General features: G+C 53.4%; 54 protein-coding genes, 1 other RNA gene and 1 pseudogene (1 of these 56 running past the window's edge). 40 read left to right on the top strand and 16 right to left on the bottom strand.

Annotation, left to right across the window (positions count from 1 at the left end):
* Together ACLJR2_RS19265 and ACLJR2_RS19260 are read left to right on the top strand one after the other, a co-directional pair.
* Window positions 1–64 carry the end of a replication endonuclease gene (locus ACLJR2_RS19265; protein ID WP_043991249.1) on the top strand. Its footprint begins 2,066 nt before the window's first position, so the window shows 64 of its 2,130 coding nt (coding positions 2,067–2,130); its start codon lies off the left edge, out of view; the stop codon is at window positions 62–64.
* A 113-nt stretch (window positions 65–177) separates the two neighbouring features.
* On the top strand, window positions 178–363 hold the full coding sequence (locus ACLJR2_RS19260; protein ID WP_025711965.1) for a hypothetical protein: 186 nt from the start codon (window positions 178–180) through the stop codon (window positions 361–363).
* A 43-nt stretch (window positions 364–406) separates the two neighbouring features.
* Here ACLJR2_RS19260 and ACLJR2_RS19255 read toward each other — a convergent pair whose 3' ends face one another.
* The 5 genes from ACLJR2_RS19255 to ACLJR2_RS19235 all read right to left on the bottom strand — a co-directional run bounded on the left by ACLJR2_RS19255 (window position 407) and on the right by ACLJR2_RS19235 (window position 6,191).
* On the bottom strand, window positions 407–1,054 hold the full coding sequence (locus ACLJR2_RS19255) for a HEPN domain-containing protein (RefSeq protein ID WP_025711966.1): 648 nt from the start codon (window positions 1,052–1,054) through the stop codon (window positions 407–409).
* 2 nt (window positions 1,055–1,056) lie between these two features.
* Entirely contained in the window at window positions 1,057–2,253 is a 1,197-nt protein-coding gene (locus ACLJR2_RS19250; protein ID WP_001534892.1) for a DUF262 domain-containing protein, read from the bottom strand.
* A gap of 403 nt (window positions 2,254–2,656) precedes the next feature.
* Window positions 2,657–3,679: a phage portal protein gene (locus tag ACLJR2_RS19245; protein WP_001534869.1), complete on the bottom strand. Its 1,023-nt coding sequence runs from the start codon at window positions 3,677–3,679 to the stop codon at window positions 2,657–2,659.
* Window positions 3,676–4,422, bottom strand: coding sequence for a terminase large subunit domain-containing protein (locus ACLJR2_RS19240; protein ID WP_001534851.1), 747 nt, complete (start codon window positions 4,420–4,422; stop codon window positions 3,676–3,678). Before ACLJR2_RS19240 ends, ACLJR2_RS19245 begins: the two co-directional genes overlap by 4 nt.
* A complete protein-coding gene (locus ACLJR2_RS19235) occupies window positions 4,422–6,191 on the bottom strand; it encodes a terminase ATPase subunit family protein (protein ID WP_001534822.1) in 1,770 nt (589 codons plus the stop codon). The genes ACLJR2_RS19240 and ACLJR2_RS19235 overlap by 1 nt, the downstream gene beginning before the upstream one ends.
* 165 nt (window positions 6,192–6,356) lie before the next feature.
* On the opposite strand from ACLJR2_RS19235, the gene ACLJR2_RS19230 reads away from it, so the two are divergent.
* From ACLJR2_RS19230 to ACLJR2_RS19110, 25 genes are all read left to right on the top strand, one after another.
* Window positions 6,357–7,211: a GPO family capsid scaffolding protein gene (locus ACLJR2_RS19230; RefSeq protein WP_001085937.1), complete on the top strand. Its 855-nt coding sequence runs from the start codon at window positions 6,357–6,359 to the stop codon at window positions 7,209–7,211.
* A 76-nt stretch (window positions 7,212–7,287) separates the two neighbouring features.
* Window positions 7,288–8,355 carry a phage major capsid protein, P2 family gene (locus ACLJR2_RS19225; protein ID WP_001534863.1) on the top strand — a complete coding sequence of 356 codons (1,068 nt, stop codon included), beginning with the start codon at window positions 7,288–7,290 and terminating at the stop codon, window positions 8,353–8,355.
* A 3-nt stretch (window positions 8,356–8,358) separates the two neighbouring features.
* Window positions 8,359–9,108 (top strand): terminase endonuclease subunit, encoded by a 750-nt coding sequence (locus ACLJR2_RS19220; RefSeq protein WP_001534893.1) that lies wholly within the window; start codon window positions 8,359–8,361, stop codon window positions 9,106–9,108.
* A gap of 93 nt (window positions 9,109–9,201) precedes the next feature.
* Window positions 9,202–9,708 (top strand): head completion/stabilization protein, encoded by a 507-nt coding sequence (locus ACLJR2_RS19215; protein ID WP_000214255.1) that lies wholly within the window; start codon window positions 9,202–9,204, stop codon window positions 9,706–9,708.
* Window positions 9,708–9,911 carry a tail protein X gene (locus ACLJR2_RS19210; RefSeq protein ID WP_001534827.1) on the top strand — a complete coding sequence of 68 codons (204 nt, stop codon included), beginning with the start codon at window positions 9,708–9,710 and terminating at the stop codon, window positions 9,909–9,911. Before ACLJR2_RS19215 ends, ACLJR2_RS19210 begins: the two co-directional genes overlap by 1 nt.
* Window positions 9,912–9,914: 3 nt before the next feature.
* On the top strand, window positions 9,915–10,211 hold the full coding sequence (locus ACLJR2_RS19205) for a phage holin family protein (RefSeq protein WP_000134659.1): 297 nt from the start codon (window positions 9,915–9,917) through the stop codon (window positions 10,209–10,211).
* A complete protein-coding gene (locus ACLJR2_RS19200) occupies window positions 10,198–10,695 on the top strand; it encodes a glycoside hydrolase family 104 protein (protein WP_001144116.1) in 498 nt (165 codons plus the stop codon). The genes ACLJR2_RS19205 and ACLJR2_RS19200 overlap by 14 nt, the downstream gene beginning before the upstream one ends.
* Window positions 10,692–11,105 (top strand): Rz-like lysis system protein LysB, encoded by a 414-nt coding sequence (gene lysB, locus ACLJR2_RS19195; protein ID WP_000866102.1) that lies wholly within the window; start codon window positions 10,692–10,694, stop codon window positions 11,103–11,105. The genes ACLJR2_RS19200 and lysB overlap by 4 nt, the downstream gene beginning before the upstream one ends.
* Window positions 11,005–11,250 (top strand): Rz1-like lysis system protein LysC, encoded by a 246-nt coding sequence (lysC, locus tag ACLJR2_RS19190; RefSeq protein ID WP_229025472.1) that lies wholly within the window; start codon window positions 11,005–11,007, stop codon window positions 11,248–11,250. Before lysB ends, lysC begins: the two co-directional genes overlap by 101 nt.
* Window positions 11,213–11,680, top strand: a complete 468-nt coding sequence (locus ACLJR2_RS19185) for a phage tail protein (RefSeq protein ID WP_001169074.1) — start codon at window positions 11,213–11,215, stop codon at window positions 11,678–11,680. Before lysC ends, ACLJR2_RS19185 begins: the two co-directional genes overlap by 38 nt.
* On the top strand, window positions 11,673–12,122 hold the full coding sequence (locus ACLJR2_RS19180) for a phage virion morphogenesis protein (protein ID WP_001293096.1): 450 nt from the start codon (window positions 11,673–11,675) through the stop codon (window positions 12,120–12,122). The genes ACLJR2_RS19185 and ACLJR2_RS19180 overlap by 8 nt, the downstream gene beginning before the upstream one ends.
* 68 nt (window positions 12,123–12,190) lie before the next feature.
* A complete protein-coding gene (locus tag ACLJR2_RS19175; RefSeq protein WP_001534860.1) occupies window positions 12,191–12,832 on the top strand; it encodes a phage baseplate assembly protein V in 642 nt (213 codons plus the stop codon).
* Window positions 12,829–13,176 carry a GPW/gp25 family protein gene (locus ACLJR2_RS19170; RefSeq protein WP_000127148.1) on the top strand — a complete coding sequence of 116 codons (348 nt, stop codon included), beginning with the start codon at window positions 12,829–12,831 and terminating at the stop codon, window positions 13,174–13,176. The genes ACLJR2_RS19175 and ACLJR2_RS19170 overlap by 4 nt, the downstream gene beginning before the upstream one ends.
* Before the next feature lie 6 nt (window positions 13,177–13,182).
* Complete coding sequence (locus tag ACLJR2_RS19165) at window positions 13,183–14,091, top strand: baseplate assembly protein (protein WP_001534894.1); 909 nt, start codon at window positions 13,183–13,185, stop codon at window positions 14,089–14,091.
* Window positions 14,084–14,614, top strand: coding sequence for a phage tail protein I (locus ACLJR2_RS19160; RefSeq protein ID WP_001000068.1), 531 nt, complete (start codon window positions 14,084–14,086; stop codon window positions 14,612–14,614). The genes ACLJR2_RS19165 and ACLJR2_RS19160 overlap by 8 nt, the downstream gene beginning before the upstream one ends.
* Window positions 14,615–14,624: 10 nt before the next feature.
* On the top strand, window positions 14,625–16,739 hold the full coding sequence (locus ACLJR2_RS19155; protein WP_001534890.1) for a tail fiber protein: 2,115 nt from the start codon (window positions 14,625–14,627) through the stop codon (window positions 16,737–16,739).
* A 12-nt stretch (window positions 16,740–16,751) separates the two neighbouring features.
* On the top strand, window positions 16,752–17,300 hold the full coding sequence (locus ACLJR2_RS19150) for a tail fiber assembly protein (RefSeq protein WP_000869699.1): 549 nt from the start codon (window positions 16,752–16,754) through the stop codon (window positions 17,298–17,300).
* 134 nt (window positions 17,301–17,434) lie between these two features.
* On the top strand, window positions 17,435–18,622 hold the full coding sequence (locus ACLJR2_RS19145; RefSeq protein WP_001279030.1) for a phage tail sheath protein: 1,188 nt from the start codon (window positions 17,435–17,437) through the stop codon (window positions 18,620–18,622).
* A 15-nt stretch (window positions 18,623–18,637) separates the two neighbouring features.
* Window positions 18,638–19,156, top strand: coding sequence for a phage major tail tube protein (locus ACLJR2_RS19140; protein ID WP_001207675.1), 519 nt, complete (start codon window positions 18,638–18,640; stop codon window positions 19,154–19,156).
* Window positions 19,157–19,218: 62 nt separating this feature from the next.
* Window positions 19,219–19,554: a phage tail assembly protein gene (locus ACLJR2_RS19135; RefSeq protein ID WP_001029726.1), complete on the top strand. Its 336-nt coding sequence runs from the start codon at window positions 19,219–19,221 to the stop codon at window positions 19,552–19,554.
* Window positions 19,555–19,568: 14 nt separating this feature from the next.
* Complete coding sequence (locus ACLJR2_RS19130) at window positions 19,569–19,706, top strand: GpE family phage tail protein (RefSeq protein ID WP_010835837.1); 138 nt, start codon at window positions 19,569–19,571, stop codon at window positions 19,704–19,706.
* Window positions 19,699–22,143 (top strand): phage tail tape measure protein, encoded by a 2,445-nt coding sequence (locus tag ACLJR2_RS19125; protein WP_001534881.1) that lies wholly within the window; start codon window positions 19,699–19,701, stop codon window positions 22,141–22,143. Before ACLJR2_RS19130 ends, ACLJR2_RS19125 begins: the two co-directional genes overlap by 8 nt.
* A gap of 14 nt (window positions 22,144–22,157) precedes the next feature.
* A complete protein-coding gene (locus tag ACLJR2_RS19120; RefSeq protein WP_001534875.1) occupies window positions 22,158–22,643 on the top strand; it encodes a phage tail protein in 486 nt (161 codons plus the stop codon).
* Window positions 22,640–23,809, top strand: coding sequence for a phage late control D family protein (locus ACLJR2_RS19115; RefSeq protein ID WP_025711524.1), 1,170 nt, complete (start codon window positions 22,640–22,642; stop codon window positions 23,807–23,809). Before ACLJR2_RS19120 ends, ACLJR2_RS19115 begins: the two co-directional genes overlap by 4 nt.
* Window positions 23,810–23,884: 75 nt before the next feature.
* Window positions 23,885–24,103: a DNA-binding transcriptional regulator gene (locus ACLJR2_RS19110; protein ID WP_000972010.1), complete on the top strand. Its 219-nt coding sequence runs from the start codon at window positions 23,885–23,887 to the stop codon at window positions 24,101–24,103.
* Between the two features lie 144 nt (window positions 24,104–24,247).
* Here the strand turns inward: ACLJR2_RS19110 and rplS are convergent, their stop codons facing one another.
* The 5 genes from rplS to ffh form a co-directional block, all read right to left on the bottom strand.
* On the bottom strand, window positions 24,248–24,595 hold the full coding sequence (gene rplS, locus ACLJR2_RS19105) for a 50S ribosomal protein L19 (RefSeq protein ID WP_000065257.1): 348 nt from the start codon (window positions 24,593–24,595) through the stop codon (window positions 24,248–24,250).
* Window positions 24,596–24,635: 40 nt separating this feature from the next.
* Entirely contained in the window at window positions 24,636–25,403 is a 768-nt protein-coding gene (gene trmD / locus ACLJR2_RS19100) for a tRNA (guanosine(37)-N1)-methyltransferase TrmD (RefSeq protein WP_000469813.1), read from the bottom strand.
* A gap of 44 nt (window positions 25,404–25,447) precedes the next feature.
* The gene (gene rimM, locus ACLJR2_RS19095) at window positions 25,448–25,996 is read right to left on the bottom strand and encodes a ribosome maturation factor RimM (RefSeq protein ID WP_000043266.1); all 549 of its coding nucleotides are present in this window, start codon (window positions 25,994–25,996) and stop codon (window positions 25,448–25,450) included.
* A gap of 18 nt (window positions 25,997–26,014) precedes the next feature.
* A complete protein-coding gene (gene rpsP / locus ACLJR2_RS19090) occupies window positions 26,015–26,263 on the bottom strand; it encodes a 30S ribosomal protein S16 (protein ID WP_000256453.1) in 249 nt (82 codons plus the stop codon).
* A gap of 313 nt (window positions 26,264–26,576) precedes the next feature.
* Complete coding sequence (gene ffh / locus ACLJR2_RS19085; RefSeq protein ID WP_000460052.1) at window positions 26,577–27,938, bottom strand: signal recognition particle protein; 1,362 nt, start codon at window positions 27,936–27,938, stop codon at window positions 26,577–26,579.
* Between the two features lie 165 nt (window positions 27,939–28,103).
* Here ffh and ACLJR2_RS19080 point away from each other — a divergent pair, with 165 nt between their 5' ends.
* The 3 genes from ACLJR2_RS19080 to ACLJR2_RS19070 all read left to right on the top strand — a co-directional run bounded on the left by ACLJR2_RS19080 (window position 28,104) and on the right by ACLJR2_RS19070 (window position 30,927).
* Window positions 28,104–28,895, top strand: a complete 792-nt coding sequence (locus ACLJR2_RS19080; protein ID WP_001537507.1) for an inner membrane protein YpjD — start codon at window positions 28,104–28,106, stop codon at window positions 28,893–28,895.
* Between the two features lie 19 nt (window positions 28,896–28,914).
* Window positions 28,915–30,201, top strand: coding sequence for an HlyC/CorC family transporter (locus ACLJR2_RS19075; RefSeq protein WP_130559217.1), 1,287 nt, complete (start codon window positions 28,915–28,917; stop codon window positions 30,199–30,201).
* A 120-nt stretch (window positions 30,202–30,321) separates the two neighbouring features.
* Window positions 30,322–30,927, top strand: coding sequence for a hypothetical protein (locus tag ACLJR2_RS19070; protein WP_001287924.1), 606 nt, complete (start codon window positions 30,322–30,324; stop codon window positions 30,925–30,927).
* Between the two features lie 34 nt (window positions 30,928–30,961).
* Here the strand turns inward: ACLJR2_RS19070 and grpE are convergent, their stop codons facing one another.
* Window positions 30,962–31,552, bottom strand: a complete 591-nt coding sequence (grpE, locus tag ACLJR2_RS19065) for a nucleotide exchange factor GrpE (RefSeq protein WP_001518875.1) — start codon at window positions 31,550–31,552, stop codon at window positions 30,962–30,964.
* 123 nt (window positions 31,553–31,675) lie between these two features.
* On the opposite strand from grpE, the gene nadK reads away from it, so the two are divergent.
* The 3 genes from nadK (at window position 31,676) to bamE (ending at window position 34,788) form a co-directional block, all read left to right on the top strand.
* Window positions 31,676–32,554, top strand: a complete 879-nt coding sequence (nadK, locus tag ACLJR2_RS19060) for an NAD(+) kinase (RefSeq protein WP_001059155.1) — start codon at window positions 31,676–31,678, stop codon at window positions 32,552–32,554.
* Between the two features lie 85 nt (window positions 32,555–32,639).
* Window positions 32,640–34,301 carry a DNA repair protein RecN gene (gene recN / locus ACLJR2_RS19055; RefSeq protein ID WP_000880965.1) on the top strand — a complete coding sequence of 554 codons (1,662 nt, stop codon included), beginning with the start codon at window positions 32,640–32,642 and terminating at the stop codon, window positions 34,299–34,301.
* A gap of 148 nt (window positions 34,302–34,449) precedes the next feature.
* The gene (bamE, locus tag ACLJR2_RS19050; RefSeq protein ID WP_001203445.1) at window positions 34,450–34,788 is read left to right on the top strand and encodes an outer membrane protein assembly factor BamE; all 339 of its coding nucleotides are present in this window, start codon (window positions 34,450–34,452) and stop codon (window positions 34,786–34,788) included.
* A gap of 165 nt (window positions 34,789–34,953) precedes the next feature.
* Here the strand turns inward: bamE and ACLJR2_RS19045 are convergent, their stop codons facing one another.
* Window positions 34,954–35,244 (bottom strand): RnfH family protein, encoded by a 291-nt coding sequence (locus ACLJR2_RS19045; RefSeq protein ID WP_001112990.1) that lies wholly within the window; start codon window positions 35,242–35,244, stop codon window positions 34,954–34,956.
* Complete coding sequence (locus ACLJR2_RS19040; RefSeq protein WP_001537508.1) at window positions 35,234–35,671, bottom strand: type II toxin-antitoxin system RatA family toxin; 438 nt, start codon at window positions 35,669–35,671, stop codon at window positions 35,234–35,236. Before ACLJR2_RS19040 ends, ACLJR2_RS19045 begins: the two co-directional genes overlap by 11 nt.
* Window positions 35,672–35,859: 188 nt before the next feature.
* On the opposite strand from ACLJR2_RS19040, the gene smpB reads away from it, so the two are divergent.
* The 6 genes from smpB (at window position 35,860) to ssrA (ending at window position 53,692) form a co-directional block, all read left to right on the top strand.
* A complete protein-coding gene (gene smpB, locus ACLJR2_RS19035; RefSeq protein ID WP_001518569.1) occupies window positions 35,860–36,342 on the top strand; it encodes an SsrA-binding protein SmpB in 483 nt (160 codons plus the stop codon).
* Window positions 36,343–36,961: 619 nt separating this feature from the next.
* Window positions 36,962–48,436, top strand: a complete 11,475-nt coding sequence (gene bapA / locus ACLJR2_RS19030; protein WP_001535045.1) for a biofilm-associated protein BapA — start codon at window positions 36,962–36,964, stop codon at window positions 48,434–48,436.
* 64 nt (window positions 48,437–48,500) lie between these two features.
* Window positions 48,501–49,910, top strand: coding sequence for a TolC family outer membrane protein (locus tag ACLJR2_RS19025; protein ID WP_000533868.1), 1,410 nt, complete (start codon window positions 48,501–48,503; stop codon window positions 49,908–49,910).
* Entirely contained in the window at window positions 49,907–52,087 is a 2,181-nt protein-coding gene (locus tag ACLJR2_RS19020; RefSeq protein WP_000196141.1) for a type I secretion system permease/ATPase, read from the top strand. Before ACLJR2_RS19025 ends, ACLJR2_RS19020 begins: the two co-directional genes overlap by 4 nt.
* A 7-nt stretch (window positions 52,088–52,094) precedes the next feature.
* Complete coding sequence (locus ACLJR2_RS19015; RefSeq protein WP_000342601.1) at window positions 52,095–53,258, top strand: HlyD family type I secretion periplasmic adaptor subunit; 1,164 nt, start codon at window positions 52,095–52,097, stop codon at window positions 53,256–53,258.
* A gap of 71 nt (window positions 53,259–53,329) precedes the next feature.
* Window positions 53,330–53,692: a transfer-messenger RNA gene (gene ssrA, locus ACLJR2_RS19010) on the top strand.
* Between the two features lie 274 nt (window positions 53,693–53,966).
* On the opposite strand, the pseudogene ACLJR2_RS19005 reads toward ssrA, so the two are convergent.
* From ACLJR2_RS19005 to ACLJR2_RS18995, 3 genes and pseudogenes are all read right to left on the bottom strand, one after another.
* A pseudogene (locus ACLJR2_RS19005) lies at window positions 53,967–54,188 on the bottom strand (helix-turn-helix domain-containing protein); the annotation flags it as partial.
* 27 nt (window positions 54,189–54,215) lie between these two features.
* Window positions 54,216–54,755, bottom strand: a complete 540-nt coding sequence (fljA, locus tag ACLJR2_RS19000; RefSeq protein WP_000388873.1) for a phase 1 flagellin gene repressor FljA — start codon at window positions 54,753–54,755, stop codon at window positions 54,216–54,218.
* A 67-nt stretch (window positions 54,756–54,822) separates the two neighbouring features.
* Window positions 54,823–56,325 carry a FliC/FljB family flagellin gene (locus ACLJR2_RS18995; protein WP_000079789.1) on the bottom strand — a complete coding sequence of 501 codons (1,503 nt, stop codon included), beginning with the start codon at window positions 56,323–56,325 and terminating at the stop codon, window positions 54,823–54,825.
* Between the two features lie 91 nt (window positions 56,326–56,416).
* Between ACLJR2_RS18995 and hin the strand changes: the two genes are divergently transcribed.
* Window positions 56,417–56,989, top strand: coding sequence for a flagellar phase variation DNA invertase Hin (hin, locus tag ACLJR2_RS18990; protein ID WP_000190912.1), 573 nt, complete (start codon window positions 56,417–56,419; stop codon window positions 56,987–56,989).
* Window positions 56,990–57,671 lie beyond the last annotated feature (682 nt).

Below are 57,671 nucleotides of genomic sequence, written 5' to 3'. Positions count from 1 at the left end.
AACACAGAAAATCCTCAAGCGTGTAGCAATGCTGGCAGAAGCATCAAAATTAACCACTAAGTAATTCATATCCATATCATGTACATACGCCAACTGCGAGGCTAATTTTTCCTTCCCATTTTTTACCAATACGTGATACTGTATAAATATACAGTATCACGTATTGGGAGGGTTTTCATGGTTGGGGAACATTTCAGACGAACGCAGCAAAAGTGGGCTTGCGTGCAATTTATTGCCGAGGTATCTCTGATTGCAAACTGCAAACCAGCAGACTTAAAGCTCGCACTCACTCTCATTGCTGACCTGGCAAACAGCGAAAATGCTAGTAATAAAGACGAGGATTTATTTTATCGTGTAGAATAATTAACTGAACTGAAAGCCATGTAAAAGATACATGGCTTAAAAATTACATTGTTTCTTTAAGTGCACACAATTTCTTATCTAACTCACGAAAACAATCCAGTATAAAGTTAACATCGTCTAACTCATCTTTAGGATTTATTTGCTGATTAACCCTTGCGGATAAATGAGCAACCTCACCCCGCTTAGCTCCAAAACTATCTAACTTTGGCAACATCTGAGGTTCAAGCTCGTCGATATCAACCCCTGTGGGTAATATTAATAATTTAAAGTTTTTCGCCTTAATCCCATGATTCGAACTAATTTTACTAATAAACTGCTTACTAGCAATCGTCATAATTTCATTTAGAGAGTCTTTAGGATTTGTTCTTCCTCGTGACAAATCTATTAGTTCTTGATTGTTTTGCTCATCACCAACAGACCAACAACTATGATACGCAGCAAGGAATGATACAATCGTCATGGAGGGAACTTTATTCCTTTTCCATTGATTCAACGCATATAGAACCGTATCTTTAGAAATATCCTCTAGATAAGATTCAAACTCAGCATGGGTCAATAGACGGTAGCCCTTTGCCATATCTAGCTGCACAGGCTCATATTCACCAATGGGAGAAAAATCAGCAGGAAGCAGATGTCGTCTTAACTCCCCCAGTCTTTCCTGCAATAAAATAAAACGTTCAGACTGTGCCATAATCATACCACTGTTATTCTATTAGCAGCCTCATCAAATTTAAGAGTTGGTAACTTAGTATTTAGCAAAGCATTAAGCTCATTAAACCACACCGAAATTCTGGTAAATGTTGACTTGAGGCTTTTAGTTGTTGTTTCAATCGATGAAAGAAAACTATAATTTTCTTTACAAAGCTTTTGAAAAAGCTCTTCAACTTCAGTTTCTCGGCCTACAGTAGCATCCCTAACCTCTGCATAAGAAAAAGAGAGTACCATTATATCAAAAATTGCTCTATTGAATTTTCTTTCATAGTCACCAGCAAACCATTTTCTATAACTGTTAGAATCAAAAATTTTCATTATTGTGGCGTGAGCAAAATTAAGCTGGTTAAATTGCTCTGTCACCATACCCTCAACACGACCCCAGTCTTTATTAAAAACCAAACATGTATTATCTAAGAATTTTTTAAGGTCCCCTGCATAGTCAGTAAGAAAGTTTTTAAGGGCATAGAATCTCAATAACAACTCATTATCACGCATCCGAAAATCAGGTTTCTTTAACTTCAATATATTTTTAATTGCCTCATTATCAGGGGCGGAAGCATCGACAAAAGAAACAAAAGGACCAGGGTGTAGGGCTTGTCGTAGCTCTTGAGGGGCCAGTTGAACGCTACCAGTATTTAGACGTAAAAATACATGATAAAGGAATTCTTCACTCGGCCAATTTTTAATTACCACCGTTCTTATTGGTTGATTCTCAAAAGCCGCCACATCATTATAATAACTAGCATCATCTTTAAGATCGTGCAGATTCTTTCCTTTAAGGTCTGTTCTAATCTCTAGCCCGCTTAATTTTAAAGATTCATAGTTTTCATCACCTTTCTCAGCCGCAAATTGACGAATACTTAACAACCGTTGCTTGCCATCAAGGACTATATACGCCCCTCTTTGCTCCTTTCTTTCAGCCAAAACCAACTGCGGTATTGGCAAACCTAGTATTAACGACTCAATAAAATTGCTTTTCCTTGATTTATCCCAGGCATCACGCCGCTGAAAATCAGGATTAAGTTGTATATTGTTTTTATTAATTTGGTTAATAATAGTTTCTGTTGTCCAGTCGGTACCACTAACTACAGCAGCGGAGAAATCCGTGCCTTCGATTAACTCAACATCATCTTCGTTTTCAGCCTGCTCATCATACTCAAAAAAATGCTCTGACATTCGCTACCTCACTAGGCTAGATTTTAAGCTGTGCAATACCCTATGTTAGTCACAAAATCTACGGATTCGGCTGTAATATTATTACGCATCAAAACGCATCAAAATGCATGCAGCAAGAAATGTAGCTTTTATGACTTGAGTCCACATAATATCTCTATGCCTTGCTCTCATGCAATTGCATTAAAACAGCCCCATAAAGCGGGCAGGCGTGGCGGGGAAAGCATTGCGCGCCAGCGGTGGTGCGTAATATTAAAAATTATCGTCTGAGCGCGTCGTGATGGCTCGTTCATAGTCGCTGTCGGTTCGTTGGTGGTCGGGTGTGGTGGTGAGCGTGTGGAGCGTCTGAGGCGTGATGATGGCGGGGTATGAAAAAGCCGCCAATACTGGCGGCTTGAAGGGGGAATTATTCCGGGTTGTCGAGGGTGTACTCTTTGAACCTGATGACCTCCATGCCGAGCCAGTCGTTTACCTCCCTGAACCTGTCCTGTAGCGGCGATAACTCGTTACGCACAAAGACCTTTGCCACCTTCTCAACGTCGCCCATTGAGCCGATATTCTCAGGCTTGCCGCCCATGAGCTGGAAAGGTACGCGGTGCGCATCCATCAGGTCAGCGGCGCTGGCTTTCTTGATGTTGAAAAAGTCATCCTTTGTGGCGACTTCGCTCAATGGCACGATTTTTATGCCGTCCGGTTTCCCGTTCGGTGAGTAGAAAAACAGGTTTTTAAAGTTGCCGAGCCCTTTAGAGTTACGCATTGCATCGCGCAGCGATTCGACGTCAGTCGCGCTTTGCGCCGGGTCAGTCACATACATGATGTAACCTGCGTGCGCGCCGTTCTGGTAATACTTGCGACGGAACAGCGTCGCGGACTCATTAAGCCAGGCAGAATTAAGCGCACTGAGATATTCCGGCAGACCGTAAATTTCCTGATTAATGTCAGGCTCCAGCAGGTGAAACACGGTGTCAGGCGCGAATTCATGCGGCAGAGTGAAGTTTTCCACAAACCAGAAAATCGAATCATCAACCCCACGACGGGTATATTTGGCCGGTGAGGTCAGTAGCTTGATTAACTGGCCGGTGACGCTGTGGCGCTGCTCAAGAAAGGCGTTGCCGAATACCAGATAGTCGAGCGCAAAACGGCTGAAATCCTGACGTGATAACAACGGGTGCGGAATGTAGGTGCTCGCGAGCACGTTGCGTTTAACGTAAATCGGTGAGCTGTGATGCACGGCAGAGCGCAGGCTCTTCGCCAGCCCGGAAAAACTGACCGGCGGCTCGTACCATTTGCCGTTACTGATGCACTCGACATAATCCAGAATGTCGCGCTTATCGAGCACCGGCACCGGCTCGCCGAAAGTGAACGCCTCCATTTTCTGCGGGGCGCTGGCCGTCATGGCGACTGCTTTGCGTGGCTTGCGCTTGCTCATGCTGCCACCTCACCCGCTGCAACAGCGAAAGACCAGTCGCAGCCAAACAGCAGACGATAATCATCGTCGCTGTATTCGCGTTTAATCTCCTCAGGCGCAAAGAGATTGCACCCGCGCTGGCATGCTGCATCCAGAGTGACAGACTGACGCCAGACACCATCTGTGCAAAATACGCTGTCACCGGTATTGATTAGCGGTGACGGTCGGCACTTGCGGGTTGTGCCGTTCCATACCCTAAATGCTGCGTAGCTGTCTGATGGTGTGGTGAACATCGTCAGATTGTGGCGTTTATGGCTGGCGATAGCTGCCGCGACTTTTGCCGCTCTTAGCGGATTATTGAACCATCCGAACTCATCAAGGTAGACATTACCCGCCAGCGCGGCGCAGTGGGATTCCTCGCCGACAAAGCTGATAACCGCACCGTCGTCGAGCTGCAGGTTGTGGCCGTTGCTCGTCAGACGGACGCCGACGCGCGCCGAAAGGTTATTCATGTACATCAGCGCCACGCGCGCATGCTCAATGGTGTGAGCAAACCAGACCTGATTATTGCCTGTTGTCAGCGCATCGAGCAGCGCTTCACGGCTAAAGAGCTGCGTTGCGCCAATCTGGCGCGATTTGGTGATGCTGCGGTCGATACTGAGTTTCCCGACACGCAACCATGTTGCCTGATAGTCAAAGCTGTCATTGTGCAGAATATCGGCCATTGCCTGAATCTGGCTATGTGAGAAAACGTTATTTTTCATTAATTAAACTCCAGAATAGATTTAGGCTGCATGCCGCTACCGGCAGAAAGCGGTTCGTTTAACAGGGCGTGCATGGTCGCCCATGCGATATCGGCGTGACTGGCTTCCTCGGTGCGGCTGGCCTCATAGGTGGCGCTGCGACCGCTGCTGGTCATGGTTTTGCGAATCGACATAAACGACTGCGTGACGTCGGTTGCCCCGGCGTCGTACTCCAGACAGCCACGGCGAATGGTGTCTTTTGCCTTGAGCACCATCGCGGTTTTCATCTCAGGTGTGTAACGGATGCCGCGTGCCGCCGGGTAGAATGAGCGCACCAACTGGAACACGCCGAGACCGAGGCCGGTTGCGTCAATGCCGATGTATTCGACGTTGTATTTCTCGGTCAGTTTGCGGATGCCCTCTGCCTGCGCGGCAAAGTCCATGCCTTTCCACTGGTGACGCTCCAGCATGCGAAACTTGCCACCCGAAACCACCGGCGGCGCGAGTACGACACATCCGGCACTGTCGCCGGTGTGGGACGGGTCGTAGCCAATCCAGACCGGGCGCGAGCCGAATGGATGGTCGGCGAACGGGGCGAAGTCCTCCCATGTTTCCATCACGTCGACCATGCAGCGCTGCAGCTCCTCGAACGGGAATACCGATGCCTTATCGTCGACAAACTCGCACATAAACAGGTTCTTAAAGTCCTCATCACTGTTTTCGCGTCTGAGCTGGTCGAGGTCGAACAGGGTGCAGCCACCGGCAAGGGCGTCCTCAATAGTGACAATCTGCCGCCACTGTCCGTCAGCGCAAAGAAGCCCACCGGCGAGCGCGCTGTGACTGATGTCGATTTCGATGCGGTCAGCGGCACTGGCGCGCCCCTTGTTGAACAGCTCGCCAGACCAGAAGGGGTAAGCGCCGTGCGCCAGCGTGGAAGGTGTCGAAAAGTAAGTTGAGCGCAGATGCTTTTGCGAGGCCATGCCCGATGCGACTTTGCGCAGCTTCTGAAAATTCGGGATCCAGAATATTTCATCGACATACAGGTCGCCGTTATGGCTCTGCGCGGTGTTGGAATTGGTGCCGAGAAAAATCAGCTTTGCGCCATTGTTGCCGATGACAATCGGGTCGCCGGTCAGGTCAACGTCAACCAGTCGCGCAAACTGAATGATGTATTCCCGGAACACGTAAGCCTGCGTTTTACTGGCTGACAAAAATATCTGGTTATGGCCGGTTTTGAGCGCGCGCAGCAGTGCCTCGCGGGAGAAATAGAACGTCGCGCCAATCTGGCGGGATTTGAGAATGTCACGAATACGGTGCTCCAGCCCTGCGCGGTACCACTGCAACTGGTACTCGAAAGACTGGTCGAAAAATAATTCCTCCAGTTTCTCGATAGCCTCGTCGCTGAAAAAATTCTTTTTCGGCTTTTTGCGCTCCCCTTTGTTACGGTTGGCGACGTTGGGGTTCAGGTCGGCCTCGTTGCCGGTCTGGCTGTAACGGTTGACGCGCGCCAGCCGTTCAATCTGCCGTCCGAGCAGGTCAATTTCTTTGAAATCGCCGCCTGTCTTTTGCGGCTTGGCGATGAGCTGAATCAGCCTGGCCTCAAGGCTGCTTTCAACGCGGGAAATCGGTGCGATGTCGTCCCAGCCGTCGCGCTGCTTCCAGCTCTGCACGGTCGGGCGCTTGACCTGCAGCATTTCGGCAATCTGTGGCACGGAAAAGCCCTGCCAGTAAAGCAGCGATGCCTGTCGTCGCGGGTCATGCAACAAGGTTGTATCGGTGGAAATGGTCATTGATGCCTCGCCGTAGTGGATTCAGGGCAAGGCTACTTAATGGCCGTCAGCGATTCGCTAAGGTGCTGTTGTGTGGGCGGTTATCCAGTCGTCATTGGTAGTCTGGCGCGTCCTGAGACCGGAAACTGGCGTTGACCCGTAACCCCAACATCAGGACTCCTGACAATGGCAAAAAAAGTCTCAAAATTCTTTCGCATCGGCGTCGAGGGTGATACCTGCGACGGGCGCATTATCAGCGCCAGCGATATTCAGGAAATGGCCGAAACCTATGACCCGCGCGTCTACGGTTGCCGTATCAACCTTGAACACATTCGCGGCCTTTTGCCCGACGGCATGTTTAAACGTTATGGCGATGTGGTTGAGCTGAAAGCCGAAAAGATTGACGACGATTCTGCGCTGAATGGCAAATGGGCGTTGTTCGCCAGAATCACCCCAACCGATGACCTTATCGCGATGAATAAAGCCGCGCAGAAGGTCTATACCTCTATGGAAATTCAGCCGAATTTTGGTAACACCGGCAAATGCTATCTTGTCGGCCTTGCGGTCACTGATGACCCTGCGAGCCTCGGTACTGAATACCTCGAATTCTGCCGCAAGGCGAAGTACAACCCGCTGCAGCGCTTTAAGGCCAGTCCTGAAAATGTCTTTTCAGTCGCCACGCTGGCCGAACTGGAATTTGAAGACGTTCCCGACACGGTGCTCAACAGCCTGGCCGACAAGGTGAAAGCCATTTTCAGCCGTAAACAGGTCAGCGACGATGCGCGCCTGAATGATGTGCATGAGGCGGTGACCACCGTCAGCGAACATGTGCAGACCAGCCTCACTGCGCAGGATAAGCGTCTTTCCGATATGGAAACCGCGCTAGCCACCTTTAAACAGGAACTGACCGGCAAGGTTGAAGAAACCAGCCAGGCCTTTTCCGCCCTGAAAACCACCCTCGACAAAACCGAAAGTTTCAGCCAGCCGCGACGCACGAAAGCCAGCGGCGGCGGTGGCGATGAGCTGCTGACCGACTGCTGATAAACCGCAGAACAGAAACCGGGCGGCAACCCCGCCCGATGCAGTGACTAACCGATAAATTCAAACAGGAAAGACTATGCGCCCGGAAACCCGTTTTAAGTTTAATGCCTATCTGACCCGCGTCGCTGAGCTGAACGGCATCAGCACTGATGATGTCAGTAAAAAATTCACCGTCGAGCCGTCCGTCACGCAAACGCTGATGAACAAAGTGCAGGAGTCATCCGCGTTTCTGCAGACGATTAATATTCTGCCGGTCGCAGAAATGAAGGGTGAGAAAATCGGCGTCGGTGTGACCGGTACTATCGCCAGCACGACTGATACCTCGGGCGATGATGAGCGTAAGACCGCAGACTTCACCGCGCTTGAATCCAACAAGTACGAGTGCGACCAGATTAACTTTGACTTCCACCTGAAATATAAAACCCTCGACCTGTGGGCGCGTTTTCAGGACTTCCAGCGCCGTATCCGCGACGCCATTGTCAAGCGTCAGGCGCTCGATTTCATCATGGCTGGTTTTAACGGTACCACCCGCGCCGCCACCTCTGACCGTACCAAAAATCCGATGCTGCAGGATGTGGCCGTCGGCTGGCTGCAGAAATACCGCAATGAAGCCCCGACACGTGTGATGAGCAATATCACCGATACTGACGGTAAGGTCGTTTCGGCAGTGATTCGCGTTGGTCGAAACGGTGACTATGAGAACCTCGACGCGCTGGTGATGGATGCCACCAACAACCTGATTGACGAGGTTTATCAGGATGACCCGAAACTCGTTGCCATCGTTGGCCGTAAGCTGCTGGCCGACAAATATTTCCCGCTGGTGAACAAGCCGCAGGAAAACAGCGAGGCGCTCGCGGCAGATATCATCATCAGCCAGAAGCGAATCGGCAACCTGCCTGCTGTGCGCGTGCCGTACTTCCCGGCGAATGCCGTACTGGTAACTACTCTGGAAAACCTCTCTATCTATTTCATGGATGAGAGCCACCGCCGCAGCATTGATGAAAACCCGAAAAAAGACCGCGTTGAAAACTACGAGTCGATGAATATCGACTATGTGGTCGAGGCGTATGCCGCCGGGTGCCTGCTGGAAAACATCACCCTGGGCGATTTCACCGCACCTGCAGCACCGGAAAGCGGAGCCTAAACCATGACGAGCCCCGCACAGCGTCACATGATGCGGGTCTCGGCCTCTCAAGCCGCGCAGCGGGAGCAAGTCCCGCTGCGCCATGCAACCGCCTATGAGCAGATGCTGGTTAAGCTGGCCGATGACCGCCGCACGTTAAAAAACATCCGTTCAAACGAGCGTAAAGCCGCGAAAAAGCGCGAGCTGCTGCCGTTCTATGCGCCGTGGGTCGCCGGTGTGCTGGCTGATGGCTGCGGTGCGCAGGATGACATTGTCATGACCGTCATGCTGTGGCGTCTTGATGCCGGTGATATCGCTGGCGCGCTGGAAATTGCGCCCTACGCGCTGCAATACGGCCTCACCACTGACCATCGCCGCACGACACCTTACATGCTGGTTGAGGAGGTGGCGCTTGCCGCACTGCGTCTGCGCGATGCCGGTGAATCTGTCGACCTTTCCTGGCTGCAGACCACTATCGACCTGACCGACGGCGCTGACGTTCCCGATATGGTGCGTGCCCGTCTGCATAAGGTGACAGGCCTGACCCTGCGTGATGCCGGTATGAATGCAGAGGCGCTGGCGCAGTTTCAGCGCGCGATGCAGCTCGACCGCAATGCCGGTGTGCGCAAGGAGATTGAGCGGCTGGAACGCGCACTGAAGCCAAAAGCGGAGGCACCCCCCCGTAAAACGACTAAACCGCGCACGCGCAAACCTGTCGCCAGACCGGCAGCAAAGCGCGGGCGTCCACCAAAGGCGGTAAAAACCGCCGGTTAACTGAACGCTCCCCGAGCCGGGCGGCACGCCGGTCAAAGCGGGTTTTGACCCTGACGGCGACCGGCGTCCACCGCCCAACCTGATGAGGTTGTCATGACGACAGTGATTCTGAACCAGCCCGACGAACCGCAGGACGTACCGGGCGTGGTGATTCCCGTACCGGAGACGGGCGATGCAGTAATTAAAAACACGTTCTTTTTCCCTGATGTGGATCCGAAGCGCGTGCGCGAGCTGATGCGGCTTGAGCAGACGGTTTCCGATGCGCGCCTGCGCCATGCCATCAGAACCGGCATGGCGGAAACCAATGCGGAGCTTTACGACTACCGGCTGCGCCAGACTGCCGCCGGGTTTAAGCATCTGGCCGACGTGCCTGCTGAGGAAATCGATGGAGAGAATGTGCGTATTTTCCACTATCTGAGCGCCGTAACGGCGATGGCAACCGCCACCCTGTATGAGCGCTATCGCGGTGTTGAAGCCACCGGCAAGGGTGACAAAAAAGCCGACAGCGTCGAAACCACCATTGATGACCTGTGGCGGGATATGCGCTGGTCGGTCGCGCGTCTGCAGGACAAACCGCGCTGCATCGTGGGCCAGCTCTGATGAAGGTCAGGTCGATGCAGGGCGACACCCTCGACGTGATTTGCGCCAGGTATTACGAGCGCACTGAGGGCGTTGTTGAAACGGTGCTGCAGGCTAATCCCGGCCTGTCTGAGCTGGGCGTCATTCTGCCGCATGGCACGGCAATTGACCTGCCCGATGTGCCGTCTTCACCCGTAACTGAAACTATCAATCTTTGGGAGTAAACCATGACAGAAGGGGAAAAAGGCGTCCTGTCACTGTTTGTGATTGGGGCACTGATTGTGGTCGGAAAAGTGCTGGCAGGCGGTGAACCCATCACCCCGCGTTTGTTTATCGGGCGCATGTTGCTCGGCGGTTTTGTCTCAATGGTCGCCGGTGTTGTTCTGGTGCAGTTTCCTGATATGTCACTGCCCGCTGTGTGCGGTATTGGATCCATGCTCGGTATTGCCGGTTATCAGGTGGTGGAAATCGCCATTCAGCGCCGCTTTAAGTCACAGAAGGGGGAAGGCGATGCCGGTCATTAATACTCACCAGAATATCGCCGCCTTTCTGGACATGCTGGCGTATTCCGAAGGAACGGCGAACCATCCGCTGACGAAAAACCGTGGCTACGACGTCATTGTTACCGGCCTTGATGGCAGGCCAGAGATTTTCACCGATTACAGCGACCACCCTTTCGCACATGGCCGACCCGCGAAAGTGTTTAATCGCCGTGGCGAGAAATCCACGGCATCGGGGCGTTACCAGCAGCTTTATATGTTCTGGCCGCACTATAAAAAACAGCTCGCATTGCCTGATTTCAGCCCACTGTCGCAGGACAAGCTCGCGATCCAGTTAATCCGGGAGCGCGGTGCTATTGACGATATCCGGGCGGGGCGTATTGAGCGTGCTGTTTCCCGTTGCCGGAATATCTGGGCGTCATTGCCGGGTGCCGGTTACGGCCAGCGCGAGCACAGTCTCGAAAAGCTGGTTACCGTCTGGCGCACGGCTGGCGGGGTGGTGGCATGAAAGTCCTGATAACGCTGTTTGTGCTGGCCGTGCTCGGTCTGATGTGGTTGCGCCATGAGAATGGCAATTTATCCCGCTCCTTTGAGACGGCAAACCGCGTTGCGAGCGAGCAAAAGGCGACGATTGGCATGCTGAAAAATCAGCTCAGTGTCGCCGGCCAGCTCGCCCGACGTAATGAATCCGCGCAGGTGGCACTGCGCGAACAGCTCGCAAAGGCAGGCGCAGAAGCAAACCGCCGCGAGCAGACGATAACGAGGTTACTTGATGAAAATGAAGCCTTTCGCCGCTGGTATAACGCTCCTCTGCCTGATGCTGTGCGCAGGCTGCACACCCGCGCCGCCTGCGCCAGCGCCGGTGATTGTGGTCAGCGGATGCCCGAGGGTGAGCCTTTGCCCGATGCCGGGAAGTGATCCGAAAACTAATGGTGACCTGAGCGCGGATATCCGCCGCCTTGAGGGCGCGCTGACCGCCTGCGCGCTGCAGGTCAAAACCGTCAAACACTGTCAGGATGAACTCGATGCAGAAGCACAAAAGCCTGCGCAAGGCGCTGATTAACGCCGTGCCGCAGCTCCGAAACAACCCCGATATGCTGCGCCTGTTCGCTGATAACGGGCATACGGATTCCCGACTGGAGAGCTCGCTGTCGTTTGAAAAGGTGTACGTGCTTAACGTGGTGGTGACTGACTTTACCGGCGACCTCGATTTGATATTTGTGCCGGTACAGGCATGGCTGCGTGAGCATCAGCCGGACATTATGACCACCGACGACGGGCGGGAGAAAGGATTCACATGGATGATTGATATCAATAACGACGATTCGCTCGATATCAGTATCAGCCTGAGACTCACCGAGCGCACGCTCGTCAAAGAGGTCGACGGCGCATTGCATGTCAGCTATGCCCCTGAGCCACCGCTGCCTGAGCCAGTGACGCGCCCGGTCGAGCTGTACGTTAACGGCGAGCTGGTGAGTAAGTGGGATGAGTGAGTTAACCGCGCTGCAGGAGCGCCTTGCCGGTCTGATTGCCAGCCTGTCACCGGCGGCGCGTCGTCAAATGGCGGCTGACATTGCAAAAAAACTGCGCGCCAGTCAGCAGCAGCGCATCAGGCGACAGCAGGCACCCGACGGCACCCCGTATGCCGCCCGAAAGCGCCAGCCGGTGCGAAGTAAGAAAGGCCGTATCAGGCGCGAAATGTTCGCCAGACTGCGCACTAACCGCTTTATGAAAGCCAAAGGCAGCGACAGTGCGGCGGTGGTGGAATTTACCGGCAGGGTACAGCGCATGGCGCGGGTGCATCAGTATGGCCTCAAAGACCGGCCAAATCGTCACAGCCGGGATGTGCAGTACGCGGCGCGCCCGTTGCTCGGTTTCACCCGCGACGATGAGCAGATGATTGAAGACATCATTATCAGGCATCTCGGTAAATAAATATTGTGTGAACCACCACCGGAGCCGCGCGAATTGGCGCGACTCCAGACCAGAGGCATCCTTGCACTATGAATATGTTATCCACAATACAGGAGCTCGCGCGCGCGATTCGCAACCTCATCCGCTCAGGTGTGGTGACTGAGGTCGATACCGCGCAGGGGCTGTGCCGCGTACAAAGCGGCGGGATCCAGACTGCATGGCTGAACTGGCTGACCACCCGCGCCGGTCGTTCGCGGACATGGTGGGCTCCCTCGGTCGGTGAGCAGGTGCTGCTGCTGGCAATTGGTGGCGAGCTTGATACTGCTTTCGTGCTGCCGGGGATTTTCTCCGACGATAACCCTGCCCCGTCAGCCTCGGCGGATGCGTGGCATGTGGTGTTCCCCGACGGCGCTGTTATGGAGTATGAGCCGGAAACCGGTGCGCTGACGGTCAGCGGCATCAAGACTGCCGATGTGACGGCATCGGAGTCCATTACCGCCACCGTGCCGGTGGTACTGGTAAAAGCGGCAGAACGTATCACCCTCGACACCCCGGAGGTGGTATGCACCAACAAACTGACGACGGCGACGCTTGAGGTGCAGAAAGGCGGCACCATGTGGGGAAACATCGAACATACCGGTGGCACGTTGAAATCAAACGGCGTGCAGGTCGATAACCACGGTCACGGCGGCGTACAACGGGGCGGGAACTGGACGGAGGGCACAAAATGACAGCGCGTTATCTGGGGATGAACCGCAATACCGGCATAGGTATCAGTGACAGTGAGCATATCAGCCAGAGCATGCGCGACATTCTGCTGACGCCGGTCGGCTCGCGGGTAATGCGTCGTGAATATGGCTCGCTCCTGTCTGCGCTGATTGACATGCCGCAAAACCCGGCGCTCAGGCTGCAAATCATGGTGGCGTGCTATTCCGCGATCCAGAAATGGGAACCACGCATCAGGCTTATCTCCATCAGCTTTGAGCGCGGCGACACTGGCGAAATGTATGTCGATATTACCGGGATGCGTACCGATACCGGTGCGTCAGTTTCAACCACTGTTTCACTGAGTTAAATCACTATGGCAACCGTTGACCTGAGTCAGTTACCCGTTCCCGACGTGGTTGAGGAACTGGACTATGAAACTATCCTTGCGGAACGCATTGCGACGCTGATTTCGCTCTATCCCGAAGACCAACAGGAAGCCGTCGCCCGGACGCTCGCACTTGAGTCTGAGCCAATTGTTAAATTGCTGCAGGAAAACGCCTACCGCGAGGTTATCTGGCGTCAGCGTGTCAATGAGGCTGCACGCGCAGTGATGCTGGCTTATGCCATAGACAGTGACCTCGATAATATCGGGGGAAATTTCAGTGTTGAGCGTCTTGTCGTCACGCCTGCTGATGACACCACCATTCCACCCACCCCGGCAGAAATGGAACTCGACGCCGATTATCGTCTGCGTATACAGCAGGCTTTTGAGGGGCTGAGCGTGGCGGGGCCTGTCGGGGCGTACCAGTATCATGGCCGTAGTGCTGACGGGCGCGTCGGCGATATTTCAGTTATCAGCCCGTCGCCAGCCTGTGTGACGATTTCCGTGTTGTCACGTGAAAACAACGGCGTCGCATCTGAGGAACTGCTTGCAATTGTGCGCAATGCCCTGAACGCAGAAGATGTCAGGCCGGTCGCTGACCGGGTGACGGTACAGTCAGCCGAAATTGTTAACTACCAGATTAACGCCACGCTTTATCTTTATCCCGGCCCGGAAAGTGAACCCATCAGGGCGGCGGCTGAGGCAAAGCTGAAAGCCTATATCAGCGCGCAGCACCGCCTCGGGCGCGATATCCGTAAATCAGCGATTTATGCCGCCCTGCATGTTGAGGGAGTTCAGCGGGTGGAGCTGGCGGCACCGGTCGCGGATATTGTTCTCGATAACACACAGGCGTCATTTTGCACTGACTACAGCCTTGTAATCGGGGGAGCTGATGAATGACTCACGATTATTGCCGGTGGGCTCATCGCCACTGGAAGTAGCCGCCGCAAGGGCATGTGCTGAGATTGAAAGGACACCGGTCAACATCCGCGCGTTGTGGAATATTGACACCTGCCCGGAAAATTTGTTGCCGTGGCTGGCGTGGGCGTTTTCTGTCGACCGGTGGAATGAGAACTGGCCGGAGGGAACAAAACGTGCCGTTATCCGTGATGCATATTTCATTCACTGCCACAAGGGGACTATCGGCGCAATCCGTCGGGTAGTGGAGCCACTCGGCTATGTAATCAATGTAACGGAATGGTGGGAAAGCGGCGACACGCCAGGCACATTCCGGCTTGATATCGGGGTGCTTGAAAGTGGCATTACCGAAGAAATGTATTTCGAAATGGAACGACTGATTGCGGATGCAAAACCAGCCAGTCGTCATCTGACTGGCCTGAATATTGTCCAGGACATTCCCGGTTATTTGTATACCGGCGGCGTGTCCTGCGATGGCGATATTATTACGGTTTACCCGGGATAAGTGAGGAATAATGAGCACGAAATTTAAAACCGTTATCACCACTGCCGGAGCCGCTAAGCTTGCTGCGGCCACCATGCCGGGCGGTAAGAAAATAAATCTTAACGTTATGGCTGTTGGTGACGGCGGCGGAAAGCTGCCGGATCCTGATGTCGGTCAGACACAGCTTGTTAATGAGGTCTGGCGTCACACTCTGAATAAAATCAGCCAGGACAACCGGTACAGTAATTACATTGTGGCCGAGCTGGTTATTCCGCCGGAGGTGGGCGGCTTCTGGATGCGTGAGCTTGGCCTTTACGACGATGAAGGGACGCTGATTGCTGTTGCCAATATGGCCGAAAGCTACAAGCCAGAACTGGCTGAGGGCTCAGGGCGTGCGCAGACATGCCGCATGGTCATTATTGTCAGCAGTGTCGAGTCTGTGGCGCTGTCCATTGACTCAACGATGGTGATGGCGACGCAGGATTATGTCGACGACAGGCTCGCCGAACATGAAAAATCCCGTCGTCATCCTGATGCCACTCTTAAAGAAAAAGGGTTTACTCAGCTCAGTAACGCGACAGACAGCGAGTCTGAAACGCTCGCAGCGACGCCGAAAGCTGTCAAGACAGCGTATGACCTTGCTAATGCGAAATATACAGCTCAGGACGCCACCACAACGCGTAAAGGCATTGTGCAACTCAGCAATGCCACTGACAGTGTGTCTGAGACGCTTGCCGCGACACCGAAAGCGGTCAAGGTGGCATACGACCTTGCTAACGCGAAATATACAGCTCAGGACGCCACTACAGCGCGTAAAGGGATTATCCAGCTCAGCAATGCCACTGACAGCACGTCTGAGACGCTGGCCGCAACGCCGAAAGCGGTTAAAGCGGCTATGGATAATGCGAACGGACGACTGGAGAAAAACAGTAATGGCGGCGATATTCCGGACAAAAAACAATTTGCGAGAACTATCGGCGCGGTAACGTCGACCACCATTACACTTGGCGAATCAGGCTGGTTCAAAATCGCCACGGTTGTAATGCCGCAGTCCACATCAACAGCGGTAATTAAGCTTTATGGAGGTTCGGGGTATAACGTTGGATCATTTGAGCAAGCGGCAATCAGTGAACTGGTACTGCGTGCCGGTAATGGTTCACCTGTTGGAATAACCGCCACATTATGGAGGCGTTCACCTTCTGCTGCTAACGAGGTCGCATGGGTTAATACATCAGGCGACACCTACGATATTTATATTAATATCGGCCAGTATGCGTACTGGTTAATTGCGCAATATGATTACACCGGTAATGCAAATGTCACGCTACACAGCACGCCTGAATATTCATCAGTACAGCCGGGAAACTCAACCAGCGGTCAGACATATACGCTGTATAACAGCCTGATGAAACCTACTCCCGAAGATGTCGGAGCGCTGTCAGTTAATGGAGGGAGGCTAAACGGTCCGTTAGGCATTGGTACTGATAATGCGCTGGGCGGTAATTCGATTGTATTCGGCGATAACGATACAGGGTTTAAGTGGCACAGTGACGGCGTTCTGGGGATTTATGCCAATAATGCTCTGGTTGGTTATATCGACAATTCCGGGCTGCACATGTCAGTAGATGTTCTCACTAATGGTGCCGTACGCGCAGGCAACGCAAAAAAACTGTCACTGACGAGTAATAATAATTCGACAATGACAGCCACGTTTAATTTATGGGGCGACGCAAACAGGCCAACAGTTATTGAACTGGACGACGATCAGGGATGGCATCTGTACAGCCAGCGAAATCCTGATGGTTCGATTGTCTTTACGGTCAATGGCGATATCACCGCTAACACGCTTCGTGCAGGCGGGGCCATCTACGCCAATAACGGTGACGTATCAGGCACTGTGTGGGGTAGAGGCAATGCCGACTGGTTGAGCGGCTACCTCTATTCGAATATGGTCAAAGCGGTCAGACTTGGCCCCGCGGCGCTTTCTGGCGGGCTGTGGCGTGATTTTCAGCTTGGCGGCGGACAGGTGGTGACGGGGTTCCATACTGACGGTAGCTGGGAAATGGAAGGTAATGATGACAAGGTTTACTACCGTCCCATTCAGTATCTGGTTGGTGATACGTGGGTAACAGCCCCAAGTGTATAAGGAGGAATAATGATGAAAGTGGTAAAAAATAAAAAGAGCGAACAGTTTTTAAATATTAAAAATTTCATCCCTTATACACCGGAACCAGAGGAAGCATTATTCGCCGGTGCGGCGCATCTACAATCAGAGGATGGTCAGGACTGGTATGCATGCCAGCAATTATTTTCAGAAGACACGCTGAAAATTACCTACGACGATAACGATGTTATTACGTGTATCACGCGCGATATTTCCGGTTTATGGCCTGCAGGCCAGAGCGTGGCGGAGCTACCTGATACGGATGAAAACCGTCGCGCTGATATTTCAGGCGGCTGGCAGTTTAAAGACGGTAAAGTCGTTCAACGGGTTTATTCGCCGGAAGAGCTGCGTAAAAAGGCGGAGGCTGAAAAAGTTCGCTGCCTTGCTGAGGCTGAATCAGCCATTGCACCACTGGCGCGGGCAGTAAAACTAAAAATTGCCACAGATGAAGAGATTAAACGGCTTGAAGCATGGGAACTCTACAGCGTAATGGTAAACAGGGTGGATACATCTGCGCCTGACTGGCCGGATATACCACGCTAAATATTCAGGTGGGTTTATTACCCGCCTTTTCTTTTTCCTGTCGTTGTGCCATCAACCTGACAGCCGGTACAAATAGCCCCCTCTTGTGTACTGACCTGAAAATATACTCACCCCTTAACCACGGAGTTAACCGGATGAGTGATTTTCACCACGGCACGCAGGTCATCGAAATTAATGACGGTACGCGTGTTATTTCCACAGTAGCGACTGCGGTCGTCGGCATGGTTTGTACAGCCAGCGATGCAGATGCCACGCTGTTTCCCCTCAATGAACCGGTACTGATTACCAATGTGCAAAGCGCCATTGCGAAAGCCGGTAAAAAAGGCACGCTGGCTGCATCACTGCAGGCCATCGCAGACCAGTCAAAACCCGTCACTGTTGTTGTACGTGTTGAGGATGGAACCGGCGATGACGAGGAAGCTGCGCTCGCACAGACTGTTTCCAACATTATCGGAGGTACGGATGAGAACGGTAAATACACCGGTATCAAGGCTCTCCTGACTGCTCAGGCCGTCACCGGCGTCAAGCCGCGTATTCTTGGGGTGCCGGGGCTGGATACTAAAGAGGTCGCGGTCGCGCTTGCGTCGGCTGCCATTAAGTTACGTGCATTTGCTTACGTCAGCGCGTGGGGATGTAAGACTATTTCCGAAGCGATGGAATATCGTAAAAATTTCAGCCAGCGCGAGCTGATGGTTATCTGGCCTGATTTCCTCGCGTGGGACACCGTCAAAAATACCACCGCAACGGCTTACGCCACTGCGCGTGCACTCGGCCTGCGTGCTTACATCGACCAGACTGTCGGCTGGCACAAAACCCTGTCTAACGTTGGTGTACAGGGCGTTACCGGCATCAGCGCCTCAGTGTTCTGGGATTTGCAGGCATCCGGCACCGATGCTGACCTGCTCAACGAGGCCGGGGTTACAACGCTGGTACGCAAGGACGGTTTCCGCTTCTGGGGTAACCGCACCTGCTCGGATGACCCGCTTTTTCTGTTTGAGAACTACACCCGCACCGCGCAGGTACTGGCCGACACGATGGCCGAGGCGCACATGTGGGCGGTCGACAAGCCCATTACCGCCACGCTCATTCGTGACATTGTTGACGGCATTAACGCCAAATTCCGCGAGCTGAAATCAAACGGCTACATCGTGGAGGGTAAATGCTGGTTCGATGAGGAATCGAACGACAAGGAAACCCTCAAGGCCGGGAAACTGTATATCGACTACGACTATACACCAGTTCCGCCTCTGGAAAGCCTGACCCTGCGCCAGCGTATCACCGATAAATATCTGGTGAATCTGGCCGAATCGGTCAACAGCTAAGGAGCCTGAAACAACATGGCACTACCCCGAAAACTCAAATACCTGAATATGTTCAATGACGGCCTCAGCTACATGGGTGTTGTTGAATCCGTGACGCTGCCGAAACTGACCCGCAAGCTCGAAAACTATCGCGGCGGCGGTATGAATGGCGCGGCAGCGATTGACCTCGGCCTCGACGATGATGCGCTCACCGTCGAATGGTCTGTCGGTGGCCTGCCTGATGTGGCTCTGTGGGCGCAGTACGCCGCCCCGGGCGCTGATGCTGTGCCGCTGCGTTTTGCTGGTTCTTACCAGCGTGACGACACCGGCGAAATCGTGGCGGTCGAGGTGGTCATGCGTGGCCGTCATAAAGAAATCGACGGCGGCGAGAATAAGCAGGGTGAAAACACCTCGACCAAACTGTCGACTGTCTGCACCTACTACCGCCTCACGATTGATGGCAGCGACGTCATCGAAATCGACACCGTCAACATGGTCGAGAAGGTGAACGGCGTCGACCGTCTGGAACAGCACCGCCGCGCAATCGGGCTGTAATTCCCTGACCGGTCAGCACTGCTGTCCGGTTATTAACCCCATTCAGAACAGAGAAAAACATCATGGCAAAAGCACCACGTAAAACCGCTGAATTTATTGATACGGCTGGCAATGAAATTGACACCGTAAACCCGAACGTCGTGACCCTGGACAAACCGATTAAGCGCGCCGGTCAGACGATTGATAAAGTCACCCTGATTGAGCCGAACGCCGGTACCCTGCGCGGCGTCAGTCTGGCGGCGGTGGCGCAGTCCGAAGTCGACGCCCTGATTAAGGTACTGCCCCGCATGACCTACCCCGCGCTCACCGCGCAGGAGCTTACCGCGATGAACCTGCCCGATATGTTGTCGCTGGCCGCTAAGGTGATTGGTTTTTTGTCACCGGCTTCGGCGGAATAGACTTCCCGCCAGACCTGTCGACTGATGACCTGATGGCGGATATCGCAGTGATATTCCACTGGCCGCCATCAGAACTCTGTTCCCTGAGCCTGACCGAGCTCATCACATGGCGCGAAAAGGCGCTGCAGCGTAGCGGAAACCACAATGAGTAATAACCTGAGGCTTGAGGTATTGCTGAAAGCGGTCGACCAGGCGACCCGACCGCTTAAATCCATCCAGACCGCGAGTAAAACCCTGTCGGGTGATATTCGCAACACACAAAAGGGTCTGCGCGACCTGAACGGTCAGGCGTCGAAAATCGACGGCTTTCGTAAGGCAAGCGCGCAACTGGCTGTGACTGGTCAGGCGCTTGACAAGGCAAAGCGCGAAGCCGGTGAGCTGGCTGTGCAGTTTAAAAACACCACCAGTCCGACCCGCGCGCAGGCGCAGGCGCTCGAAGCGGCAAAACGTGCCGCCTCTGAGCTGCAGATGAAATATAACAGCCTGAGAACATCGGTACAGCGCCAGCGTTCCGAGCTGATGCAAGCCGGTATCAATACCCGCACTCTGTCTGCCGATGAACGTCGGCTCAAAACATCCATCAGCGAAACAACAGCGCAGCTTAACCGCCAGCGCGAGGCACTGGCGCGCGTCAGTGCGCAGCAGGCGAAATTAAGCCGGGTGAAAGAGCGATATAAATCAGGTAAAGAGCTTGCCGGTAACATGGCCGCAGCAGGCGCTGCCGGGGTTGGGGTGGCTACCGCCGGGGTTGTTGCCGGTGTCGGAATGCTCAGGCCCGGCTACGACTTCTCGTTAAAAAACTCTGAACTGCAGGCAGTGCTTGGTCTTGAAAAGAAATCGTCGGAAATGGACGCGCTGAGAAAACAAGCGCGTCAGCTCGGGGATAATACAGCGGCCTCGTCTGACGATGCGGCGGCGGCACAGGTCATTGTGGCTAAATCTGGCGCTGATAAAGATGGGATTCTGGCGCAAACCCCCGCCATTCTGAATATGTCGCTGGCGAACAAAAAAACCATGGAGGAAAACGCCACCTTACTTATCGGGACAAAATCGGCATTTGGACTTGCTGACGATAAGGCATCACATATCGCTGACGTTATATCTATGGCGATAAATAAATCTCAGGCCAGCTTTGAGGGGTTAAGCGACTCGCTTACCTATGTCGGTCCGGTTGCTAAAGACGCGGGGGTTAGCCTGGAAGAAACCGCCGCAATGCTGGGTGCGTTACATGATGGAAAAATCACAGGATCCATGGCGGGTACTGGTGGTCGTGCGGTGTTAAGTCGCCTGCAGGCACCCACAGGAAAAGCCTATGACGCCATTAAAGAGCTTGGTGTCAAGACGATGGACAACAAAGGCAATACGCGCCCGATATTTACCATCCTGAAAGAAATACAGGCCAGCTTTAAGCGTAACAAGCTCGGAACAGGCCAGAAAGCCGAATACATGAAAACGATATTCGGTGAGGAGGCAAGCTCTGCTGCCAGCATATTAATGGCAGCGGCGGCCAGTGGAAAACTGGATAACCTGACCAAGATTATTAAAGAGTCTGATGGTAAAACCGAGGAGCTGGTCAAAGTTATGCAGGACAACCTCGGCGGTGACTTTAAAGAGTTTCAGTCTGCCTATGAGGCCGTCGGCACTGACCTCTATGACCAGCAGGAGGAATCATTACGTAGGCTCACCCAAACGGCCACGCGGTATGTGTTAAAGCTCGATAACTGGATAAAAGATAATAAAGAACTGGCGCAGACTATTGGCATTATTGCCGGTGGCGCACTGGCCTTAATCGGCATCATTGGCGGCATTGGTCTCGTTGCGTGGCCGGTTGTCATGGGGATTAACGCCATTATCGCTGCCGCTGGCGTGCTGGGTACGGTCTTTACTGTCACCGGTGGTGCCATTGTGACCGCACTCGGCGCGATTACCTGGCCGATTGTCGCAGTGGGGGCGGCGATTATGGCCGGGGCGCTACTCATCCGTAAATATTGGGAACCCATCAGCGCATTTTTCTCGGGGGTGATTGAGGGCATTATGAGTGCCTTTGCACCGGTCGGGGAAATGTTTGCGCCACTGGCACCAATTTTTGACGGACTCGGTGAGAAGCTGCATGGCGTCTGGCAATGGTTTAAAGACCTGATTGCACCGGTCAAGGCAACGCAGGAGACGCTCGATAGCTGCAAAAATGTCGGCGTTATATTTGGTCAGGCACTGGCCTCGGCCTTGAAGGCTCCGCTCAATGTTTTTAACAAGCTGCGCAGCGGTGTCGACTGGCTTCTCGAAAAGCTCGGTATTATCAACAAAGAGTCAGACAGCCTCGACCAGACCGCCGCCAGAACCAACGCCGCCACGCAGGGTAATTCCTACATCCCAGCGACCAGCACATATGGCGGCTATCAGGCTTATCAGCCCGTTACCGCACCGGCGGGGCGCTCTTACATTGACCAGAGCAAAAGCGAATACAACATCACTCTGCCGGGTGGTGTTGCGCCGGGGCATCAGCTTGACCGCCAGTTACGTGACACGCTCGAACAGATTGAACGCGATAAACGTGCGCGCCAGCGTGCCAGTATGACCCACGATTTCTGAGGAGGAATAAAACGATGATGCTTGCGCTGGGAATGTTTGTTTTTGAACTCCGTACCCTACCTTATCAGTCAATGCAGCATTCGAAAGATTACCGCTGGGCGTCTAATGACCGGGTCGGTAAACCGCCTGCATATCAGTTTCTCGGCGAGGGGGAAACCTCAATACAGCTTGCCGGCACGCTTTACCCTGCCATTACCGGCGGTCATATATCCCTGTTGGCTGTGGAACTGATGGCCGATGAGGGCAGGGCGTGGCCGCTGATTGAGGGAACCGGCAAAATCCTCGGGATGTATATCATCGATAAGGTGTCGACCACGCACGCCGAGTTTTTCAGCGATGGCGCGGCAAGAAAGATTGATTTCACGCTTTCGCTAAAACGGGTCGATGAATCACTGACGGCAATGTTTGGCGACCTGAATAAACAGGCGAGCGAGCTTCTCGGCTCTGCCGGTAATCTGACCGATAAGCTGCAGGGTACGCCCGGAGGGCTGACAGCATGATTACTGGCGTGACCATTGACGCCGGTGCCAGTCTTGCACCGGCATTTATGCTGACGCTGAACAGTCAGGACATTACCGACAATTTTAGTGACCGGCTGATTTCTCTCACCATGACCGACAACAGGGGCTTTGAGGCTGACCAGCTCGACATTGAGCTCGACGACGCCGACGGCAAAGTTGAGTTGCCCCTGCGCGGGGCGGTGCTGACGCTGTGGCTTGGCTGGCAGGGCTCGGCATTGCTGAATAAAGGCGATTTCACGGTCGATGAGATTGAGCACCGGGGCGCGCCTGATACCCTGACCATCCGGGCGCGTAGTGCAGACTTTCGCGGCACGCTCAATTCACGACGTGAAGAATCATGGCACGATACCACCCTCGGTGAGCTGGTAAGCACCATTGCAAAGCGTAACAAACTGACGGCCAGCGTCGCGGATTCGCTGAAAAAAATCCCGGTACCGCATATCGACCAGTCGCAGGAATCCGACGCGGTATTTCTTACCCGGCTGGCTGACCGAAACGGAGCGACTGTATCGGTTAAAGCGGGAAAACTACTGTTTCTGAAAGCCGGTAGTGCGCTGACGGCCAGCGGTAAGCCCATTCCACAAATGACGCTGACCCGCAGTGACGGCGACCGTCATCAGTTTGCCATTGCCGACCGCGGAGCTTATACCGGTGTAACAGCTAAATGGTTGCACACCAAAGACCCGAAGCCGCAAAAACAGAAAGTGACGCTGAAACGCCAGCCAAAAGAGAAGCACCTTCGCGCACTGGAACACCCGAAAGCAAAGCCGGTCAGCAAAAAGACGAAGTCCAGAAAAGAGCCGGAGGCTCGCGAGGGTGAGTATATGGCCGGTGAGGCCGATAACGTACTGGCGCTGACGACGGTATACGCTTCCAAGGCGCAGGCGATGCGCGCCGCTCAGGCTAAGTGGGATAAGCTGCAGCGAGGCGTTGCGGAGTTTTCAATTACGCTGGCGCTTGGCAGGGCTGATTTATTCCCTGAGACACCGGTGCGCGTGTCGGGGTTTAAGCGCGTCATAGACGAGCAGTCATGGCTAATCAGTAAGGTAACTCACAACCTGAATAATAGCGGCTTCACGACGGGCTTAGAGCTTGAGGTTAAGCTCACCGATGTGGAGTACAGCTCAGAAGAAAGCAAGAACTAAAAAAGCAAATCAGAACTTGCAAATGCAAGCTTTAGGTTTATTATTCCCTCAGATACGCCAGCAGGGGGAATAATTATGATGCACTGCCCGTTATGCCAAAACGCTGCGCATGCTCGCACTAGCCGATACCTTAGCACCGAAACGAAAGAACGTTATCACCAGTGCCAAAACATAAATTGCGGATGTACATTTATCACTTTTGAGACACTATCAAGATTCATTGTGAAACCGGGGACTGTTGATCCTGCTCCGCCCCACCCCATCAGAAACCAACAACAGCAACTTTGGCTTTGAACCTGCTTCGGCAGGTTTTTTTATATCTGTCGCCATCGCAGCAATCTCTGCCGCCAATTTGCCGCCATCGCTAATAAAAAAGGGGCTGGCAAATCGCCAACCCCTTGTTTTCTACAAGCTTTCGGATGTTGCGAAAGCGCGTTCTTAGTTAAGACGCTCTTTGATACGAGCCGCTTTACCAGTACGCTCACGCAGGTAGTACAGTTTAGCTTTACGAACAGCACCACGACGTTTAACAGCAATGCTGTCAACTACCGGAGAGTGAGTCTGGAAGACACGCTCAACGCCTTCGCCGTTGGAAATTTTACGAACAGTGAATGCAGAGTGCAGACCGCGGTTACGAATAGCGATAACCACGCCCTCGAATGCCTGCAGACGTTTCTTGGTACCTTCAACAACCCATACTTTCACTTCCACGGTATCGCCCGGACGGAAGGAAGGTACGTTCTGCTTCATCTGCTCTTGTTCAAGTTGCTTAATAATGTTGCTCATAATTTAATCTCTTATCCTGGGTAAACTGATATTCGGGGGCCTATGCCATCCCATCATGTTTATGCTGCTGTTGTGCGTGTTCTGTTTTGAACTCCGCCAGCAACCTTGCTTGCTCTTCAGTCAGAGCCAGGTTTTCCAGAAGTTCAGGTCTTCTAAGCCAGGTTCGGCCCAGCGACTGTTTCAAACGCCAGCGACGTATCTCGGCATGGTTTCCCGACAGCAATACTGGCGGTACTTCCATCCCCTCTAACACTTCAGGGCGCGTATAGTGCGGACAATCCAGCAACCCATCAGCAAACGAATCTTCGATTGCTGATGCTTCATGCCCCAGAACTCCCGGTATAAACCGGGCGACGGAGTCAATCAGCGTCATTGCCGGTAGTTCGCCACCGCTGAGAACGTAATCGCCAATTGACCATTCTTCGTCAATTTCGGTCTGAATTACGCGCTCATCTACGCCTTCGTAGCGACCACACACCAGAATAAGCTTCTGATTCGTGGCCAGCTCGCTAACGCCCGCTTGATCAAGCTTGCGTCCCTGAGGCGACAGATAAATCACTTTAGCGCCTTCACCTGCCGCGGCTTTTGCTGCATGAATGGCGTCCCGCAAGGGTTGCACCATCATTAACATCCCTGGTCCGCCGCCGTAAGGACGATCGTCCACGGTACGGTGCCGGTCATGCGTGAAGTCGCGAGGACTCCAGCTCTGGATGTTCAGCAGGCCATTTTTTACTGCCCGGCCAGTTACCCCGTAATCGGTAATTGCGCGGAACATTTCAGGAAACAGGCTAACTATGCCAATAAACACAAGCCAATCCCCATAACGCCATTTATTACCGTTTATTCGGTGGTTTAAAAACCAGGATCCCAGTCTACTTCGATAGTACGAGTAGCGAGATCGACTTTCTTGATAACCTGCCCATCGAGGAACGGTACTAGTCGTTCCTTGATACCAAATGCATCTTTCAGGTTCGCCTTAATGACGAGAACGTCATTCGACCCGGTTTCCATCATGTCGATAACTTTACCGAGATCGTAGCCTTCAGCGGTGACTACCTGGCAGCCCATCAGGTCTTTCCAGTAGTAGTCTCCCTCCTCAAGCGCAGGAAGTTGCGAGGAATCCACGACAATTTCGCAATTGGTCAGAAGATTCGCGGCATCTCGATCGTCAACGCCTTTCAGCTTGATGATCAGATCCTGATTGTGGTGCTTCCAGCTTTCCAGCTGTACCTGCTGCCACTGACCCGCCTTCTGGATAAACCAGGGCTGATAGTCAAAAATGCTTTCGGCGTCTTCAGTGGAGGAAAACACTCTGAGCCAACCACGGATACCGTATGAAGAACCCATTTTCCCCAGTACAACCGGTTCAGCGGGTACTTGTGCGGCGAGTTGCTTGCTCATCATGACCACCGTGACAGATTAAGCTGCTTTTTTTACTTCTTTGATCAGCGCCGCAACGCGATCGGAAATGGTTGCGCCCTGGCCAACCCAGTGAGCGATGCGATCCAGATCCAGGCGGGTGCCTTCTTCTTTTTCGCTAGCGATTGGGTTGAAGAAACCAACGCGCTCAATGAAGCGACCGTTGCGTGCATTACGGCTGTCGGTGACAACAACCTGGTAGAACGGACGCTTTTTAGCGCCGTGACGAGCTAAACGAATAGTTACCATAACATCCTCTTGTGTGAATAAAACAACCGGGCCCCATCGAGGAACGGAGCCCGGCGTCATATTAAAAGCCCGAAAATTTTACTGATTTCTGGGAAAAAAGCAATCAACATGTGATGAAGCTTGATTCCAGGGCGTGACCGTTGCAGCCAGTTTGGCGTCGGCGTGCGCGCAGAAAGCGGAGCGTACACGCAGTACGTGAGCATTTACTCGCTCCGCTCGCCCTTCGAGCCGCCCTAAAGGGCGTTCAAAACACTATCGTGTTTTGTCGAGCACACTCCGGCGTCAAAATGGCAAATAAGGTAGCCCGATATATTTATCTACCCGGGAAGCCTGGCGGCATCATCCCCTTCATACTCCGCATCATCTTCGCCATCCCGCCCTTCTTCATCTTCTTCATCATGCGCTGCATGTCGTCGAACTGTTTCAGAAGGCGGTTAACGTCCTGCACCTGCATCCCACAGCCCTGCGCGATACGACGCTTGCGGGAACCTTTGATGATTTCCGGCTTCGCACGTTCTTTCAGCGTCATCGAATTGATGATCGCCTCCATACGCACCAGCACCTTATCATCCATCTGCGATTTAACGTTGTCCGGAATCTGCCCCATGCCCGGTAATTTGCCCATCAGACTGGCCATACCGCCCATGTTTTTCATCTGTTTGAGCTGTTCCAGGAAGTCGTTCAGGTCGAAACCGTCGCCTTTCTTCAGTTTGGTCGCCAGCTTCTCAGCCTGTGCGCGGTCAACTTTGCTTTCGATATCTTCGATAAGAGACAGTACGTCGCCCATGCCGAGAATACGCGAGGCGATACGATCCGGGTGGAACGGCTCCAGCGCGTCGGTTTTCTCGCCGACACCGAGGAATTTAATCGGCTTGCCGGTGATATGACGAATAGAGAGCGCCGCACCGCCACGCGCATCACCATCAACTTTGGTCAGCACCACGCCGGTTAACGGCAGCGCTTCGTTAAAGGCTTTTGCGGTATTCGCCGCATCCTGACCGGTCATCGCATCGACGACAAACAGCGTTTCTACTGGCTTGATAGAAGCGTGGACCTGTTTGATTTCGTCCATCATCGCTTCGTCAACGTGCAGACGACCGGCGGTATCCACCAGCAGCACGTCGTAGAATTTGAGCTTCGCTTCTTTCAGCGCGGCGTTGACGATATCAACCGGTTTCTGGCCGACATCAGACGGGAAGAAATCCACGCCAACCTGTTCAGCCAGCGTTTCGAGCTGTTTGATCGCCGCCGGGCGATAGACGTCGGCAGAGACGACCAGCACTTTCTTCTTGTGCTTCTCGCGCAAGAATTTACCCAACTTACCGACGCTGGTGGTTTTACCCGCCCCCTGCAGACCCGCCATCAATACTACGGCTGGCGGCTGCGCAGCTAAATTCAGCGTCTGGTTCTCTTCGCCCATCGCCGCAACCAGTTCGCTACGGACAATCTTGACGAACTCCTGCCCTGGGGTCAGGCTCTTGTTAACTTCATGACCAACCGCTTTCTCTTTTACGCGATTGATGAACTCACGCACTACCGGCAGCGCAACGTCAGCCTCCAGCAGCGCCATGCGCACTTCGCGCAGCGTCTCTTTAACGTTGTCTTCAGTAAGGCGCCCACGGCCACTGATATTGCGCAGCGTGCGCGACAAACGATCGGTTAAATTATCAAACATTGTCTCTCGCCTGGGGTGGAAACGGTTGGTCGCCGCAGCGACACAGTTACAGAATTTCGCCACAGTATACCATGAAGCCGTCTTTGTTGTTATGCAACGGTTGGAGCTGCGGTCACGTAACGCTATACTGCTTCTCTTTCTCACTGGTCAACTGTCGACACAACTATGCCCGTTTTTGCTTTACTTGCCCTTGTCGCCTACTCCTTCAGCCTCGCGCTGATCGTTCCCGGACTGTTGCAAAAAAACAGCGGCTGGCGGCGTATGGCTATTCTTTCTGCGGTCATCGCGCTGGTGTGCCATGCTGTCGCGCTGGAATCGCGTATTCTGCCCGGCGGCGACAGTGGACAAAACCTGAGCCTGCTGAATGTCGGTTCGCTGGTCAGTCTGATGATCTGCACGGTGATGACCATTGTCGCGTCGCGTAATCGCGGCTGGCTACTTCTGCCCATTGTCTATGCTTTTGCGCTGATTAACCTGGCCTTCGCCACGTTCATGCCTAATGAATATATTACGCATCTGGAAGCGACCCCAGGCATGATGGTGCACATCGGTCTGTCGCTTTTCTCTTACGCGACGCTGATAATCGCCGCGCTGTATGCGCTACAACTGGCGTGGATCGACTATCAGTTGAAGAACAAAAAGCTGGCGTTTAGTAATGAAATGCCGCCATTGATGAGCATTGAGCGCAAAATGTTTCATATCACGCAGATTGGCGTCGTACTGCTGACCCTTACTCTGTGTACCGGCCTGTTTTACATGCATAACCTGTTCAGTACTGAAAATATTGATAAAGCCGTGCTCTCTATTGTGGCATGGTTTGTCTATATCGTTCTGCTGTGGGGGCATTACCATGAGGGCTGGCGGGGTCGGCGGGTCGTGTGGTTTAACGTCGCAGGCGCGGGTATTCTGACGCTGGCCTATTTTGGTAGCCGCATATTACAGCAATTTGTAAGCTAAGCTTTTAAAGGAGTTTCCCCTGGAACACATCTCCACCACCACGCTGATTATCATATTAATCATCATGGTGGTCATCTCGGCCTATTTTTCCGGTTCCGAAACTGGAATGATGACGCTAAACCGTTACCGTTTACGCCATATGGCGAAGCAAGGTAATCGCTCGGCAAAACGGGTAGAAAAATTACTGCGTAAACCCGACCGACTGATAAGCCTGGTGCTGATCGGCAATAACCTGGTCAACATTCTTGCCTCGGCGCTCGGCACGATTGTGGGTATGCGGCTTTACGGCGACGCTGGCGTGGCTATCGCCACCGGGGTACTGACGTTTGTCGTGTTAGTTTTTGCCGAAGTCCTGCCCAAAACTATCGCCGCGCTCTATCCGGAAAAAGTGGCCTATCCCAGCAGCTTCCTGCTGGCGCCGTTACAGATACTGATGATGCCGCTGGTGTGGTTACTTAACACCATCACCCGCCTGCTGATGCGTCTGATGGGAATTAAAACGGACATCGTGGTTAGTGGGTCGTTAAGCAAAGAGGAATTACGCACTATCGTGCATGAATCCCGTTCGCAAATCTCTCGCCGCAATCAGGATATGCTGCTGTCGGTTCTCGATCTGGAAAAGGTCAGCGTGGATGACATCATGGTGCCGCGTAATGAAATTATCGGGATCGATATCAATGACGACTGGAAGTCTATCGAGCGGCAGCTTACCCACTCGCCGCACGGACGCATTGTGCTCTATCGCGATTCGCTGGATGACGCCATCAGTATGCTGCGCGTGCGTGAAGCCTGGCGGTTAATGGCCGAGAAAAAAGAGTTCACCAAAGAGATGATGCTGCGCGCCGCCGATGAAATCTATTACGTCCCGGAAGGTACGCCGCTCAGTACGCAACTGATTAAATTTCAGCGCAATAAAAAGAAAGTCGGATTAGTCGTCAACGAATATGGCGATATCCAGGGGCTGGTCACCGTGGAAGATATTCTCGAAGAGATCGTTGGCGACTTCACCACATCGATGTCGCCGACACTGGCGGAAGAGGTCACGCCGCAAAACGACGGTTCGGTCATTATTGACGGTACCGCCAACGTCCGGGAAATCAATAAAGCGTTTAACTGGCACCTGCCGGAAGATGACGCGCGCACCGTCAACGGGGTGATTCTGGAGGCGCTGGAGGAAATTCCGGTTGCTGGCACGCGCGTGCGCATTGAGCAGTACGATATCGATATTCTCGATGTACAGGAAAATATGATTAAGCAGGTAAAGGTTGTACCGGTAAAACCGCTGCGCGAGAGTATAGCGGAGTAACACAATGGCGAACTCCGGTTCGCCTTTTTTATCGCCGTCTTTTAAGATTCCATCAATTCCTGCCATTTACTTAACAATGCAATAATGTCTTTTCAGGCATTCAGAAAGGATATTGATGTTATGTCAGAAGATTATGTAATTGAATGGGATAAGAATTTTGCAGACGACCTCAACGTCGTCGCCAACGTTTTTTTATCACACAACCCAACCTTATGGCCCACTATTTTCTCTCAACTTTCGACGCAACCTGAAATCTTTGAAGACGAAGATGAAGACGAATATGGGTTGCAGGACGTCCTGGATTGTAGCGGTGGCGATCTCGGAAATAACGAGCTGGCACAGGCATTTTTACAAGTTCTACGCGGCGAAGGATTTATTCACCTCGTTGACTGGAAAGGTGAAGATGAAGAAGGCGAACTGGCTAATTTTGCCGCAGATCGCTTTTATGAACTCACAAAAAACCTGACGAATTCTGAGGAATTAAGAAATCTTCTTGTCGAAATAACCCAAGAGGATGAAATCTCCGATGTCTGTGAAGCCGGGGACCGTTACCTTGACGAGATCTTTGAACGCATCCAGACCGAACTCAATAAGAGGGGCTTCCAGATTTTTGATCTGAATGAAGGATCTGACACCTATAATGTGGTCGTTCTGCCAATGAGCGAATATAAAAAAATAGAGGATTTCAACACGCCGTGGCTGGAAGTGCAGGATTTTTTAAGCTAAAAAAATGGCCGACTTTACATCGGCCATCAGACTTTTACTTCGCCTTCGCTACAGTCACCATCGCCGCGCGAATGGTACGACCGTTCAGCGTATAGCCTTTCTGCATAATACCCAGCACATTGCCTGCCGGAACCTCTTCCGACTCCACCATCGCAATCGCCTGATGCACGTTCGGGTCCAGCGGCACGTTGGTCTCAGCAATCACTTCCACGCCGAACTTACGCACCACATCCAGCATAGACTTCAGCGTCAGCTCAATCCCTTCGACCATTGCCGCCATATCCGGATTGGCTTTGTCTGCGACTTCCAGCGCGCGATCCAGGCTATCGATTACCGGCAGCAATTCGTTGACGAACTTCTCGAGAGCGAATTTATGCGCTTTTTCGATATCCTGTTCAGTACGACGGCGCAGGTTTTCCATTTCCGCTTTGATACGCAACACGGTGTCGCGTTCGCGAGTCTGGGCTTCGGCAAGCTGAACTTCCAGATTCGCAATTTTTTCATCGCGCGGATCCACCTGCTCAGCAGAATCGTTTGGTTCAACTGCCTCAACCTCTTCGTGCTGATCCATGATAATTTCTTCCGGGGCTTGCCCCTCAGGCGTTTTCTGTTCTTTACTACTCATGAATTTCTCCGCGTTTTTTTTCGCATTCATCTCGCTAACTTCGCTTATTATGGGGATCAGATTCAGGGTTTCAAGGGAAGTACTCACATTGTCATCAATCTTCGCTACAAGGACCTCAGAAAAATGAATAATCATTTCAAGTGTATCGGCATTGTGGGGCATCCGCGTCATCCCACCGCACTCACGACACATGAAATGCTCTACCGTTGGCTATGCGATCAGGGTTATGAGGTCATTGTGGAGCAACAAATCGCCCACGAATTACAGCTAAAAAATGTACCAACCGGCACGCTGGCGGAAATTGGTCAACAGGCGGATCTGGCGGTAGTCGTGGGCGGCGACGGCAATATGCTTGGCGCAGCGCGTACGCTGGCGCGTTATGACATCAATGTGATTGGCATTAACCGCGGTAATCTTGGCTTCCTGACCGATCTCGATCCGGACAACGCCCTGCAACAATTATCTGATGTGCTGGAAGGGCGCTATATCTCCGAAAAACGTTTTCTGCTGGAAGCGCAGGTCTGCCAACAGGACCGCCAGAAGCGTATCAGCACAGCCATTAATGAAGTGGTGCTGCATCCGGGAAAAGTGGCGCATATGATCGAATTCGAGGTTTATATTGATGAAACCTTCGCTTTTTCACAGCGGTCTGATGGTCTGATCATTTCTACGCCGACCGGCTCCACCGCCTATTCGCTCTCCGCAGGCGGCCCTATTCTGACCCCTTCACTGGATGCAATCACCCTGGTGCCGATGTTCCCGCATACCTTGTCGGCGCGCCCGTTAGTCATTAACAGCAGTAGCACGATTCGTCTGCGTTTTTCGCATCGCCGTAGCGATCTGGAAATTAGCTGCGACAGCCAGATAGCGCTGCCTATTCAGGAAGGAGAAGATGTGCTGATTCGCCGCTGCGATTACCATCTCAACCTCATACATCCCAAAGACTATAGCTATTTCAATACATTAAGCACAAAACTCGGTTGGTCAAAAAAATTATTCTAATTTTACGTTAGCCTCTTTACTGTATAAAAAACCAGTTTATACTGTATTTAATTACAGTCATGGTTTTTCATACAGGAAAACAGCTATGTTGGCGCAACTGACCATCAGCAATTTTGCTATCGTTCGTGAGCTTGAGATCGATTTTCAGAGCGGAATGACCGTCATTACTGGTGAAACCGGCGCGGGTAAATCTATTGCGATTGATGCCCTGGGTCTGTGTCTGGGCGGTCGCGCTGAGGCCGATATGGTCCGTACCGGAGCGACCCGTGCCGATTTGTGTGCCCGCTTTGCGCTGAAAGACACGCCTGCGGCATTGCGCTGGCTGGAAGAAAACCAGCTTGAAGAAGGTCGCGAATGCTTACTTCGCCGCGTTATCAGCAGCGATGGTCGCTCACGGGGCTTTATTAACGGCACCGCTGTGCCCCTGTCTCAATTGCGCGAGCTCGGTCAGTTGCTGATTCAAATTCACGGTCAACATGCGCACCAGCAGCTTACCAAACCCGAACAGCAAAAATCGCTGCTGGATAGCTATGCCAACGAAGCCGCTTTAGCGCAGCAGATGGCTGCTCGCTACCAATTATGGCATCAAAGCTGCCGCGATCTCGCCCATCACCAGCAACAAAGCCAGGAACGCGCCGCGCGCGCGGAACTGCTGCAATATCAGTTAAAAGAGTTGAACGACTTTAATCCGCAGGCCGGCGAATTCGAGCAAATTGACGAAGAGTACAAACGGCTGGCCAACAGCGGGCAGTTGCTTACGACCAGCCAGAACGCTCTGGCGCTACTCGCGGACGGCGAAGACGTTAACCTGCAAAGCCAGTTATATAGCGCAAAACAACTGGTTAGCGAGCTGGTAGGTATGGACAGCAAGCTTTCCGGCATCCTGGATATGCTGGAAGAAGCTACTATCCAACTCACCGAAGCCAGCGATGAATTACGCCACTATTGCGAGCGTCTGGATTTAGACCCCAATCGCCTGTTTGAGCTTGAACAGCGCATCGCTAAACAAATTTCGCTGGCGCGAAAACATCACGTCAGCCCGGAAGCGCTGCCGCAGCTTTATCAGTCACTGCTCGAAGAACAGCAGCAGCTCGACGATCAGGCCGATTCGCTGGAAACGCTAACGCTGGCGGTTAATAAGCATCACCAACAAGCGCTGGAAACGGCGCAAGCGCTGCATCAACAGCGTCAGTTTTACGCCCAGGAACTGGGGCAGTTGATCACTGAAAGTATGCATTTACTTTCGATGCCGCACGGTCTGTTTACTATCGACGTGAAATTTGATGAGCATCATCTGAGCAACGACGGCGCCGATCGCGTGGAGTTTAAAGTGACGACAAACCCGGGTCAGCCGCTGCAGCCTATCGCTAAAGTCGCGTCTGGCGGTGAACTGTCGCGCATTGCGCTGGCTATTCAGGTGATTACCGCGCGCAAAATGGAAACGCCGGCGCTAATTTTTGACGAGGTCGATGTTGGCATCAGCGGCCCAACCGCCGCCGTGGTCGGTAAACTCCTGCGTCAGCTTGGCGAATCCACTCAGGTGATGTGCGTCACTCACCTGCCACAGGTAGCCGGGTGCGGTCACCAGCACTTCTTTGTCAGTAAAGAAACAGACGGGGCAATGACCGAAACCCATATGCAACCTTTGGATAAACGTGCGCGTTTACAGGAACTGGCCCGCCTGTTGGGAGGAAGTGAAGTTACGCGTAATACGCTGGCAAACGCAAAAGAACTGCTGGCGGCGTAAACTTTTTTATCTCCCGAAGGTCTGAGTTCACAACAAAAACGCCGTAAGACCCGACAGCAAAAGGTTTTAAAGTGATGAAAGGTCTATTATCATCGGCATATTAATATGAGCCACGTACTGCTCAGGCCCGAAAAGGAACCCAATCACTATGCGCTGTAAAACGCTGACTGCTGCCGCAGCAGTACTCCTGATGTTGACCGCAGGCTGTTCCACTCTGGAGCGAGTGGTTTACCGACCTGACATCAATCAGGGGAACTATCTTACACCTACGGATGTCGCCAAAGTGCGTGTTGGTATGACGCAACAACAGGTTGCGTATGCTTTAGGCACGCCGATGATGACCGATCCTTTTGGTACGAACACCTGGTTTTATGTCTTCCGCCAGCAGCCAGGACATGAGAACGTGACGCAGCAGACTCTGACGCTCACCTTTAACAGCAGCGGCGTGTTAACCAATATTGATAACAAACCGGCGTTGACGAAGTAATTTTGTGATACCGCCTGATGAGGTTACGTTCATCAGGCCTGCAAACCTCTCCCCCGCCATTTGGTACGAATTTGCCTGATGGCGCTACGTTTATCTGGCTTACAGGCACGCCTGTGCTTCAGGTGTGGTACGGCTTCCACACCGTTATCCGGCAAAAGAGGCTAATTATCTGCCAGCCGATTTTTCGGCGCGCTGGCGGCGTAATGCTTTTGGATCGGCGATTAAGGGACGGTAAATTTCAACCCGATCGCCATCCTGCACCGTATCGGTGAGTTTTACCGGACGACTGTAGATACCTACTTTATTTTTCGCCAGATCGATATCCGTGCGCAATTCCAGCAAGCCGGAAGCGCGAATCGCCTCTTCGACCGTCGCGCCCTCCTCCAGCGTTACGCGCTGCAAATACTGCTTTTCCGGCAGCGCATAAGCCACTTCAACCACAAGTTTATCCGGCACGGTAAACCTCTTTGGCGCGAACCGTAAACGCCTGCACCATGTTGGACGCTAACTCTTTGAATATACGACCAAACGCCAGCTCAATGAGTTTATTGGTAAACTCAAAATCAAGCTGAAACTCAATACGGCACGCCTCGGGGCTGAGCGGGGTAAATTTCCAGCCGCCGATCAGCTTTTTAAAGGGGCCATCCACCAGATGCATCAGAATGCTCTGGTTACGCGTTAGCTGATTACGCGTCGTAAACGTCTTGCTGATACCCGCCTTCGACACGTCAACAGCCGCCGTCATCTGTGCTGGCGATGACTCCAGGACACGACTGCCAACACACCCAGGCAAAAACTGGGGATACGATTGCACGTCATTCACTAACTGATACATCTGTTCCGCACTGTAGGGGACTAAAGCAGTCCGACTAATCTGAGGCATAGCAATTCCCATCAACATAAATCGTGTAAATAATACCACTTATCAGCGAGTAAAAAAAATGCTGTCCCCAACCGTCATGCCTTAATTGTGCGTGCATAGCCCAACTCATGCTAAGATAGATTTTTGCACCTCATCAGGACGTAATGGGGTGTTTTCGATATCAGATTACCTATGAATTCACGACACTTATGACGAAGAAAAAAGCACATAAACCGGGCTCAGCCACCATCGCGCTGAATAAGCGCGCCCGGCACGAATACTTTATCGAAGAAGAGTTCGAGGCTGGTCTCGCCCTGCAAGGCTGGGAAGTAAAATCTCTGCGCGCAGGAAAAGCCAATATCGGCGACAGTTACGTTATCCTCAAAGATGGCGAGGCCTGGCTGTTTGGCGCAAACTTTACGCCGATGGCGGTCGCCTCGACACATGTTGTATGCGACCCAACCCGAACCCGCAAACTGTTGTTAAATCAGCGTGAGCTTGATTCGCTGTATGGCCGTATTAATCGTGAAGGTTATACTGTCGTCGCGCTTTCTCTGTACTGGAAAAATGCCTGGTGCAAAGTGAAGATCGGCGTGGCGAAAGGTAAAAAACAACATGATAAACGTTCCGATCTTAAAGAACGTGAGTGGCAACTGGATAAAGCACGCATTATGAAAAATGCAGGCCGATAATAGACATTTTTTGTGACCAGCTTCTCAGTATGAAGCTGGTCAATATTCATATCTCATGCATGCCTCGAAAATATATTCTCTGTGTCTGACGCTTATCAATAGCAATAAATACCACACCACAACAAGAATATATTCTTTGTTTAAAAAATTTTTATAGCCTAATAACACAATACTTCAAATGATTTTTATAAAATTTAATATTGCTGAATACCTTCACAAAAGGTATTGTTTTTATGTTAAAAAAGAAAAAGAAGATTAAATTAAAATTCATTATAAAACATAAAGATAAATAAAAAACCATCATGCGTTGTTAGCCTGCCCCACCTCTCCTTAACACAAACTCCGTTATATTTCAGACGCACTAACATCTTTATCAATAGATCTTAATTTGCAGAAAGATTTTTTTCTGACTATATCATCTAATACGAAAGCACTAGTCAGGCACAAAAAACAAAGGGTTATTCGGCGAGAAAACCAGACCTTCACCTACGCTCATAAAAAAGAATATGGCTACGGAAATTCATCTCTCATGATGAACGGGAAGGCTCGTCTACGCATTTTGCCCTGAACGTCGTGCCCGTTAATTAATACACAGAGCAAATCCATCAGGAGCTGATTTATGCGTCTACTCGCCGTGGTTTCGAAATTGACTGGCGTCTCCACCACTGTGGAATCCTCAGCGGTCACTCTTAACGCCCCGTCAATTGTTAAATTATCAGTGGCCCGGGAGGAAATTAGTCAACTTACGCGCATTAATCAGGATCTGGTGGTGACGCTCCATTCCGGCGAAACGATCACAATTAAAAACTTTTACGTTACCAACGATCTGGGCGCAAGCCAGCTGGTACTGGCGGAAAACGATGGCACGTTATGGTGGGTAGAAAATCCGCAAACCGGGCTACATTTTGAACAAATCGCTGATATTAATGAGCTGCTGGTCACTTCTGGCGCTTCCCATGAAGCAGGCGGTGCCGTTTGGCCGTGGGTACTGGCTGGCGCGGTGGCGGCTGGCGGCATTGCCGCTATCGCGTCTTCCGGCGGCGGCGATTCCCACCATCATTCGGATGGCGATAATCCGCCCCCCGATAACACCAATCCTGACGGTAATCCCCCTGATAACAGCAATCCCGGCGGCAGTAACCCTAACGGCAATACTCCAGGTAGCAGTAATCCTGTAGATACTACCCCGCCTCTCGCTCCCGGCAAGTTGTTGATTTCAGCGGACGGAAAAACGGTGAGCGGCGAGGCCGAAGCGGGCAGTACCATTACCATCAAAGATCCTTCAGGTAACGTCGTTGGCGAGGGCAAAGCGGATAGCGACGGTAAATTTAGTATTGATCTGACAGCGCCACAGCTTAGCGGCGAACAACTTACCGTGACCGCGACTGACGATGCCGGCAATACCGGCCCATCCGCAACCATTGATGCGCCCAACATTCCTCTCCCCGATATACCAGCTATCACCGCCGCTATCGATGATGCCGCTCCCCTCACCGGCACGCTGAGCAATAACCAGTTTACGAACGACAATACCCCCACTCTGGAGGGAACCGGCAGCGCAGGCACAGTCATCCATATTTACGCCAATGGTCAGGAAATAGGCTCCACAACGGTTGATACCAGCGGAAACTGGCGTTTTGCCATTACCAGCGCGCTAGCGGATGGGGAAAATCATTTCACCGCCATTGCGACTAACGTTAAAGGCGAAAGTAGCGAATCAGCCCGCTTTACGCTGACTATCGACACACTCAGCCCCGATGCCCCACGCGTTGAACTGATTGCCGATAACACCGGTTTGCTCACCGGGCCGCTACAGAATAATGACCGGACTGACGAGGCAAAACCGCTATTTTCCGGGCAGGGAGAGGCAGGCAATACCATCACGATTAAAGAGGGTTCAACCGTTATCGGCAGCGCTACCGTAGACGAAAATGGACGCTGGACCTTTACGCCGACTACGCCGTTAAGCGATGGCGAACATACCTTTACCGTCGAACAAAGCGACAAAGCCGGAAATACGAGCCGCGTGACGACAACGCCTACTATCATTGTGGACACCACGCCGCCTGACGCCGCTATCATTGATAATGTTGCGAAAGACGGCACAACCGTTAGCGGCACCGCTGAAGCTGGCAGTACCGTGTCGATCTATGACCCGGCGGGAAATTACCTGGGCTCCACGATTACCGGAGAAAATAACCACTTCAGCATCACGCTGAATCCGGCTCAGACCCACGGCGAGCGTCTGGAAGCGCGTATTCAGGACGCCGTCGGTAACATCGGCCCCGCCACGGAGTTTACCGCTTCTGATTCACAGTATCCTGCCCAGCCGACTATCCTTACCGTGACGGATGACGCTGGCGCCGTTACCGGGCTACTGAAAAATGGCGATGCCACAGATGATAACCGCCCAACCCTCAGCGGTATTGCCGAACCAGGCAGTACGATATCGATTAACGATAATGGCTTTCCTGTACCGACCTTTCCGCCCATTGTCGCTGACGCTGACGGCAAATGGAGCTTTACCCCCTCGCTGGCACTTGCCGATGGCGACCATGTCTTTACCGCTACCGCGACCAACGATCGCGGCACCAGCGGGCAGTCCGTCTCCTTTACCATTGATATCGACACGCAGCCACCGGTGCTGGAAGGCCTGGCGGTTAGCGACGTCGGCGACAGACTTACCGGCACTACGGAAGCTGGCAGTACTGTGGTTATCAAAGACAGCCAGGGAAATACGCTCGGTAGTGGAACGGCAGGCGACGACGGCACCTTCTCAATAGGTATTAGCCCGGCGAAAATTAACGGCGAAACATTAAGCATTAGCGTTACCGATAAAGCCGCGAATAGCGGTCCGGTAGAAACGCTGAACGCGCCGGATAAAACTGCGCCTGCGGCACCGGACGGTCTTACCGTGGCGACCGACGGTCTGTCCGTAAGCGGTCAGGCGGAAGCCGGGGCAACGGTCACTATCCGCGACAGTAGCAACACCCTACTTGGCAGCGCCGTCGCTAACGGCAACGGACAATTTATCGTTCCGCTGAATACGGCGCAGACTAACGGCCAGGCGCTTATCGCTACCGCCACCGATGTCGCGAAAAACGAAAGCGCCGCCGCGACGGTTATCGCGCCGGACAGTACCGCGCCGGAAATGCCGAAAAACGTGGTAATTAGTGAGGATGGCACCAGTATTAGCGGCACCGCCGAACCGGGTAGCGCCATCACGATCGCCACGCCGGACGGCACGCCGCTTAGCAGCGGCAAAGCAGATGGCGAAGGTCATTTTACCCTTCCCCTCGTCCCCGCACAGACCAACGGCGAACAGGTTACCGTCACCGCCACCGACAACGCCAACAACGTCAGCCCGCCAACTACAGCGCAAGCGCCCGATATCACCGCCCCGGATAAGCCCATTATCACTCAGGTGCTGGACGATGTTGAAAGCTTCACCGGGCCACTGGTTAACGGACAAACCACCAATGACAACCGCCCCACCTTTAGCGGTACGGCGGAGGCTGGCGCGCGTGTCGAAATTTTTGATAACGGTGTTTCGCTGGGACTCGCCACGCTACAGCCCAACGGCACCTGGACGTTTACGCCGTCGCAAAATTTAGGTGAAGGCGCGCATCGACTGACCGTAATCGCAACCGACGCTAAAGGCAATGCCAGTCCGGCCGCGTCATTCGACCTGGTGGTCGATACGCAATCGCCGCAGCAACCGGTAATCACCTTCATTACAGATGATGCGCCGGGTATTCTCGGTAGCGTCGCGCATCTGGGGCTCACTAACGACAGCACGCCAACGATTAACGGTACAGGTGAACCGGGTTCCACAGTACACCTGTATCAGAATGGCGCCCGGATAGCGGATATTATCGTCGGTAATTCCGGCGTCTGGAGCTACGCCTACACCACGGCCTCGCCACTGGCGGACGACACCTACACCTTTACCGTGACGGCCAGCGACAGTAACGGCAACACCACGCCTTTTTCGACCGATTTTACGATTACCATTGATACCCAGGCCCCTGCCGCTCCCGGCGTTATCGGCGTAGCTGACGGCGACGGAAATACGATTGATACCAATCAGATTACCCAGGAATCCCAGCCCCGGTTGAGCGGTAGCGGCACCGCAGGCGATACAATCATCCTTTACGATAACGGCAATGCCATAGGTCAGGCGCTGGTCGGCACGGACGGGCGCTGGCAGTTTACGCCGCCTGCCGCGCTGGGCGACGGCGACCACCTTCTGACCGCTCGCGCCAACGATCCGGCGGGGAACGAAAGTCCCGAATCCATCAGCTTTACCCTACGCATCGATACCCAGGCGCCGGATGCGCCGCAGATCGTGTCAGCCGCCATCACCGGCGGAGAAGGCGAGGTGCTACTGGCAAACGGCAGTATTACCAATCAGCGTATGCCGACCCTCAGCGGCACCGGCGAACCCGGCACCATCATCACCCTGTACAATAACGGCGTAGAACTGGCTACCGTCCAGGTCAATCCACAGGGTAGCTGGACCTATCCGCTAACCCGTAATCTGAGCGAAGGGTTAAACATCCTGACGGCCACCGCCACGGATGCCGCAGGCAATAGTAGCCCCACCTCCAGCGTTTTCTCCGTTACCCTTGATACCCAGCCTCCAGCGCAGCCTGACGCGCCGCTGATCAGCGATAACGTCGCGCCGGTTATCGGCAACATCGGCAATAATGGCGCAACGAACGATACCACGCCGACCTTCAGCGGCACGGGAGAGATCGGCAGCACGATAATTCTCTACAATAATGGCAGTGAAATTGGTCGCACAACGGTAGGCGATAACGGTAGCTGGAACTTTACGCCTGCGGCACTGACGCCAGAAACCTATACCATTACCGTCACGGAAACCGATAGAGCGGGCAATATCAGTCCACCTTCCGCCTCAGTCACTTTTACGCTAGACACCACTGCGCCCGCCAATCCGGTTATCACTTTTGCCGAAGATAACGTCGGCGAAGTCCAGGATACTATTGTCAGCGGCGCAACCACTGACGACAATACACCGGTCATTCACGGCACTGGCGACATCGGCAGCGTGATCACGCTCTATAACGGCAGTAGTGTCGTGGGCGTAGTCACCGTCGATGAGACCGGTACCTGGACGCTGCCGGTGACCAGCGCGTTGCCGGATGGCGTCTACACCCTGACCGCCATTGCCGCCGATGCCGCCGGAAACAGCAGCGGCGTATCGAACAGCTTTACCTTCACCGTCGACACCGTTCCGTTGCAGCCGCCCGTCGTCAATGAGATCCTTGACGATATTGCGCCAGTGACCGGGCCATTAACCGATGGCGCCTTTACTAACGATCGGACGTTGACTATCAACGGCAGCGGCGAAAACGGCAGCACCGTCACGATTTACGACAATGGCGTGGCAATCGGGACGGCGCTCGTTACCGACGGGGTCTGGACATTCAATACGCCCGAATTGTCAGAAGTCAGCCATGCGCTAACCTTCAGCGCGACTGACGACGCTGGAAATACCACGGCGCAAACCCAGCCGATCATCATTACCGTGGATATCACCGCCCCGCCCGCGCCAACAGTCCAGACGGTGGACGACGATGGCACGCGCGTCACCGGACTTGCCGATCCTTACGCTACCGTTGAAATTCACCATGCCGATGGCACCCTGGTCGGCAGCGCTGTCGCTAATGGCACCGGTGAATTCGTCGTTACGCTCAGTCCGGCGCAAACCGATGGCGGTACGCTGACAGCAATTGCTATCGATCGCGCGGGGAATAACGGCCCGGCTACGAATTTTCCCGCTTCCGACAGCGGTCTGCCCACCGTCCCGGCCATCACGGCAATTGAAGATGATGTCGGGAGCGTACAGGGGAATATTGCGGCGGGCGGCGCCACGGACGACACCACGCCGACGCTGCGCGGCACCACGGATATCGGCTCTACCGTTGAAGTTTTCATTGATGGCGATTCGGCAGGCTTTGCCACCGTTGACGCCAGCGGGAACTGGATCTTTGAGATGGCGACGCCATTAAGTGAAAGTACACATTACTTTACCGTCCAGGCAACCAATGCGAATGGCCCGGGCGGCCTGTCCGCACCGGTCGGGATCACTGTCGATCTTAGCGCGCCGGCGCAACCGGTTATTACCAGCGCAACGGATGATGTCCCCGGCATGACCGGTACGCTGGATAACGGCGCGCTCACCAATGATTCACGCCCGACGCTCAACGGAACGGGAGAAGCAGGCGCCACCATCCGCATTCTGGATAACGGCGTAGAAATCGGTTCCGCCACGGTAGATCAAAGCGGCAACTGGCGCTTCACCCCGAACGCGCCGCTGGAGAGCAACGCGCACATCTTTACCGCCGTAGCGACCGATCCCGCCGGCAATAGCGGCCAGCCTTCGGACGGTTTTACGCTGAACATTGACGCGCAGGCGCCAGATGTGCCGGTTATCACGTCCGTGATTGACGATAACAATCAACCGACCGTTCCGGTGTTACCGGGGCAATCCACCGACGATCGGCAGCCAATACTGAACGGAACTGGCGAACCTGGCGTAACAATCACCATTTTTGATAACGGTACGCCGCTTGGCACGGCTCAGGTAGGCGAAAACGGTAGCTGGACCTTCCCGGTGCCCCGCAATTTGTCAGAGGGAAGCCATAATCTGACGGTTAGCGCTACCGATCCGGCGGGCAATACCAGCGCGGTCTCCGCGCCGTGGACGATCGTGGTCGATATTACGCCTCCGGCGATCCCGGTTCTCACCTCCGTCGTGGATGACCAGCCCGGTATTACCGGCAACCTGGTAAGCGGGCAGCTAACGAACGATGCGACGCCCACCCTGAACGGGCGCGGAGAGGCAGGCGCGACGATTAATGTCTATCTTGACGGTAATCCCGCGTCCATCGGTACCACGACGGTGAATAGCGACGGCACGTGGAGTTTCACGCCGCAGACGCCGCTTGCAAACGGTAGCCACACGTTCACCCTTAGCGCCACCGATCCGGCGGGTAATAGCAGCGCGGTGTCCAGTGGATTTGTGCTGACGATTGACGCCACACCGCCCGCCGTGCCGGTTATCGCCAGCGTGGCAGATAATACGGCGCCGGTAACGGGCATCGTCCCCAACGGCGGCTCGACGAACGAAACCCGACCAACACTCTCGGGTACCGGTGAGGCGGGTGCAACCATCTCGATTTATAATGGCAGCGCGCTGGTCGGCACGGCGCAAGTTCAGGCCAACGGTAGCTGGAGTTTTACACCGTCTACCTCGCTGGGCGCGGGCGTCTGGAACCTGACGGCGACAGCAACCGATGCGGCAGGCAATACCAGCGCCGCGTCCGAAATACGCTCGTTTACTATTGATACCACGGCTCCCGCCGCGCCTGTTATTGATACGGTCTACGACGGTACGGGCCCCATTACCGGCAATCTGAGTTCAGGACAGATCACAGACGAGGCGCGCCCTGTCATTAGCGGCACCCGTGAAGCCAACACAGCTATTCGTCTCTACGATAACGGCACGCTGCTGGCTGAAATTCCCGCCGACAATAGCAGTAGCTGGCGCTACACGCCTGATGCCTCTCTGGCGACGGGCAACCATGTAATTACCGTCATTGCCGTTGATGCCGCAGGCAACGCCAGTCCCGTTTCAGACAGCGTTAATTTCGTTGTCGATACCACGCCGCCGCTGACGCCGGTAATCACATCAGTCAGTGACGATCAGGCGCCAGGCCTCGGCACGATCGCGAACGGCCAAAATACCAACGATCCTACGCCAACCTTCAGCGGCACCGCAGAAGCCGGCGCCACGATCACGCTCTATGAAAATGGCACGGTCATTGGCACGACAACGGCTCAGCCTGACGGCGCGTGGAGCGTCTCCACCTCAACGCTGGCAAGCGGAACGCACGTCATCACCGCCGTGGCCACCGATGCCGCAGGAAACAGCAGCCCGAACAGTACGGCTTTCACCCTGACGGTCGATACCACCGCGCCGCAAACGCCGATCCTGACGTCCGTAGTGGATGACGTCGCGGGCGGGGTCACAGGAAATCTCGCTAATGGTCAGATAACCAATGATAACCGCCCCACGCTGAACGGCACTGCCGAAGCGGGCAGCGTGATCAGTATCTATGATGGCAACACTCTGCTTGGCGTCACCTCGGCTAACGCGGGCGGCGCGTGGAGCTTCACGCCGACGACAGGGTTAAACGACGGCACGCGCATATTAACAGTGACCGCCACCGACCCGGCAGGCAACGTTAGCCCGGCCACCAGCGGTTTTACTATCGTGGTCGATACCCTTGCGCCAACGGTTCCGCTTATAACCAGCATCGTTGATGATGTCCCGAACAATACCGGCGCCATTGGCAATGGACAATCGACCAACGACACACAGCCGACGCTCAACGGTACCGCGGAAGCCAACAGCGCGGTAAGCATCTTCGATAATGGCGTGCTGGTCGCGACCGTGAACGCCAATGCCAGCGGCAACTGGAGCTGGACGCCAACCGCCGCGCTCGGCCAGGGAAGTCACGCCTATAGCGTTAGCGCCGCCGATGCGGCTGGCAACATTAGCGCCGCTTCGCCATCGACAACGATTATCGTGGATACCATTGCGCCCGGCGCGCCCGGCAACCTGGTCATCAATGCTACCGGTAATCGGGTGACGGGCACCGCGGAAGCAGGCAGTACAGTGACGATTACCTCTGAGACTGGTGTGGTACTGGGAACCGCCACCGCCGACGGTACAGGCAGCTTCACCGCCACACTCACGCCCGCGCAGACCAATGGTCAGCCGCTACTGGCATTTGCCCAGGATAAAGCAGGCAACACAGGCATTGCCGCCGGATTTACCGCGCCCGATACGCGCGTGCCGGAAGCACCGATCATCACCAACGTAGTGGATGATGTGGGTATTTATACCGGCGCTATCGCCAACGGTCAGGTCACTAATGACGCACAACCCACATTGAATGGTACCGCTCAGGCGGGCGCCACGGTGAGCATTTATAACAACGGGGCGCTGCTCGGCACCACCACGGCGAACGCCAGCGGAAACTGGAGCTTTACCCCGACAGGTAATTTGACCGAAGGCAGCCACGCCTTTACCGCCACCGCAACTAACGCCAACGGTACAGGCAGCGTCTCCACCGCCGCGACGGTGATTGTCGATACGCTGGCGCCCGGTACGCCGTCAGGTACGCTCAGCGCCGACGGCGGTTCACTTTCCGGGCTGGCAGAGGCAAACAGCACCGTAACCGTCACGCTGGCGGGCGGCGTGACGCTCACCACCACCGCCGGCAGCAACGGCGCATGGTCTCTCACCTTGCCGACAAAACAAATTGAAGGTCAGCTCATTAACGTGACGGCCACTGACGCTGCGGGTAATGCCTCCGGCGCGTTAGGCATTACCGCGCCGGTTCTGCCGCTGGCGGCAAGGGATAACATCACCAGTCTTGATCTGACTTCGACCGCCGTCACCAGCACGCAAAACTATTCGGATTACGGCCTGCTGCTGGTTGGCGCGCTTGGCAATGTCGCCTCGGTTTTGGGTAACGATACCGCTCAGGTTGAGTTCACCATTGCTGAAGGTGGTACGGGCGACGTCACCATCGATGCCGCCGCAACGGGAATCGTGCTTTCGCTGCTCAGTACTCAGGAGATTGTGGTACAGCGCTACGACACCAGCCTCGGCGCCTGGACGACGATCGTCAACACCGCCGTTGGCGACTTCGCGAATTTGCTTACCCTGACCGGGAGCGGCGTTACCCTGAACCTGAGCGGCCTGGGCGAAGGCCAGTACCGGGTACTCACTTATAACACCAGCCTGCTCGCCACCGGGTCATATACCAGCCTGGATGTCGACGTACACCAGACCAGCGCAGGTATTATTAGCGGGCCAACCATCAGTACCGGCAACGTCATGGCTGATGATACCGCGCCGACGGGCACCACGGTCACCGCCATCACCAACGCCAACGGCGTCAGTACGCCGGTCGGCGCGGGCGGCGTGGATATCCAGGGGCAATACGGCACGCTGCACATTAATCAGGATGGCAGTTACACCTACACGCTGACTAAGCCCACGGCAGGATACGGACATAAAGAGAGCTTCACCTACATCATCACCCAGAATGGCGTCGGTAGCAGCGCCGCGCAACTGGTTATCAATCTGGGTCCCGCGCCTGTACCGGGCAGCGTGATAGCGACAGACAATAACGCCTCGCTGGTCTTTGATACTCACGTTAGCTACGTCAACAACGGTCCCTCGACGCAAAGCGGCGTCACGGTATTAAGCGTCGGACTTGGTAATGTACTGAACGCGAATCTGCTTGATGATATGACTAATCCGATCATCTTTAACGTTGAAGAAGGCGCTACGCGAACCATGACGTTACAGGGAACCGTCGGCGGCGTCTCACTGGTTTCCACGTTCGATCTGTACGTTTATCGCTTCAACGATGCCATTCAGCAATATGAGCAGTTCCGGGTGCAAAAGGGCTGGATTAACACCCTGCTGTTAGCCGGACAGTCCCAGCCGCTGACCCTGACGTTGCCTGGCGGCGAATACCTGTTCGTGCTGAATACCGCCAGCGGCATTAGCGTCCTCACTGGCTATACGCTGGCGATTTCTCAGGACCACACCTATGCCGTTGACAGTATCACCGCCAACACCACCGGCAACGTACTGTCCAATGATGTCGCCCCTACGGACGCCCTCCTCACTGAAGTAAATGGCGTGGCGATTGCGGCGACCGGCACGACGGAGGTAAACGGGTTGTATGGCTCGCTCATCATTGACGCAAGAGGCAACTATACCTACACGCTGAAGAACGGCGTCGGCGCCGACAGCATTAAAACGCCGGACAGCTTTATCTATACGGTCAAAGCGCCAAACGGCGATACCGATACGGCCTCGCTCAATATCACGCCAACCGCCAGGGCGCTGGATGCGATTAATGATGTCAGCGATACCCTTAGCGTCGCCACGCTTCAGGATACCGCTGCCTGGCTGGACTCCAGCGTCGGCAGCGCCAGTTGGGGGCTACTCGGCAAATCGGGCAGCGGGAGCGGCACCTTTGACGTTGCAACGGGCACCGTACTTAAAGGCGCGTCACTGGTCTTTGATGTCTCCACGCTCATTACGCTGGGCAATCTGAATATTAGCTGGGCCATTCAGGAGAACGGGACCGTCATACGCAACGGAACCGTTCCGGTGGCGAATATCACGCTGGGCAGCGCGACGGTGACCGTCAACCTGAGCGGCCTGGAGCTGGATGCCGGAACGTACACGCTTAACTTTACCGGCACCAATACCCTGGCCGGGGCGGCGACGATCACGCCACGCGTCATCGGCACCACCGTCGATCTGGATAATTTTGAAACGTCCGGAACGCATACCGTTCTCGGCAATATTTTTGACGGCAGCGATGCGGCGGGGGCGATGGATCAGCTTAATACGGTGAATACCCGCCTGAGCATTAGCGGGTATAACGGCAGCGCCGCCACGCTGGACGCCGCGGCGAATACCACCAGCGCCACGATTCAGGGACATTACGGCACATTGCAAATTAACCTCGATGGCGCTTACACCTACACCCTGAATAATGGCGTCGCGATGTCGTCCATCACCAGTAAAGAGGTCTTTACCTATCAACTGGATGACAAGATGGGTCATACGGATAGCGCCACATTGACCATTGATATGGCGCCGCAAATCGTCAGTACCAACCAAAACGATGTTCTCATCGGCTCCGCCTATGGCGATACGCTGATTTACCACCTGTTAAACGGCGCGGACGCGACCGGCGGCAACGGCGCCGATCGCTGGCAAAACTTCTCTACCGCGCAGGGCGACAAGATCGATATCCACGAACTGCTGACCGGCTGGGATCACCAGGCGGCGACGCTCGGTAACTTTGTTCAGGTTCATACCAGCGGCGCCAATACGGTGATATCCGTCGATCGCGACGGCGCCGGCAGCGCGTTTAAATCAACCGACCTTGTCACTCTGGAGAATGTGCAGCTCACGCTAAATGATCTGTTGCAGAACAACCACCTGATAACCGGCGGTTGATAAAAAAGCCCCGAACGCCACGACGTTCGGGGCAACAAGCGGTGATATTTAAAAGGGATAAACTATGGGAAGAGTCGCGCCTGTCGCCATCGTACTGGCATTTGCTTTGTTTCATCACCAGCCCCGGGGCGCAGAAGCGCCGCCAATGATTACATCCGAAGGATTAGCAACGGACCAGATGCTTCCTTCGCTGGATGGCTCCGCCGCTGAGTTGCCGCTCAGCGCCGCCGCGCCGGGCAACCTGACGCTTAATGACGCGGTCAATCGCGCCGTTAGCTGGCATCCTTCTATTCGCGAAGCCGTCGGCAAACTGCTCGCACAGAATGAACAAATAGAGGTCGCCAAATCGAAATATTATCCGCAAGTCAGCGCTGGTGTGAACAATGGGTACAGCAATACCTACACCGATCACGGGTATAGTCCCTCGCTGGTGCTGTCGGTATCGCAAATGCTTTATGACTTCGGCAAAGTGGCAAGCCAGGTTCGCGCCGAAACCGCAGGCGCAGCGCAGCAACAGGCCAATGTGTTGCTCAGTATTGATACCGTCGCGCACGAAACCGCCAACGCTATTGTACAAACGCAGAGCTGGCAGCAAATGGTAGACGCGGCGGAAGAACAGCTCGTCGCGCTGGACAGCATCGGTAAACTTATCCGGCAGCGCAGCGATGAAGGCGCTACGTCGCTATCTGACGTAGTGCAAACCGAAGCCAGAATCGAATCCGCCCGCTCGCAACTGGCGCAGTATCAGGCCAATCTCGACAGTGCGAAAGCCTCACTGATGAGCTGGCTGGGCTGGAATTCGCTTAACGGCATCAATAATGACTTCCCGGCGAAACTTGCTCGCAGCTGTGAGACGGCGACTCCCGACGATCGGCTGGTGCCTGCGGTACTGGCCGCCTGGGCGCAGGCCAACGTTGCGCGGGCGAATCTGGACTATGCCAGCGCGCAAATGACGCCGACGATTTCGCTCGAACCTTCCGTACAACATTATCTTAATGATAAATATCCCAGTCATGAAGTACTGGATAAAACCCAGTATTCCACCTGGGTAAAAGTTGAGATGCCGCTTTACCAGGGCGGAGGGCTGACTGCCCGACGCAACGCCGCCAGCCATGCGGTAGACGCGGCTCAGTCGACCATTCAGCGCACCCGGCTTGATGTCCGCCAGAAACTAATGGAGGCGCGCAGCCAGGCAATGAGTCTTGCCAGCGCGTTACAAATCCTTCGTCGGCAACAGCAGCTTAGCGAACGTACGCGCGAACTGTATCAGCAACAATACCTTGACCTCGGTTCCCGCCCGCTGCTCGACGTGCTTAATGCGGAGCAGGAAGTTTACCAGGCGCGTTTTGCCGAACTGCAAACGGAAAGCCAGTTGCATCAGTTGCAACTGAACTGTCTGTATAACACCGGCGCGCTTCGTCAGGCGTTCGCGTTAAATCATCGCAGCATTCAATCCGTGGAGATCCAGCCATGACCCGCGCCGCCCCCGATGTAGAAGAGGTACTCAGTGAGCGCGCGCTAAGCCAATGGGCGCAGGCCATCAGCCATGTCGCCGGTCATTATCGCGTTGCCTGTTCTCCCGGTTCAATTCAGGCCAACGCCCCGTGGTTTAGGGGTAAAAGCAGAACGACCGCCTTAACGCAGCTCGCGCGGCAGGCGGGTTTATCCTTTCATGCGCCGGACATAGACAAAACGGCATTTAGTCAGTGGCGATTGCCGTTGGTTGTCGAGCTCCGGGACGGGCAGTTATTGGTCATCGAGCATGTTAATGGCGAAGATGCGGTAGACGTTTTTGTGATTGAAGAAGAGGGTCAGCGTAACCGCCTGACGCTCAGCGAGTTATTGCCGGAGATCCTCTATGTTGCCGCGCTACGCCCGCTATCGGCGCTCAAGGATAGCCGCGTCGATCGCTATATCTCCCGCTTTAAACCCGACTGGATGCGCGAGCTGGTTCTGCAGGATATTCGCCCTTATTTACCGGTAATGGTCGCCGCCTTTCTGATTAACGTGCTGTCGCTGGCCGGGATTGTGTTCTCTATGCAGGTTTACGATCGAGTGATCCCCGCTCAGTCATATCCTACCCTGTACGTGCTCTCCTTCGGCGTGCTGGTAGCGGTGCTGTTCGGTTTTCTGCTGCGTGAAGCGCGTACGCACATTATGGACGTGCTCGGTAAACGCGCCGATATGCGCATTTCCGATCGGGTATTCGGTCATGCGTTAAGGCTGCGCAACAGCGCTATCCCCCGTTCCACCGGCAGTTTTATCTCGCAGTTACGCGAACTGGAGCAGATCCGCGAGATGATTACCTCTTCAACGCTGGCGACCATTGTCGATCTGCCTTTCTTTTTCCTGTTTATGGTAGTCCTGGCGATTATTGCCCCACCGCTGGCATGGATAGCGCCCGTGGCGGCTCTGCTGATGATCCTGCCGGGCGTCGCACTGCAAAAAAAACTGGCTGTCCTCGCCAACCAAGCCGCCCACGAAGCGACGCTACGCAATGCAGTCTTGGTCGAAAGCGTTCAGGGGCTGGAAGATATTAAACTGATGCAGGCGGAGAACCGCTTTCTTCAGCAGTGGAATAGCTATATCCGTATTACCGGCGAGTCGGGTCTACGCACCCGCAAACTCACGCAAAGGCTTATCAGTTGGGGGATGTCGGTACAAAGTCTGGTGTATGCCGCAGTGATTATGTTCGGCGCGCCGATGGTCATTGAAGGCAGTATGACTACCGGCGCCGTGGTCGCCGCGTCGATGCTCGGCTCACGGATGATCGCGCCAATGGCTAACCTGTGCGGCGTGCTGGCGCGCTGGCAGCAGGTGAAAGCGGCGAAGATGGGTCTCGACAACATTATGCAACTGCCCACTGAGACACAGCATGACGATAGCCTGATACACCGCGACATCCTCCACGGGCATTACCTCTTTGAAAACGCTCAGTTTCGTTACCATAACGACGATCAACGCATACCGCTGCGCCTCGTGCGTCTGGAGATCATGCCAGGCGAGCGGATTGCGATACTGGGGCGTAACGGTGCGGGTAAATCCACACTTTTACAGGCGATGGCGGGCGGCCTGGAGATGATTCAGGGAGATGCCCGGCTTGATAATCTCAGCTTGTCGCACATCGATATGGCGGATTTACGCCGCAACATCGGCTTTCTTAGCCAGAACGCGCGGCTTTTCTTCGGCACCCTACGAGAGAACCTGACGCTCGGCGCGCCGCACGCCAACGATGAACAGATTTTTGACGCGCTCGAAGTCAGCGGCGGCGCCGTCTTCGTCAGGCGGCTGGCAAAAGGGTTGGATCATCCCATTATGGAGGGTGGTAACGGCCTGTCCGGCGGGCAGCGTCAGTCCCTGTTGCTGGCGAGAATGCTGCTGCGCTCCCCCAATATTGTGCTACTTGACGAACCCAGCGCCTCGCTGGACGAGCATACGGAACGAGAGTTTATTCAGCGGTTACATCAGTGGCTTGGCAATCGAACCCTGGTCGTCGCGACGCACCGGGTACCAATACTGGAGCTGGTTGAGCGTGTCGTTGTCCTGAAAGAAGGACAACTGGTGATGGATGCGCCAAAAGCGCAGGCGCTTAACGCGGATCGGATGCAAAGTCACCGTCGGGAGTGGAAAAATGAAAATCAATCAGCATGATGCCGCGATGGACGATCCCGATATTCAGCGTGAACGGGCGTTTTCCGGCGCGGGTCGTATTGTTCTGATCTGCTCACTGTTATTTCTCATTCTCGGCATCTGGGCGTGGTTTGGCCGACTGGATGAGGTTTCCACCGGCAACGGGAAAGTGATCCCCAGTTCACGCGAACAGGTTCTGCAGTCGCTGGATGGCGGCATTCTGGCGCAGTTGACGGTGCGGGAAGGCGACAGAGTTCAGGCTAACCAGATTGTCGCCCGGCTTGATCCGACGCGTCTGGCGTCCAATGTGGGTGAAAGTGCGGCAAAATATCGAGCTTCACTCGCCTCCAGCGCACGGTTAACTGCGGAAGTCAGCGACTTACCTCTCGCCTTCCCCGCTGAGCTGAACGGCTGGCCGGATCTGATTGCCGCAGAGACGCGTCTCTATAAAAGCCGCCGCGCACAGCTGGCCGATACCGAAGCCGAGCTACGGGATGCGCTGGCGTCGGTTAATAAAGAGCTGACCATTACCCAGCGGCTGGAGAAAAGCGGCGCGGCCAGTCATGTTGAAGTGCTACGCCTGCAACGACAAAAAAGCGATTTAGGCTTAAAAATTACCGATCTGCGCTCACAATATTATGTGCAGGCACGCGAAGCGTTATCGAAAGCGAACGCTGAGGTCGATATGCTCTCCGCCATTTTAAAAGGACGCGAGGATTCCGTCACCCGCCTCACCGTGCGTTCGCCGGTACGCGGCATTGTTAAAAATATCCAGGTCACGACGATTGGCGGCGTGATCCCGCCTAACGGCGAGATGATGGAGATAGTGCCGGTAGACGATCGTCTGCTGATTGAAACCCGCCTTTCGCCGCGTGATATCGCCTTTATTCATCCCGGCCAACGCGCATTGGTTAAAATTACTGCTTACGATTACGCCATTTACGGCGGGCTTGACGGCGTGGTGGAGACCATTTCACCGGACACCATTCAGGATAAAGTGAAACCGGAAATTTTCTACTATCGCGTGTTTATCCGCACCCACCAGGACTATCTACAAAATAAATCAGGACGCCGTTTTTCGATTGTTCCAGGCATGATCGCCACGGTGGATATCAAAACCGGTGAAAAAACCATTGTCGACTATTTAATCAAACCGTTTAATCGCGCGAAAGAAGCGCTGCGCGAGCGGTAAATCGTTGAAGATAAGAAGATACGGGGGCTGGTCACGCATGTCACAAGTCTGTTATACTTACCTTACACATTGGGGCTGATTCTGGATTCGACGGGATTTGCGAAACCCAAGGTGCATGCCGAGGGGCGGTTGGCCTCGTAAAAAGCCGCAAAAAAATAGTCGCAAACGACGAAAACTACGCTTTAGCAGCTTAATAACCTGCTTAGAGCCCTCTCTCCCTAGCCTCCGCTCTTAGGACGGGGATCAAGAGAGGTCAAACCCAAAAGAGATCGCGCGGATGCCCTGCCTGGGGTTGAAGCGTTAAAACGAATCAGGCTAGTCTGGTAGTGGCGTGTCCGTCCGCAGGTGCCAGGCGAATGTAAAGACTGACTAAGCATGTAGTACCGAGGATGTAGGAATTTCGGACGCGGGTTCAACTCCCGCCAGCTCCACCAAATATTGATGTACTGAAGTTCAGTAAAGTCTACTAAGCCCGTATAGCACAAGCTCTGCGGGCTTTTTTACGTCCATTGCCGCCTGGTGAGGATTGCAGAGAACCTTACGGACACTGGAGTCAAATGACGCGGTGGGTAAAGCGGCTGCGCAATGGGTGACAGGGCAAAACGCCAAAAGTCTCACCAATAACTCCCGAAAGAATTGGAATACGAGAGTCAAAGAAAATAGAACACTCACTGAGAGTCCTGCCTGGCTGGGGCAAAGCTCGCAGTCAGACTGTCGAGCATAAAGATAAGCAGTTGCCCGTGAGACGCCAGGATGTTGGGCTACGGTATCCATAGATTTACGAAGATTCAGCAGACCTTCTTTGCGAAGCTTAATGATCAATTCTTTTCTGTCAGGTGCTTTAAGCGTCCTGGCCGTAGTGGCACGAGCAGCGGCGAAACTATCTATGCGCTGTCGAATGGTCTCTGTTCCTCCAGGAGCAATATTTTCTCACGGAATTTTTTATTACCGTAGGCGTTATTCAGCGTAGTCCGAAGACGTGATCCTGCTCACCCAGTCAAACATAACTTGCATATGATTGCCATTGGATTTCCTCACACCAACCTGACACGCATTTACGCCTGTCGTTTTGCCAGTCAAAACCTGTCCATACTTCATATAGATTTTGATACCGACTCCCTGTTTATAGCACTTATTGCAAATCGAGAAATAATCTCTTCTTGATGGAGTATATTGCTGAAGATTAAATTCGTCAGCCGGCACCAGCGAAAGATTAAAAGCGTCATTACCTGATAATTCTTCAAGAATTGCCAGAGACTCTAATTTAACTTCAATGCGCTTATTTCCTTTAGGTTTATCCGAAGCCAGAATCAAATTTTCCCTCGGATTAAACTTCGCAATGTAGCCTGTGATTATCCGGGCATTATTACTCACCAGTCGAACAGGGATATCATTAAAACGTAGAAATTGAACTCGACGAGCAAGCATAGAATAATCCCGCGGCCATATTTCAGCCTCTCGCCCGTAGGAAATATCATTTACAGCTATACATTCCATAAAGATATATTCATCTATGCTGAATGAAAAAGCCCCGGATTCACGGGGCTGAATAAAACGAAATAAATTAACGTAACAGAGACAGCACGTTCTGTGGGACCTGGTTAGCCTGCGCCAGAACGGAAGTACCGGCCTGCTGCAGAATCTGCGCGCGAGACATGTTGGAGACTTCGGTAGCGTAGTCGGAATCTTCGATACGGCTACGGGCAGAAGACAGGTTATTTACGGTATTGCCCAGGTTGGTGATAGCGGAGTTGAAACGGTTTTGAACCGCACCCAGGTCAGAACGCAGCGCATCCACCTGCGCCAAAGCAGCATCAATTTTCTGCAGCGGGTTTTCAGTGGTTTTAGCGGCTGCTTCCGCCAGCTCTGGCTGTGCTTTGAAATCATGACCAGCGGCTTTGCTGGCATTGTAGGTTTTACCGTCAATAGAAACGACTTCAGTTTTACCGTCTGCGCCACCCAGTTGGTTCAGGGCAGTTTTGGTAGTACCGTCAGCTGCGGTGTAAGACGTGGTGTTAACACTGAAGCTACCATCTTTTTTCTGGGTAGCGGCATAGTAATTATCGCCCACCTTTACAGCGTAACCGCCATCAATCGTCTTACCATTTTTATCGGTGTAAGACATTTTGACAACCTGGGCAGCAGCAATTTCTGGGTCTGTAATCCCGCCAGATTTAAGGGAGGTTTTGAGATCTGTTGATAATGGTAATGGATTTTTTTCTTCCTGAGTTTTTGTTACTTCTACCGCACCAGCTGGTTTACCCGCCTCCATAGCCGTACCAGCGGTCATAGACACCTTACCATCATCGGCGACATTTACTTTATAGAAGCCATTTTTACCGTCATCAGGGGTGGTCAGACCGGTAACTTCAACATAGTAGTTTTTGCTAGCACTATCATAATAAACTTTGCCATCTTTTATTGCTGCAGTACCTGTTGTAGCACCAGTGCCTGCTTTAAGGGCTGCGTCTTTATTAAGATCAGTAATATCTAAATTGGCAGCTACTGTCACAGCCTTACTATCTACATCATACGCTTTCTGCACGTTCAGTGAATCCAGGCCCAGGGTCTGAGAGTTGATCTGCTTCAGATCGATATCGATAGTTTCACCGTCGTTGGCACCAACCTGGATGGTCAGGGTGTTGTCCTGCGCCAGGACTTTCACGCCGTTGAACTGAGTCTGGCCGGATACACGGTCGATTTCGTTCAGACGCTGGGTGATTTCAGCCTGGATGGAGTCGAGATCAGACTGGGAGTTGGTGCTGTTAGCAGACTGAACCGCCAGTTCACGCACACGCTGCAGGTTGTTGTTGATTTCGTTCAGCGCGCCTTCAGTGGTCTGCGCAATAGAGATACCGTCGTTAGCGTTACGGGAAGCCTGAGTCAGACCTTTAATGTTCGCGGTAAAACGGTTAGCAATTGCCTGACCTGCCGCATCGTCTTTCGCGCTGTTGATACGCAGACCAGAAGACAGACGCTCGATAGCGGTGCCCAGTGCGGACTGGGATTTGTTCAGGTTATTCTGGGTCAGCAGCGACAGACTGTTAGTGTTGATTACTTGTGCCATAAAATTTTCCTTTTGGAAGGTTTTTGATAAAGCAATCTCCCATGAGAAAAGCGACTAAAATTCTTCCTTATCTGATGTAAAGGAGAAAATCATGGCTACTATTGGGTATATTCGGGTGTCAACAATTGACCAAAATATCGATTTACAGCGTAATGCGCTTACTAGTGCAAATTGTGACCGCATTTTTGAGGACCGTATCAGTGGCAAGATTGCAAACCGCCCCGGCCTGAAACGAGCGTTAAAGTATGTAAATAAAGGCGATACTCTTGTCGTCTGGAAATTAGACAGACTGGGCCGCAGCGTGAAAAACCTGGTGGCGTTAATATCAGAATTACATGAACGTGGAGCTCACTTCCATTCTTTAACCGATAGTATTGATACCAGTAGCGCGATGGGGCGATTCTTTTTTCATGTAATGTCAGCACTGGCCGAGATGGAGCGAGAATTAATTGTCGAGCGAACCCTTGCCGGACTGGCTGCCGCCAGAGCGCAAGGACGACTGGGAGGGCGCCCTCGAGCGATCAACAAACATGAACAGGAACAGATTAGCCGGCTATTAGAGAAAGGCCATCCTCGGCAGCAACTAGCTATTATTTTTGGTATTGGCGTATCTACCTTATACAGATATTTTCCGGCAAGCCGCATAAAAAAACGAATGAATTAAAATAAAAATTACAACAGGATGGATATAACATTTTTGTAATACAGACGTATGGCATAAATAAACCGGAAGGGTATACGAAAAAGACAGCATCTAATTAAAAAGAGAAAAAATTCAACGCATTAACTTATATAGTGTAGCGCGCTCACGATAAGGCCTATGTTACATCCAGCTATAGACGACATCGCTCAAAACACTACCAGACACAGTATTCACCTGGAAAGGCTTTTTAATCAAAATGTTAGATGTAAGCAATTACGGACAGAAAAAATAGTAAAGTTTATGCCTCAAGTGTCGATAACCTGGATGACACAGGTAAGCCTGGCATAACATTGGTTATCAAAAACCTTGGTTTTCAAGAACCAATAAATCGTGTGGCTAATGCGCTATAAAAATCGCAGAGCGGTGACGATATCCGCATAAGAAGCTGTTCGTTCGCAACATTCGAACGGTAACGTAAAGCTGGTTTCATTGGTTAATGAAGACGAAGGGGACAAAATTACTACAGAGTTGATACCACAGAGATAGTCCAGGCTCGCAGGTGATACGGGATTTAACGCCGGAAAGTCTGCACAGAACACGATCTGCGAGAGCGTTCAGAATTCTGTGTCACGTTAAAAATTCTACAGCGTCATCACATTATTCAGCCGCCCTTCAAAATAAATCGCCAACTGCGACAATGTCA

The sequence above is a fragment of the Salmonella sp. SAL03688 genome (genome assembly GCF_046551895.1).
In the GTDB taxonomy this organism is placed as follows: domain Bacteria; phylum Pseudomonadota; class Gammaproteobacteria; order Enterobacterales; family Enterobacteriaceae; genus Salmonella; species Salmonella enterica.
This window is presented reverse-complemented; position numbering and strand designations above follow the sequence as displayed.

Coding starts and splice junctions, on each gene's coding strand:
- ACLJR2_RS19155 (WP_001534890.1), top strand. CDS start 14,625: ATGAGCACGAAATTTAAAACCGTTATCACCACTGCCGGAGCCGCTAAG.
- ACLJR2_RS18995 (WP_000079789.1), bottom strand. CDS start 56,325: ATGGCACAAGTAATCAACACTAACAGTCTGTCGCTGCTGACCCAGAAT.
- ACLJR2_RS19220 (WP_001534893.1), top strand. CDS start 8,359: ATGACGAGCCCCGCACAGCGTCACATGATGCGGGTCTCGGCCTCTCAA.
- ACLJR2_RS19150 (WP_000869699.1), top strand. CDS start 16,752: ATGAAAGTGGTAAAAAATAAAAAGAGCGAACAGTTTTTAAATATTAAA.
- lysB (WP_000866102.1), top strand. CDS start 10,692: ATGAAAGTCCTGATAACGCTGTTTGTGCTGGCCGTGCTCGGTCTGATG.
- nadK (WP_001059155.1), top strand. CDS start 31,676: ATGAATAATCATTTCAAGTGTATCGGCATTGTGGGGCATCCGCGTCAT.
- ACLJR2_RS19255 (WP_025711966.1), bottom strand. CDS start 1,054: ATGGCACAGTCTGAACGTTTTATTTTATTGCAGGAAAGACTGGGGGAG.
- hin (WP_000190912.1), top strand. CDS start 56,417: ATGGCTACTATTGGGTATATTCGGGTGTCAACAATTGACCAAAATATC.
- ACLJR2_RS19175 (WP_001534860.1), top strand. CDS start 12,191: ATGAATATGTTATCCACAATACAGGAGCTCGCGCGCGCGATTCGCAAC.
- rimM (WP_000043266.1), bottom strand. CDS start 25,996: ATGAGCAAGCAACTCGCCGCACAAGTACCCGCTGAACCGGTTGTACTG.
- ACLJR2_RS19250 (WP_001534892.1), bottom strand. CDS start 2,253: ATGTCAGAGCATTTTTTTGAGTATGATGAGCAGGCTGAAAACGAAGAT.
- ACLJR2_RS19025 (WP_000533868.1), top strand. CDS start 48,501: ATGGGAAGAGTCGCGCCTGTCGCCATCGTACTGGCATTTGCTTTGTTT.
- ACLJR2_RS19040 (WP_001537508.1), bottom strand. CDS start 35,671: ATGCCTCAGATTAGTCGGACTGCTTTAGTCCCCTACAGTGCGGAACAG.
- smpB (WP_001518569.1), top strand. CDS start 35,860: ATGACGAAGAAAAAAGCACATAAACCGGGCTCAGCCACCATCGCGCTG.
- ACLJR2_RS19020 (WP_000196141.1), top strand. CDS start 49,907: ATGACCCGCGCCGCCCCCGATGTAGAAGAGGTACTCAGTGAGCGCGCG.
- ACLJR2_RS19260 (WP_025711965.1), top strand. CDS start 178: ATGGTTGGGGAACATTTCAGACGAACGCAGCAAAAGTGGGCTTGCGTG.
- ACLJR2_RS19015 (WP_000342601.1), top strand. CDS start 52,095: ATGGACGATCCCGATATTCAGCGTGAACGGGCGTTTTCCGGCGCGGGT.
- ACLJR2_RS19245 (WP_001534869.1), bottom strand. CDS start 3,679: ATGAGCAAGCGCAAGCCACGCAAAGCAGTCGCCATGACGGCCAGCGCC.
- ACLJR2_RS19185 (WP_001169074.1), top strand. CDS start 11,213: ATGCAGAAGCACAAAAGCCTGCGCAAGGCGCTGATTAACGCCGTGCCG.
- grpE (WP_001518875.1), bottom strand. CDS start 31,552: ATGAGTAGTAAAGAACAGAAAACGCCTGAGGGGCAAGCCCCGGAAGAA.
- ACLJR2_RS19110 (WP_000972010.1), top strand. CDS start 23,885: ATGATGCACTGCCCGTTATGCCAAAACGCTGCGCATGCTCGCACTAGC.
- ACLJR2_RS19170 (WP_000127148.1), top strand. CDS start 12,829: ATGACAGCGCGTTATCTGGGGATGAACCGCAATACCGGCATAGGTATC.
- rplS (WP_000065257.1), bottom strand. CDS start 24,595: ATGAGCAACATTATTAAGCAACTTGAACAAGAGCAGATGAAGCAGAAC.
- bapA (WP_001535045.1), top strand. CDS start 36,962: ATGCGTCTACTCGCCGTGGTTTCGAAATTGACTGGCGTCTCCACCACT.
- lysC (WP_229025472.1), top strand. CDS start 11,005: ATGCTGTGCGCAGGCTGCACACCCGCGCCGCCTGCGCCAGCGCCGGTG.
- ACLJR2_RS19165 (WP_001534894.1), top strand. CDS start 13,183: ATGGCAACCGTTGACCTGAGTCAGTTACCCGTTCCCGACGTGGTTGAG.
- ACLJR2_RS19160 (WP_001000068.1), top strand. CDS start 14,084: ATGAATGACTCACGATTATTGCCGGTGGGCTCATCGCCACTGGAAGTA.
- ACLJR2_RS19070 (WP_001287924.1), top strand. CDS start 30,322: ATGTCAGAAGATTATGTAATTGAATGGGATAAGAATTTTGCAGACGAC.
- ACLJR2_RS19200 (WP_001144116.1), top strand. CDS start 10,198: ATGCCGGTCATTAATACTCACCAGAATATCGCCGCCTTTCTGGACATG.
- ACLJR2_RS19180 (WP_001293096.1), top strand. CDS start 11,673: ATGAGTGAGTTAACCGCGCTGCAGGAGCGCCTTGCCGGTCTGATTGCC.
- ACLJR2_RS19145 (WP_001279030.1), top strand. CDS start 17,435: ATGAGTGATTTTCACCACGGCACGCAGGTCATCGAAATTAATGACGGT.
- ACLJR2_RS19205 (WP_000134659.1), top strand. CDS start 9,915: ATGACAGAAGGGGAAAAAGGCGTCCTGTCACTGTTTGTGATTGGGGCA.
- ACLJR2_RS19140 (WP_001207675.1), top strand. CDS start 18,638: ATGGCACTACCCCGAAAACTCAAATACCTGAATATGTTCAATGACGGC.
- ACLJR2_RS19120 (WP_001534875.1), top strand. CDS start 22,158: ATGATGCTTGCGCTGGGAATGTTTGTTTTTGAACTCCGTACCCTACCT.
- fljA (WP_000388873.1), bottom strand. CDS start 54,755: ATGGAATGTATAGCTGTAAATGATATTTCCTACGGGCGAGAGGCTGAA.
- ACLJR2_RS19230 (WP_001085937.1), top strand. CDS start 6,357: ATGGCAAAAAAAGTCTCAAAATTCTTTCGCATCGGCGTCGAGGGTGAT.
- ACLJR2_RS19125 (WP_001534881.1), top strand. CDS start 19,699: ATGAGTAATAACCTGAGGCTTGAGGTATTGCTGAAAGCGGTCGACCAG.
- ACLJR2_RS19135 (WP_001029726.1), top strand. CDS start 19,219: ATGGCAAAAGCACCACGTAAAACCGCTGAATTTATTGATACGGCTGGC.
- ACLJR2_RS19115 (WP_025711524.1), top strand. CDS start 22,640: ATGATTACTGGCGTGACCATTGACGCCGGTGCCAGTCTTGCACCGGCA.
- recN (WP_000880965.1), top strand. CDS start 32,640: ATGTTGGCGCAACTGACCATCAGCAATTTTGCTATCGTTCGTGAGCTT.
- ACLJR2_RS19080 (WP_001537507.1), top strand. CDS start 28,104: ATGCCCGTTTTTGCTTTACTTGCCCTTGTCGCCTACTCCTTCAGCCTC.
- ACLJR2_RS19240 (WP_001534851.1), bottom strand. CDS start 4,422: ATGAAAAATAACGTTTTCTCACATAGCCAGATTCAGGCAATGGCCGAT.
- rpsP (WP_000256453.1), bottom strand. CDS start 26,263: ATGGTAACTATTCGTTTAGCTCGTCACGGCGCTAAAAAGCGTCCGTTC.
- bamE (WP_001203445.1), top strand. CDS start 34,450: ATGCGCTGTAAAACGCTGACTGCTGCCGCAGCAGTACTCCTGATGTTG.
- ACLJR2_RS19210 (WP_001534827.1), top strand. CDS start 9,708: ATGAAGGTCAGGTCGATGCAGGGCGACACCCTCGACGTGATTTGCGCC.
- ACLJR2_RS19215 (WP_000214255.1), top strand. CDS start 9,202: ATGACGACAGTGATTCTGAACCAGCCCGACGAACCGCAGGACGTACCG.
- ACLJR2_RS19225 (WP_001534863.1), top strand. CDS start 7,288: ATGCGCCCGGAAACCCGTTTTAAGTTTAATGCCTATCTGACCCGCGTC.
- ACLJR2_RS19235 (WP_001534822.1), bottom strand. CDS start 6,191: ATGACCATTTCCACCGATACAACCTTGTTGCATGACCCGCGACGACAG.
- ffh (WP_000460052.1), bottom strand. CDS start 27,938: ATGTTTGATAATTTAACCGATCGTTTGTCGCGCACGCTGCGCAATATC.